We start from the raw sequence: 56,233 nt of genomic DNA, 5'->3' as shown, positions 1-56,233 counted from the left end.
CCGCGTCTGCTGAGAGGTCTGGGTAGCATTGGCCTGGCTGGCCTTTGACTTGTCTTTCTGCGAGCCGACTTCAGGCTCTGCATTGAATGCCTCGCTCTGACGAGTCTGGGGGATGAGTGCTGCACGGCGATTGTCAGTGCGTGCCGATTCCGTCTGCGGTTGCAGCTGATTAGGAATAAGGGTCGGCAGACTGACATTGATGTTCATGTCAGACCCGGATATCGATCAGGGTACCCATCATGTCACTGGCAGTCTGGATCACTTTGGCAGAGGCACCAGCCTGCACCTCGGCCACCTTGAGGTTGACCAGTTCGTCAGGCAACTGCACCTGATCGCCGCTCGGCGTGTTGAGCCGGGCAATCTGGCTGGATGCCTTGTCGGCAATCTGCTCCGCTCGCTGAAACCCTTGTACTCCGCTGTTCAATGCAGAATCTACGCGCATGACAACTCTCCTCTGACGTTGGATTAATTATCCGTCACGCCAGAGGATTAATGAAGTAAATCGTCTGTTTTTCAACCAACAAAATGTCGAACGATTTCAACGAACTGTTGTGGATGGGAAATAAAGGGTGCGTGCGAGGCCTTTTCCAGCACCACGCTGTGGCTGGCTGGGTAGCGCTCATCCAGCAGCGCAATGGAGGCTTTAGGCACCAGGGAATCCAGCCGGCCATAGACGCGCAGCCAGGGCAAGCTCAGTGGTACCAGCTCATCGCGCAGGTCAACATCTGCCAGCAAACCGAGCCCGGCCTCCAGCGCGGCAAACTGGGGGACGGGGCGTTCCGCCAGCCAGTGGCGCAGCTGACGGATATCATCCCTGGCATGCTCGCTGCCCATGGCCTGGATCGCCAGAAAGCGTTCTATGGTCTGCCTGAAGTCTCCCGCCAACATCTGATTGAAACCGGTCAGCACCTTGGGGGCTATACCAGGCCACTCATCCCGGGCCATGAAACAGGGAGAGCTGGCCACAGTGATAAGCGAATGAAGTCGCTCAGGCTGGGTCAAGGCCAGCTGGCTTGCTACCAGACCACCGAGAGACCAGCCGAGCAGATGGCACTTCTGCGGCAAGACGGTGGCAATCTGCTCTGCCAGCCAGGGCAGGTTGTAATCACTCCCCTCGCGCAGCGGACTGTTGCCAAACCCGGGCAAGTCCACCAGATGCAGCCGATAATGTGCCGCCAACTGCTGGGCAATACCATGCCAGACTGCGCCATTCATGCCCCATCCGTGCAACAGCACCAGATCGGGTCCCTGACCAAACCGTTCTACCGATACGCTCATCTAGACTCAAGATCCCTGTTCATTCTCTTGGGGTCAGCATGTTAAAGCGGCTGCTAGCCAAAGCAAGTCCGATCCTTGGCAGCCACGCCGACTGGCAGGGCAGCTGTCTGCTCTGCCAGCAAGCTTGTGATAGCCAGCCACTGCTTTGTAGCTGGTGTCGACAAGCCCTGTACCAGCCCTACCCCAGATGCACATTGTGCGCGGCCCCCTTGCCGGAATACATGGGAGATAAGGAGCTGATCTGCGGCCGCTGCCAGCGCAGGCCACCACCCTGGGAGCGGTTGCAGGTCATTGGCGACTATCAGGCCCCCTACCCCATGCTCATTCCCCAGCTGAAATACGCCGGCCAGATCCTGCTGGCGCCACTGCTCGCACGCCTGCTGGCCGATCATCTGAAAAGCGACGAGCCCCCAGAAGTCATCATCCCTGTTCCCCTGCACTGGTGGCGGCAGTGGTGGCGCGGCTTCAATCAGGCTGAAGAGATAGCCACTACCCTCAGCCAGATCACCGGTATTCCTTGTGATAAGCAGTTGCTGAGTCGCACCAAGGCAACCCCGCAACAGACCCGGCTCAGTGCCGGTCAGCGGCGGCGGAATCTGCGGGGCGCCTTTCACGTTCGCCCCCATCACTATCGGCATGTGGCCCTGCTCGACGATGTGGTAACCACGGGGGCGACGGCGGGCCAGCTCACCCGCTTGCTGCACGAGAGCGGCATCGAAAAAGTGGAAGTGTGGGCCATTTGCCGTACGCTCAAACATCTCAAATGACCCTAGGTATGTATACCGCAGGCTCAGTCACATCAGGCTGCCATAGGTATATTTGACATATGTTAAGCGCCATCTGCATGCTACCCAAGCACTGCCAAGCGAGTTATCATGAATACCCTAGTCGTACACTCAGGTTTATGAGGATAGTGATGATCAGCATTTCCGACACCGCCCAGGCCCATTTCCGTAAACTGCTGGAAAAACAGCCTGATGGCACCAATATCCGGGTGTTTGTGGTCAATCCGGGAACCCAGAATGCCGAGTGCGGCGTATCGTATTGCCCGCCCGACGCGGTGGATCCGGAAGATCAACACCTGCCTTTCAGCGGATTTGACTGCCTGGTTGATCCTCTGAGCGCCCCTTACCTGGTCGATGCCACCATCGATTTCGTCACCGATCAGATGGGCTCCCAGCTCACCCTCAAAGCCCCCAACGCCAAGATGCGCAAAGTGGCCGACGATGCACCGCTGATCGACCGCATTGAATATGTGCTGATGTCCGAGGTCAACCCCATGCTGGCCGGTCACGGTGGCAAGGTAACTCTGGTCGAGTTGACCGAAGACAAGCTGGCCATCCTGCAGTTTGGCGGCGGTTGCAACGGTTGCTCCATGGTCGATTACACCCTGAAAGAGGGGATCGAGAAGCAGCTGCTGGAAAAATTCCCTGGCGAGCTCAACGGTGTCAAAGATGCCACCGAGCACCAGCGCGGCGATCACTCCTACTATTGATCCCGTGCCAGTGGCGATCATCCATCAGGGTTGATCCCCTCTGACCGCACATGAAAAGGCCCCGCCAATCTGGCAGGGCCTTTTGCTATCCGACGAACCGAATGAGCCTATCTCAGTAGGCGTCGTTGTTGACGGCAGTTTGAACACGGACAGCGCGCAGAAACCGGAGCGTATAGGCATACGTGAGGATTTCGAGCTCTGCCCAGGTTCAAAATGGCTAATAAAACAGCCTAATGGGATTTGCTCTTATTCGTCGCGCTTGTCCCGACTGAGCAGAGCAATCGCGGCTTCTTTCGGGTTCTTTCCCTGGTAGAGCACCTGGAAGATCTGCTCGCAGATGGGCATCTCGACGCCACAACGGGCCGCCAGCAGATGCACCTCCTTGGTGTTGCGATAACCTTCCACCACCTGGCCGATCTCGGCCATGGCAGTCTCCACCGCCTTGCCTGCACCTAGAGCCAGACCGAAACGACGGTTGCGGGACTGGTTGTCGGTGCAGGTCAGCACCAAATCCCCGAGCCCCGCCATGCCCATGAAGGTTTTGGCATCGGCACCCAGCGCCGCACCGAGACGCTGCATCTCCACCAGACCCCGGGTGATGAGCGCGGTTCTGGCGTTCGCGCCAAAGCCCAGACCATCAGAGAGGCCGGCGCCGATGGCGATGACGTTTTTGACCGCACCACCCAGTTGCAGGCCGACGAAATCCGGATTGGTATAAACCCGGAACGAACGGCCGCAGTGCAGCAGATGGGAGAGCTCATCAGCAAAGTCGTCGTGAGTCGACGCCACCGAGATGGCGGTCGGCAGACCGGCGGCCAGCTCCTTGGCAAAAGTGGGGCCCGAGATTACGGCCAGCGGAATAGTTTCCCCCAGCACATCACGGGCCACATCCTGCAACAGACGGCCGCTGTCAGGTTCAAGCCCCTTGGTGGCCCAGGCGATACGGGTATCGGGGCGCAAGAAGGGTTTGACCTGGCTCAGCACCTGGCCGAACACATGGCTCGGCACCACCAGCAGCAGGACGGGAGCGGCTTGTACCGCCCGTTGCAAATCGGCGGTCAGTTGCAGATCCGCAGGAAAAGGGACATCAGGCAAAAAGGCCTTGTTGCAGCGGTCGTGTTCCAGCTCGGCGACATGGGCAGGGTCGTGACCCCACAGCAGGGTCGGATGACCGTTGCGCGCCAGAGAAATGGCAAGGGCGGAGCCATAAGACCCCGCCCCCAAGACCGAGATAGCGATCTGGTCAGCCATTATCAGGCTTCCGCAGTCGCCTGCTGGGCCTGTGCTTGCGCCATGTGCTGGGCAAACAGGGCATCGAAATTGACCGGTGCCAGGTTCAGCTGCGGGAAGGACCCCTTGCTCACCATGTTGGCCACGGCTTCGCGGGCATACGGGAACAGTATGTTCGGGCAGAAGGCTGCCAGGCAGTGAGCCAGTTGCGGCTCCGGCAGGTTACCTATGGTGAAGATACCGGCTTGCTGCACTTCACACAGGAAAGCGGTCTCGGTTTCCAGCTTGCAGGTCACGGTCAGGGTCAGTACAACCTCGTACACGCCATCAGCCAGGATGTTGGTCTTGGTGTCCATGTCCAGCTTGACGTCCGGCTGCCACTCTTTCTGGAAGATGTGCGGGGTATTCGGGGCTTCGAAAGAGACATCCTTGGTGTAGACACGCTGGATGTGGAATTCCGGTTGCACTTCCTGGTTGTTGATTTCGTCAGCCATTTCGTTTGATTCCTTTTTAAGATAATGAGTGGGCGCAGGCCCTTAAATCAGCGTTTTTTGGTCACCGGCAGATTATCTGCACGCCACTGGGTCATGCCGCCGCTGAGCACATACACCTGCTTGAAACCGGCCTTGCTCAGTTGGCGACCCGCGCCACCAGCGGTCATCCCCGACTCGCACACAACTATGATGGGGGCATCTTTATGCTTTTCAACCGGGCCCAGATTATTGCTCTGGATCTGGCTGAGCAACAGGTGCTGGGCACCGGCCAGATGACCCTTGGCAAACTCTTCCTGACTGCGAATATCCACCACGGTGGCATTTTCACGGTTGATCAGCAGGGTAGCTGTGTGGTTGTTCACCGTCTTCACCGGAGAAAAACGAGCACGCACGCTGGTGTAAACCAGGGTGCCTGCCAGGCCGAACCAGGCTGCGGTCAGCAGCGGGTTACGGGCCGCAAAATCCAAATACTCTTGCATCTTCTACTATCCAGGGACCAAGACAAGGGCCCGAGTATACATGGTGACCCCACCAAGATCAGCCATCTTGGCGGCAAAGCGGGAGCAGGCTCCCATCAGGCGGGACCTCCATAACGGATCGGCATAAAAAGTGGCATCCCGTCTCTTGGGGCGAGGATTCGTCGAGTGAAGGGACAAGCCGGCGACAAAGGGGAAACAGGCTGGCAACAGTCCGCGGCGGGTGTTGGCAAGGGCTTGGCTATCAGGTGACTATTTCGGCAGATGTAGTAATATTACGCTAGTTTCACTTCCCGCAATTCATTCCTATCCGAGAGGACATAGCCTTATGTCAACAGCTAAGAAACCTTTGGTTCTGGTCATCATGGACGGTTGGGGCTACAGCACCAAGCAAGAGCACAACGCCGTCGCTGCCGCCAAGACTCCCAACCTCGACCGTCTCGCCCGTGACTACACCAGCACACTGATCTCCGGCTCCGGCCTGGATGTAGGTCTGCCGGATGGTCAGATGGGTAACTCCGAAGTGGGCCACGTCAACATAGGTGCCGGTCGCATCGTCTATCAGGAACTGACCCGCATCTCCAAAGAGATCAAGGACGGCGACTTCTTCCAGAACGTCGAACTGGCCAAGGCTGTCGATTCCGCCGTGACCAAGGGCAAAGCCGTTCACATCATGGGTCTGATGTCCCCGGGTGGCGTACACAGCCACGAAGAGCACATCATGGGCATGATCGAGATGGCAGCCAAACGTGGCGCCGAGCAGATCTACTTCCACGCCTTCCTAGATGGCCGCGACGTCCCGCCGCGCTCCGCCCAGTCCTCCATCGAACAGTTCGATGCCCTGTTTGCCCGTCTGGGCAAGGGTCGTTTCGCCTCCATGATCGGCCGCTACTTCGCCATGGATCGTGACAACCGCTGGGATCGCGTGCAGCAAGCTTATGACCTGATGACTCAGGGCAAGGGCGAGTTCACCGCCGACAGCGCCAGCGAAGCCCTGGCCGCTGCCTATGCCCGCGACGAAAACGACGAGTTCGTCAAGGCCACCCGCATCGGTGCTGCCGCCCCCATGCAGGATGGCGATGCCCTGATCTTCATGAACTTCCGTGCCGACCGCGCCCGTGAAATCACCCGCGCCTTCGTTGACAGTGACTTCACCGGCTTTGCCCGTGCAGCCACCCCTGCGCTGAACTTCGTGATGCTGACCGAATACGCGGCCGACATCAAAACTGCCTGTGCCTACCCGCCGACTGCCCTGGTGAACACCCTGGGTGAGTGGCTGGCCAAGCAGGGCAAAACCCAGCTGCGCATCTCCGAAACCGAGAAGTACGCCCACGTCACCTTCTTCTTCAACGGTGGCGAAGAGTCCTGCTTCACCGGTGAAGACCGCGAGATCGTGGCCAGCCCGAAAGTGGCGACTTATGACCTGCAGCCGGAAATGAGCTCCGAAGAGCTGACCGACAAGCTGGTCGCTGCCATCAAGAGTGGCAAGTACGACACCATAATCTGCAACTACCCGAACGGCGACATGGTCGGCCACACCGGCGTATTCGATGCGGCCGTCAAAGCCTGTGAAGCCGTTGACCACTGCGTCGGTCGCGTCACCGAGGCCCTGGCCGAAGTAGGCGGCGAATGCCTGATCACCGCCGACCACGGCAACGCCGAGAAGATGCTGGACGAAGAGACCGGTCAGGCTCACACAGCCCACACCAACCTGCCGGTTCCCCTCATCTATTTCGGTCGCAAGGCCGAGGTGCTTGAAGGTGGCAAACTGTCCGATCTGGCCCCGACCATGCTGACCCTGATGGGTCTTCCTGTGCCGCCGGAAATGACTGGCAAGCCCCTGATGATTCTGAAATAATCCTTCCCCATGCGGGGATGCGAAGTTATTTCAAACAAAACCAGTCGCGTCGGCCTGTTGGCCGGCGCGCTGTTTTTTTGCCTGTCGTTTATCGCGGACAAGGCCCTGGCTGCCAACCAGCAGCTCGGCAACATGCAGTCCCAGATAAAGGAACAGCAGAAAACCATCAAGCTCAGCAAGCAAGAGCTGACCAAACTCAATACTCAGCTCAAGGCTGACGAGCAGGCCATTTCGGCCGCAGCGGCCAAGCTCGAGCAGACCAGGCAACAGCTGAAAAAAAACCAGCAAAAGCTGGTAAGCCTGCAACAGGACAAGCTGGATCTGGAACAACAGGCAAAGCATCAGAAGCAGTTGCTGGCCAAGCAGGCGGAAAGCGCCTTCCAAGCGGGCAACCACGATTACCTCAAACTACTGCTCAACCAGCAGGATCCGGCCAAACTGAGCCGCTCTCTCGACTACTACGACTATCTCAACAAGGCCCGCATCGAGGCCATCGAAGCCCTGCGCGCGACCCGCACCAAGCTGGCCAAAAACCAGCAGGCCACCAAAGAGACCGAGAGCAAGCTGCAATCCTTGCTGAGCGAACAGCAACAGCATCACCAGAGCCTGTTGGCCAGCCAGCAGAGCCGTGCCAAGGTGCGCAACCAGTTGCAACAATCGGTGCAAAACGACGAGCTAAAGCTGACCAAGCTGGTCAAGGCGGAAAAAGCCCTGAAAGCCAGGCTGGAAGAGCTTCGCCGCCAGCGGGAAGAGCAGGAGCGTCGCGATCGGGCAGAGCGGGAACGGCTGGCCAAGCTGAAAGCCGAGCAGGAACGCCAGCGCCGTCTGGAGGCACAACGACTGGCCGCCGAACAGAAGCGGATTGCAGAACAACAGCGGATCGCGGCTCAACAGCAGAAGGTCGGCGAGCAGCAACGACTCGCCGCCGAGCAGCAGAGAGTCGCCGAACAACAAGACAGGGTGGCTGATCAGCAAGCCGCTGCGCGCAGCAGCAGCGCCAAGGCAAGCAGTGGCGGCTACGGCGGTCTCAAGACCAACGGCAGCCTGCGCTGGCCGGTGCAGGGGCCCATCCTCATCTCCTATGGCTCGCCGCGCACCGCCCAGCTCAAGTGGAAGGGCACTCTGATCGGTGCCAGCGAAGGTACCCAGGTCAAGGCGGTGGCACCGGGCCAGATAGTCTACGCCGACTGGCTGGACGGTTTTGGCATGTTGCTGGTGATCGACCATGGCCGTGGCTATATGAGCCTCTATGGTCACAATCAGTCGCTGCTGCGCCAGGTTGGCCAGAATGTGGAACAGGGCGAACCTGTGGCTCTGGTCGGTGACAGTGGCGGCCAGGACAGACCCGGCCTCTACTTCGAGATCCGCTATCAGGGTGAAGCAATCAACCCCACCAAATGGTTGGCAAAAAGCTGATGTGATCCGGGCTCGGTCCAGATGACAAACAGCCTGTATGACGCAGGCTTTTTTTGATCGCAGCATTCACCGCAGCTCAGTGCCAGATGGTGGAAATTTACCTCTTTTCCGAAACCTTCAAGGAAACACCACCAGACCTATCTGCTCCAGCAAATCCTGTTGCTGCTCTTCATTGATCTGTACGCCGTCCAGGTTGATCCGGCGCAGATCCAGCCCGGGGAGATCGCACTGACGCAGATCACAGCCCTGCAGGTTGAAGCTGGCCCAGTCTATCTGGCCAAACTCGGAGCCACTCAGATCGGATCCCGCCAACGAGGCCCCCAGCAGGCTGGCCCCCTGCCAGCGGTTGCCACTGAGCTCGCATCGCTCCAGCAGGCAGCCATCGAAGTTGGCGTAGCTGAAGTTGTTGCCCGTAAGATGGGCCTCGCAGAAGTAGCTCTTGACGGTGATCTGGTTGGCGAAGCTGGCGTGGGCGAAATTGATGCCCATGGCCTGACAGTCGCGCATCTCCAGCCCCAGGCACTGGCTGCGGCTGAGATCTGCCAGAGTCAGATCGCAGCGCAGAAAGCTCGCCTCCCTCAGATCGCAACCCTGCAACTGACAGCCCAGCTCGCGCTCCCGCGCATAGAAGATGCAGTCAACAAAGCGGCTCTCGCTCAAGTCCAGCCAGGAGAAGTTGCAGTCGACAAAGCGGCAACCATCAAACTGTTCCTCTTCCACATCCTGCTGTTCGAAACGCTTCCCCTCGAAGCACTTGCCCTTGATCATCCGAGTCATCCTCTCCTGATGGCGTCATATGCTGACTTTGTTAAACAAAAACGGTAATGTTACGTGTAACATTCCTGCCGGATCCCCAGATGAACGACACCCGCAAACGCCGCCCTACCCTGCAGGACATAGCCGACCTGACCGGGGTCACCAAGATGACCGTCAGCCGCTATCTGCGCGATCCTCACGCCGTGGCCGAGGGCACCCGTGAGCGGATCGCCGCCGCAGTGGAAGAGCTGGGCTATATCCCCAACCGGGCGCCGGACATTCTCTCCAACGCCACCAGCAAGGCGATCGGCATACTGATCCCCTCCCTCTCCAACCAGGTGTTTTCCGCCGTGGTGCATGGCATAGAGTCGGTGACCCGGCCCGCCGGCTACCAGACCCTGCTCGCCCACTACGGCTACAGTCCGGAGCGGGAAGAGGAGCAGGTGGCCTCCCTGCTCTCCTATCACGTGGACGGCCTGATCCTCTCCGACAGCCAGCACACGGAGCGTACCCGCAAGATGATCGCCACCGCCGGCATTCCCGTGGTGGAAACCATGGATCTGCCGCAAGCCCCCATCGACATGGTAGTGGGGATGGATCACAGGGCCGCCGCCCGGGCCATGGTAACAGAGATGCTGCGCCGGGGCCGACGCAAGCTGGTTTACCTGGGGGCACGGCTCGACGTGCGCACCCAGCTGCGGATGGAGGGTTACTACCAGGCGATGGCCGATTTCGGCCTCTCCGGCCAGCACCTGCTGACCGAGCAATCCTCCAGCTTCACTCTGGGTGGTCAACTGCTGGATCAGGCGCTGGTGCGCTATCCCGACCTCGATGGCCTCTTCTGCACCAACGATGATCTGGCGGTGGGCGCCCTGCTGCAGTGTCAGGCCAAGTGGATACCCGTCCCCCAGCAGATCGCCATCGCCGGCAGCAACGCCCTCGACATAGGCCATGCCATGACCCCCAAGCTGGCCAGTATCGTCACACCACGCAAGGAGATAGGCCGTGAGGCGGCGACCATGCTGCTGGCCCGACTCAGCGGCCAGCCACTGCCCGACACCCTCAAGGACATGGGCTTCTCCCTCTATGTCGGGGAGAGCCTGGGCTGACCCCCTGCCATCATGGCGCATTTACCAGCCATGATGGCGCATCCTCCCGCCTGTTCTCTCCATCCCCTGCTCTATGCTGGCCCGACATCCCGACCACATCATCAGGAGCAGAAGATGAACAACACCGAGAGATTGCAAACCTGCCTGCAACACGTGATCTGCGATCCCCGCTTTACCCTTGCTGAACTCGACCAGTGGTTCACTCCGGACTACTGCCAGCAAGTGAATGGTGAGCAGCTCGACTACGCGGCTTTCCGCCAGCACATAGCGGCACTGAGAAACCATCTGGCGTGTGCATCAATCGATTTTATCGCCGTGCTGGCGCAAGGAAATAGGGTGCACTCGACCCACGTGGTGCGGGCCACCCGTCACGATGGCCTCCCCCTCGTTTGCAAGGTGAGCGGCCTCTTTACCTTTCGCGACGGCAAGATCTGCCAGACCGACGAGGTAACCTGCCTGCTGACTGGCAGCACGCAGGATGAGGACATAGGCTCACTGCGCTGAGTCGCACCGCATAAAGCGCTGGAGAGCGTGAGAGAAGGCACCAGGATCCTCATAGCCGAGCTGGTCGGCGATCTGCGCCAACGTGAGCCCCTGATGCTGTAGCTGACGCGCCCGTCCCATCACCACCTGCTCCCGCCACTGACGAAAGGTGCAACCCAGCTGCTGGAGAAAGAGTCGGTTGAGAGTGCGTACCGAGGCGCCGCAATCCTCTGCCAGCATCGCCAGTGTAATGTTGACAGAGGGAGCCTGACAGACCCGCTCCAGCACCCGCAGCAGGCGTGGATCGAGATTGGCTGCAAGCGCAGGCTGAGCCGCCTGCGGGACAGAGCGTGCCAGTTCGTGGTCGATCACCATCAAATAGGCCTCCCGCTCGTTTCCCTCCCCCAACTCGGCAAGACGGGCAAAGAGACCGGCCAGCAAGGGGGTCACCTGACACAGGCCAAAAGGGGCATGCCCGGACGGCGCTGCATAGATGAGCGAGAGACGGGTGTGGCGCAGCGCGCGAAACTCGTGTTCCCAGCCCGTCGGAATAAAACAGAGCTGGCCGGCGACCAGCAGCTCGCTGGCACCGCCTCCAGTAATGACGCCGCCGCCATCGTGCATGTAGCAATACTGGGCCTGTGGATGGCAGTGCAGCGGGGTGAAGTGCCCTTGCGGGCAGGAACGATGGAGAAAGGACATGTCGGCCAGCCGGAGAGAAACCGGCCATAACCATAAGGGAGCAGGCTGCGTGCTGCAAATGGCTTTTCACCATTAGGACGACCAAAAAGCAGGCCACCCAAGGGTGGCCTGTCTGATTTTTCTGCACTACTGGCGCTTAGCGTGTAACCAGCTCGACCGCTTCGCGAGAGAGGCGAGTCACCTCCTCCCAGTTGCCACTCTTGACCGCATCGGCCGGCAGCATCCAGGAGCCGCCGACGGTGGCGACGCATTTCAGCGCCAGATAGTCGGCCACGTTTTTCGGGCCTATGCCGCCGGTGGGGCAGAACTTGATCTGGGGAAGCGGTGCTGCGATGGCAGCCAGCGCCTTGGTGCCGCCGTTCGCTTCGGCCGGGAAGAACTTCAGATGGTCGTAGCCTGCTTCCAGCGCCTGCATCACTTCGGAGGCAGTGGCAACGCCCGGTATCAGCGGCGCCGTGCTGTTGGCCGCATGGGCCAGCAGCGCCGGTGTCATCCCAGGGGAGATGACGAAGCGGGCACCGGCGGCCACGGCTGCGTCAAACTGCGCGCAGTTGAGCACTGTGCCTGCACCGACCATGGCATCCGGCATCGCCTTGGCGATGAGGGCGATGGCATCGAGCGCCACCGGGGTGCGCAGTGTGATCTCGAATACCGAGATGCCGCCACCCTGCAGCGCCTTGGCCATCGGCAGGGCCTGCTCCAAGTCGCTTATGACCATGACGGGAACCAGCGGGGAGGCGGCAAACACCTCGGCGGGGGTCACTTTCCAGTTTTGCATAACGCTTCCTTAATCAAAGATGGTGGCGCCGCACTCGGCGCTCGATACCGCGCGACGCATCACGCTGAACAGTTCACGACCCCACCCCTCTTGTTCCAGAGTGAGGTCAATCTCGGCCTGGGTACGGCCACTCAAATCGGTCAGGCAATCAAGGCAACCGTTTACCGCATCCACCCGCAGCAGATCACCATCCTGCAACAAGCCGATGGCGCCGCCGTGCAGCGCTTCCGGGGTGACATGGATGGCAGCCGGGATCTTGCCGGAGGCGCCGGAGAGGCGGCCATCGGTAACCAGCGCCACCTTGTGGCCCGCCTTCTGCAGGTTGCCGAGCACAGGCATCAGCTTGTGCAGCTCAGGCATGCCGTTGGCTGCCGGGCCGTTGTGGCGCACCACGATAACGGCATCCTGATTGAGGCTGCCAGCCTTGTAGGCCGCCTCCACCGCGTGCTGGGAGGAGAAAACCCGGGCGGGCGCTTCGATAACGCGATACTCGGGTGCCACGGCGGAGACCTTGACCACGGCGCGGCCCAGATTACCCGCCAGCAGCTTGGTGCCGCCGGTGGCCTGGAACACGGAACCGGTCGGCGACAGCACGCTCCCATCGCTGCTTTCACCCACCGGCTGCCATACCAGCTGGCCATCGACCAGAGCGGGGCGGCTGAGGTAATCCTGCATCTCGCCAAACACAGGGGTGGCATCCATGTGGATCAGCCCCTCTTGCGCCAGACGGCGCATCAGGCCGGGCACACCGCCCGCCTGTTCGAAGGCGTTCACATCGGCCGGGCCGTTCGGGTACATGCGCACCAAGAGCGGCACCACGTCCGAGAGATCGCTGATGTCGTCCCAGGTCAGGTGCAGGCCGGCGGCCCGCGCCAGCGCCACCATGTGGATGCTGTGGTTGGTGCTGCCGCCGGAGGCGAGCAGGGCCACCAGACCGTTGACCAGCGAACGCTCATCCAGCACCTCGCTCAAGGGACGGTAGGCAGGAGAGCCAGGGATCATGGCGCTGATGCGACGGGCGGCTTCTTCAGTGAGCGCGTGGCGCAACTCGCTGTGAGGATGGACGAAGGCGGAGCCCGGCAGCATCAGGCCCATGGCCTCGAACACCAGCTGGTTGGTGTTGGCTGTGCCGTAGAAGGTGCAGGTACCCGGCGCATGATAGGCGCCGCACTCCATCTCCAGCAGGGCGTCGCGGCCCAGTTCACCGGCGGCGTACTGCTGGCGCACCTTCACCTTGTCATCATTGCTGATGCCGCTGGCCATGGGGCCGGCCGGCACGAAGGCGGTGGGCAGGTGCGCGTGGGAGAGGGCCCCCATGATCTGGCCCGGGGCTATCTTGTCGCAGATGCCGAGCAGCAGGGTGGCGTCGAAGGTATTGTGGGAGAGGGACAGCGCGGTCGCCTGGGCGATGAGATCGCGGGAAAACAAAGACATGTCCATCCCCGGCTGACCCTGAGTCACGCCATCGCACATGGCCGGTACGCCACCCGCCACCTGGGCGCTGTGACCCAGTTCGGCCAGCGCGGCCTTGATGATATCCGGGTAGCCCTGATAGGGCTGATGGGCGCTCAGCATGTCGTTGTAGGCGGTGACTATGCCGACGTTGGCGCGGGTCATGTCGAGAATGCGACCCTTCTCGTCACTGCTGCAGGCGGCTACGGCGTGGGCCAGGTTGCCGCAGGCCAGGGCAGCGCGGGTCTTGCCCTGTTCGGCCTGGCGCTGAATACGGGCCAGGAAAGCCTGGCGACGGGCGACACTGCGCTCACGAATGCGCGCAATAACCTCGGAAATAACAATGTGTGTCATACGGCTTGCTCCAACGCTGAGACGGCGCGGTCGACCACCTGTTCGAAGGTGCCATCTATATCGATATGGAATACCCCGGCCTCGCCATCCGGACGTTCCAGCGTATCGAACTGACTTTGTACCATGCTTTCCCGCATGAAATGGCCCTTGCGTGCCCGCATCCGTTCGAGGATCAGCGGCTGATCACCGTCCAGAAACAGGAAATGCACTGACTCATTGCCATCGCGGATCTGGTCGCGGTACTGCTTCTTGAGGGCCGAGCAGACGATCACGCCCACCTCGTTCTTCTGTTCCAGGCTGTAAGCCGCATCACGGATCCGCTCCAGCCAGGGGGCACGATCCTCATCGTTGAGGGGGTTGCCACCCGCCATCTTCTGAATATTGGCTCTGGGGTGCAGGTCATCACCATCGATGAACTTGGCACCCAGCGCCTGGGCCACCTTGAGGCCGACACTGGACTTGCCGCTACCACACACACCCATCACGATAATGCTCTTGCCCGCCATTGTTTGACCTCTATCCCATTTTTCAAAAATCGTGCTGCTGATGGGTTCTAACTTATCACGTTACCGGTAACATGTTACCGGTAACAACAAGAAATGTGAAGTCTGCCACAGACTGAGCGAACTCACAGTCACCTGGGCAATCGACCTTGAGCCCTGGCCATAAATCTAAATAAATCATAAAGATATGGTCTGCTGACGGATCAGCAGGGTGTCGATACTGAACTTGGAACAAGGAACGCACAACAATGTCTGACCTCTCCCTGATCATGACGGCCGCGGGCTCCATAGTGCTGCTGCTCTTTCTGGTGATGAAGGCCCGCCTGCACGCGGTCGTCTCCCTCATTCTGGTCTCCATGGTGGCCGGCCTCGCCGCCGGCATGAACCCGGCGGAGATCGCCACTACCATCCAGAAAGGGATGGGTGGCACCCTGGGCTTCGTCGCCGTGGTGGTGGCACTGGGCGCCATGTTTGGCAAGGTGATGGAAGTCACCGGCGCCCTCGACCGGGTGGCCCATACCCTGCTCGGTACCTTCGGCGTCAAGCGCGCCAACTGGGCCATGTCACTGACTGGCTTCGTCTGCGCTCTGCCGCTCTTCTTCGACGTCGCCGTAGTGCTGCTGATCGGGGTGGCCTTTGCCATCGTCCGCCGTGGCGGCGGCAGCGTGGTGAAGATAGGCATAGCGCTGCTGGCGGGCATCGCCACCTGCCAGGCCTTCCTCATCCCCGCGCCAGGCCCCATTCTGGTGGCGTCCCAGCTGGGGGCCGATTTTGGCTACATGATACTGTTCGGTCTGATCGCCGCCGTGCCGGCCCTGATCCTGGCGGGCCCCCTGTTCGGCGACCTGATCAGCAAGGTGGTGGATGTGCCGCTCCCTGCCGATGCCCAGAGCAGCGCCCATGACGATAGCAAGACTCTCCCCTCCTTCGGACTGGCCATGGGCCTGATCGGTCTGCCGCTGCTGATGATTGGCCTCAAGACCATAGTAGGCCGCTTCGTCGAGGCAGGATCCACCCTGCATAACTGGCTGGAGTTCGTCGGCCACCCCTTCACCGCCATCATGGTCGCCTGTTTGGCCGCCTTCTATCTGCTGGGGGTGCGCCGCGGCATGTCCCGTGACGAGGTGATGAACGTCTGCAACAGCGCCATCCAGCCTGCCGGTGTCATCATACTGGTGACCGGTGCCGGTGGCGTCTTCAAGCAGGTACTGGTGGATTCCGGTGTGGGCGCAGCCCTTGGCAACATGCTGGCGGACTCCGGCCTGCCCATAGTCGCGCTGGCCTTTATCCTGGCGGCGGCCGTGCGGGTCATTCAGGGTTCTGCCACCGTCGCCATGCTGACCGCCTGCGGCCTGCTGCTGCCCATGCTGGAACCGCTCGGTCTGAACGGAGCCCAGCTGGCGGCCGTGACCATCGCCATCGGCGGCGGGGCCATAGTGCTCTCCCACGTCAACGACTCGGGTTTCTGGCTGGCCAACCGCTACCTGGGCCTCTCCGAGAAGCAGACCCTGCAAACCTGGACAGTGATGGAGACCATCATAGGCACCACAGGTGGCGTCATGGCGATGATTATCTACAGCTTCCTTTGAACATAACCGCTGTCAAAAAGGCCTCCGATGTGAGGCCTTTTTCATCTTTATGACGATTCTTTCTTTGGCTAACAGGTTGAGGTTGCTAGAATCGCCTATCCATCGCTCCGAGTGGAACGCTTAACGCAGTGATTTCAGGTTTCTCTATGCATTCATCGGCACATTATCGACAACTGTTGGCTCGTCTGCCCCAGATCGCTGTCGCCGCAGATCAGTTTCAGGTGCTCAACAGCGCCAAGGACTTCAAGAGCCGGATCCTTTCGCTTATCGCCAGCGCGACTCGGCGCATCTATCTGGTGGCGCTCTATCTGCAAGATGACGAGGCGGGACGGGAAATTCTGTCTGCCCTCTACGCCGCCAAACAGCGCAACCCGGCCCTCGACATCAAGTTGTTCGTGGATTTTCACCGTGCCCAGCGCGGCCTGATCGGCAAAGGCAAGCAGGGGGGCAACCACCTGATGTATCAGGAAATGGCCGCCCGCCATGAACACCAGATCGCCATCTACGGCGTGCCGGTCAAGGGACGAGAGCTGCTCGGGGTGCTGCACCTCAAGGGCTTCATCTTCGATGACACCCTGCTTTACTCCGGTGCCAGCCTCAACGATATCTACCTACATCAGCAGGATCGCTACCGTTTCGACCGTTACCACCAGATCACCAGCCCCGAGCTGACCCGCTGCATGGTCAACTATGTGGACGATCTCTTCCTCAAGAGCGAAGCGGTGCAGCGACTCGATCGCAGCGATATTCCCACCGCCAAGCAACTGAAGGGGCCGATCCGCCGCTTCAAACACAGTCTGCGCCTGGGCCAGTACCGCTTCGAGAGCATGCCGGTCAACAGCCAGGAGATCGCCATCACTCCGATGACGGGGCTAGGCAAGCGGGGCAATCAGCTCAACAAGATGATCCGTACCCTGGTGCGTGCCACCGAGCGGGAGATCTTCATCTGCACCCCCTACTTCAACCCGCCCAAGGAGTTGAACAAGGACATCGAAGCCCTGCTCAAGCGCGGCTGCAAGGTGACCATAGTGGTGGGTGACAAGACGGCCAACGACTTCTTCATCCCGCCGGAAGAGAAGTTCACCACCATAGGTGGCCTGCCCTATCTGTACGAGACCAATCTGCGCAAGTTTGCCGAGCGCAATCAGCATCACATCGATGCCGGCCGTCTCAACCTGATGTTGTGGTGCTGCGAGCGCAACTCCTACCACCTCAAGGGGATCTTCGTGGATGACGAGTGGGCACTGCTCACCGGCAACAACCTGAACCCCCGCGCCTGGGCGCTGGATCTGGAGAACGGCCTGCTGGTGTACGATCGTCGCCATCACTTGCGCGCCCAGTTCAACGGGGAGCGGGAGAACATACTCGCCAACACCAAGCGCATCAGCCACTTCGATCAGATAGAGCAGATCAAGGACTACCCGGAACAGGTACGCAAGCTGCTGGCCCGGATCCACAGGGTCAGGGCCCATATACTGCTCAAGCGCATCATCTGACACGGCGTACACGCTGCCCGTCCTCACTCGTTGACACCAGTGCAAAGGCCTGCCGTTTTCGGCAGGCTTTTTTGTCAGGATCTGCCATGGTCCGCATCCCACCCCTGGCCTGGCGCCAGGTGTCACTGCAACGCGGCTTGCACCGAGACGTCAATAACCCCTATCATCTGGACATATTTACAGTGTTTTCGGGCATCTAATTGATGAAATTGGATAAAATCTCCCTCGACAGCCTCAAGGGCGTCGGCAGCAAGATGCAGGAGAAACTCGAGCGACTGGGGCTGGCCACGGTACAGGATCTGCTGTTCCACCTCCCCCTTCGCTACGAGGATCGTACCCAGGTGTGGCCCATCGGCGATCTGCCGCCCGGGCTGCACGGCGCCGTCGAGGGCGAAATCCAGGACACTCACTTGGTGATGGGGCGCCGCCGCATGCTGGTCTGTCGCATCAGTGACGGCACCGGCACCCTGACCCTTCGCTTCTTCAACTTCACCGCAGCCCAGAAGAACAGCCTGGGGCAGGGCAGGTTGATCCGCTGCTTCGGCGAGGTGCGCCCCGGCAAATATGGGCTCGAGATGGCCCACCCCGAGTACAAGCTGCTCGGTGAAGAACAGGCAGGTCAGACCGAAGAGGCACTCACCCCCGTCTACCCCACCACGGAAGGGCTGCGCCAGCTCACCCTGCGTAGCCTCACCGATCAGGCGCTGGCTCAACTCGACTTGTACGGGGTGGAGGAGCTGCTGCCTGCAGGCCTCTATCCCCAGCAGATCGATCTGGCCGCCGCCCTGCGCCTGCTCCATCGCCCGCCCCCCTCGGTGGCGCTGGCCTTGCTGGAGAGCGGCCAGCACCCGGCCCAGCAGCGACTGGTGCTGGAAGAGCTGCTGGCTCATAACCTGTCGGTGCTCAAAGTGCGTGCCCAGGCGCAAACCCAGCTGGCACGCGCCCTCAAGCCGGCACCTGCCCTCGTCAAGCAATTGCTGGAGGCGCTGCCGTTCAAACCGACCGGTGCCCAGAATCGGGTGGTAGCCGAGATCAACCAGGACCTGCAACGCAGCTACCCCATGATGCGGCTGGTGCAGGGGGACGTGGGCTCCGGCAAGACGCTGGTTGCGGCGCTGGCAGCCCTCCAGGCCATCGGCAACGGCTGCCAGGTGGGGCTGATGGCACCGACCGAGTTGCTGGCCGAACAGCATGCCATCAACTTCGCCAACTGGCTGGAGCCGCTCGGTATCGGGGTCGGCTGGCTGGCGGGCAAGCAGAAAGGGAAGGCGCGGGAAACCCAGCTCGCCGCCATCGCCGATGGCAGCGTCAAGATGGTGGTGGGCACTCACGCCATCTTCCAGGAGCAGGTGGTGTTCCAGCGCCTCGCGCTGGTCATCATCGATGAACAGCACAGATTCGGGGTGCATCAGCGCCTCGCGCTGCGGGAAAAAGGGGAGCGGGAGGGAGTCCATCCCCATCAGCTCATCATGACTGCCACTCCCATTCCCCGCACCCTGGCGATGACCGCCTATGCCGATCTCGACACCTCCGTCATCGACGAGCTGCCACCGGGCCGCACCCCCATCACCACGGTGGCGCTGCCGGACAGCCGTCGCCCGGATGTGATCGAGCGGGTCAAGCTGGCCTGTGAAGAGGGCAAGCAGGCCTACTGGGTCTGTACCCTGATCGAAGAGTCCGAGGTGCTGGAGTGCCAGGCCGCCGAGGATACCGCCGCCGAACTGCAAAACCAGCTGCCCGACCTGCATATCGGGCTGGTACACGGCCGGATGCGGCCGGTCGAAAAGCAACGGGTGATGGAGGAGTTCAAGGCGGGCATACTGCAGCTGCTGGTCGCCACCACCGTCATAGAGGTGGGGGTGGATGTACCCAACGCCAGCCTGATGATCATCGAAAACCCGGAGCGGCTCGGGCTGGCCCAGTTGCACCAGCTGCGCGGCCGGGTCGGTCGCGGTTCTGTGGCCTCTCATTGCGTGCTGCTCTATCATGCACCCTTGTCCAAGACGGCCCAGAGCCGACTCGGGGTATTGCGGGAGACCAACGACGGCTTCCTGATCGCCCAGCGCGATCTCGAGCTGCGCGGCCCGGGGGAACTGCTCGGTACCCGCCAGACCGGGCTGGCCGATCTCAAAATTGCCGATCTGGTGCGCGACCAGCCACTCATCCCTCAGGTACAGAAGATGGCGCGCTTCCTGATGGACAGGCATCCTGCCCATGTCGAACCGCTCATCCGGCGCTGGCTGGGTCTGCGGGATCACTACTCCAACGCCTGAGTAGAACAGCACAAGAAAGAACGCACGTGACACTCAGGCTCCCAATAAATGTGTTACCACAACACTCAGACCCTGGAGGAAAGCACCGATGAATTCCTGGCTTCGCGCCCTGCTCTACACATTTGCCTTCCTGCTGCTGTTTGTCTGGGTCGCGCTCGGTCTGTTCGACGCCGAACGGGCCAGGGGGCCCATCGCCAGCTGGATCAGCCAGCAAACCGGCGTGCCGGTCACCATAGGGCGGCTGGTGTTCAACCCGCTCCATCCCTATACCCTGCTGGCCGAGCAGGTGAGCTATGGCGACGCCATCGCCCTCGACAAGCTCTATCTGGAGATAGAGAGCATCGACTGGCTGAACCGGGACGTGCGCATCGCCCACCTCGACCTCATTCGCCCCGTCATCAAGCTGCCGCTGCCCAACACCTTGCCGACCCTGCCGGTTCACTCCCTCACCATCAGCGACAGCACTATCGATCGCCTCAGCCTGCACAGTGACGAGCTGACCCTGAACGGCCTCAACGCCACCCTCAACGACTGGCAGCTGCTCAATCCGGTGCGGCCGCCCCAGGCCAACCTGAGCCTCAACATCAATGAGCTGGAAACCCCGGCCTTTGCCCTCTCCCGCCTCAATCTGAAGGGACGACTGGAAGGCCAGGTGCTGAGTACGGATCGGCTGACCGCCAACCTGTTCGATGGCCTGCTGGAAACCGGCATGACCCTGGACTGGCCCGCCCGCAGCCTGCGACTGCACAATCTGAAGGCACAAGGCATGCGGGTCGAGTGGGGAGCCATGGGCCAGCCTGAACTGCCCTTGCGCCACATCAGCCTGGACACGGGACAGGTGCGCGATGTGAGCATCAACGCCATCACTCAGGAGATCTCCCTCAACAACTTCAACGGCCAGCTCACCGCCTTCAGCTGGCAGGCTGGCAGTACTCCGACCGGTTACTTTACGGGTAGCCTCGGTGATCTCGGCCGCGGCCTGTTCCAGCTGGAAGATCTCAAGGGACGAGTCTCTTTCTCGCCACAGCAGATCGATGCCGAGGTGCAGGGCAAGGCCTATGAAGGTGAATTCAATCTGGATCTGGCCCTCGATACCCAGCAGCAGAAGCTGACCCTCAAAGACATGACGCTGAGCGGCATGGACATCAGCCTGCCAGAGAGGTGGTGGCAGGATTGGCAAAGCTGGCGGCCACAACAGATCGATATCCGCAAGCTGACGTTCGACAAACTCAAGGTGCTCTCCTTCGACGATACCCTGCCCCTGTCGCTGACGGGCTGGCAGTTCTATCTAAGCGATCTCTCCCTGCGAGGCGGGCAGCCAACCCCCTTGCTCGGCCGGGCAAAGGTCGAGAGCAAGTGGTTCGAGCTGGTGTGGGACGGCCTCAGTGCCCGCAACGGCGAACTGGATGGTGAGTTGACCCCCAGCTCATGGCAACTCAACAAGCTGACCAGCTCGCTGCCGGATGAAGGCTCACTCAGCCTGAGCGGCCAGTGGGGCAAGGAGCCTGGCCAAAGCAGCCGCCTGCAGGTGAAGGGGGAGAAGCTGGATCTGGTGCAGTGGAGCAAGATACTTCACTCCCCCATCTCCTTCGCCGGCAAGGCCGACCTGAGTGCCGATCTGCAAGCCGTGCATGGCAAGACAGCAGGAGAGTGGCGCAGTACCCTGCAGGGCAGCTTCGCCCTCGATGCGGTTGATCCCTTCTGGGACAAGGTGAAGATAGATCCCCTGCTGGATGAGTGGTTCAAAGGCGCCACGCCACCTGATCTGACGCCGGAAAGCCTGTGGCAGGCGATGCAGGAAGGAGATACCCCCTTCTACCGCATCAAGTTGCAAGGCAAGGTCGAGCATGGCCAACTGCAGGTGGAACAGGCTGGTGCCTCCACCATCACTCACCTGCTCGCCCTGCAAGGGGGCATGGATCTGGTCAAGGAGCAGTGGCAGCTGGATCTCGGTGTCCTGAATGGCCAGCGCTGTGCCGAACTGCTGAGCCACTGGCGCGGCCCGCTTGATGCACCCGTCTTGAGCTGGGAGTTTCCGGCCAGGCAGGCCTCCTGTGGTTGGGAGGTGGGGGTGCCTTATCCTGCTCAGGGGCGCAACAGCCCGCTCTGGCGGCCAGCACCACAGCCCAAAGAGCCCGCATCGACCAGCGTTCAATAAAACAAACAAGGCCTCATCACGAGGCCTTGTTTGTTTCAGGTAGCTTTTACAGAACGGGGGAATGGCCTCGCCGTTTGACCGGTTGCACCACATACTGGCCGATGAATTCCACCGCCAGCTTGTCGCCGCTGAACAACTTGACCATGAGGCTGAATTTGGCCGACTCCCCCGCCTTGAGCGGAGCCAGCACGGCCGGCATCCCCTCCCTAGCAACCCGCGCCTCGGGCTCCTCGTTGACCGGGCGGTAATACTTGATGTTGCCCTCCGCCAGTACCGTATCCCCCACCAGACCCGCCTCTTTCAGCTGCAACCAGATGAGACCCCAGCCCGCCAGCACGCACTGACTGTAGATGCTGCCGGCAAACATGGTGTCATGCACGTTGAGGTTGGCCGCCAGATTGGCCTTGAGATGAAAAGTCTGGCCGTCATAGTGGGTGATGTGTACCCCCATCTTCTCGCTGATGGGGATGCCTTGCGACCAGCGAGTGGTGAGATCCTGGCACCACTCGGGGCGATACTGGATGGTCTGCAAGGGGCTCAAGGATTTTATCATCTGACGATGGGGAATGCGGCCAAAGCTGACAGGCCCTTCCCCCACTTCGAGGAAGCCGCACCTGCGATAGAACTCCACCGCTTCCTGACGGGCATTCATCACCAGCCGCTTCACTTTTTCCTGGCAGGCGAGCTGTTCGAGATCTTCCACCATGCGAGCCCCCAATCCCTGGCTACGATGCTCGGGGTGCAGCGCCATAAAGCGGATCTGGGCCTCGTCACCACCGATAAACAGTCGACCAACGGCAATGGGAGTACCGTCCGGCGCCAGCATCATGCGATGAATGGCGACGGTATCGTATTCGTCTCGCTCGGAACCAATGGGCAGATTGAAGGGTTTACGCAGCAGTTCCCAGCGCAGCTGGTAGTAAGCGTCCAGCTCGGCTGCCGTTTGAGGAGTGACTACCCGGTACATAAATCGATCCTTGAGTTAGCGCCGACGGACAGATTGAAGGGCTTGCGCACCCATGCCTCCCAGCGCAGCTGGTAGTAAGCGTCCAGCTCGGCTGCCGTTTGAGGAGTGACTATCCGGTACATAAAGCGATCCTTGAGTTAGTGCCGACGGACAGATTGAAGGGCTTGCGCACCAATGCCCCCCAGCGCAACTGATAATAGGCATCCAGTTCGGCTGCCGTCTGGGGAGTGACCACCCGGTACATAGTTCTATCCTTGAGTTACACTGGCCGGAAACCATCTTGCCGTGCAAATTCATGGACTTCAATCTGCAAGCGTACCAAGCCGACCACTTATTGCACCTGAGTGCCAAACCGGAACGACGCCTCTCCATCCTGGAAAATGCCCATCACCGCTGGCTGGAGATCGACGGTGTGGTGCAATCGGCCATGTCCCTTGCCGAACCTGCCGCCCTCTGCCTGCCCCATCAGCAGTGCATCGCAGACCTGCTGCCCGCCACCGCAAGCCGGGTGCTGGAACTGGGATTGGGCGGTGGCGATCTCACTCGTCATCTGGGGGCGCGCTGGCCAGAGGCTCGGCACGACTGCGTCGATCTGGATGAAGAGGTACTGACCCTGTTTCAGACCTTCTTCCGCCACCCGGCGGAACCCGTTGACCGGGCGTTGCACCTGCACCACGCCGATGCCCTCGCCTTCCTGCTGGCCCACGACGACACCTATGACTTAGTGCTGCTCGACCTGTTCAGTCAGGATGGCAATCCCCTGCTGCTGTTTCAGGCTCCGCTCTATCAGGCACTGGCCAAATGCCTCCGCGGTACCCTCATCGTCAACCTGCTGCCACGAACACATCTCGAACTGGCGCAGGCCAGGCGGCTGGCGGAGGAGTGGATTGGCCTCACCAGCGCCCACGGGGTGCCCGGCTATCGCAACGTCATACTGCACGCCACCAATCTGACCCCCTAGCTCCTGTTACGGGATGCCACGGCTGGCCCTGTCTGCACGTCCGCAGATGAAGGCCTGTAGCCGGAGCGGGATCCCGGCCATGACGCCTACACCTGCAGCCAGAAGGTGACGGGGCCGTCATTGAGCAGCGCCACCTTCATGTCGGCAGCAAAACGGCCTGTCTCGGTCGGTATGCCGCTGGCCTTTGCCTGCACTACAAAATAGTCGTAGAGCCGCTCGGCGTCGGTCGGATGGGCGCCGCCAGAGAAGCTGGGTCTCATGCTTTTTTGGTATCCGCCGCCAGGGTGAACTGGGAGACAACCAGCAGGCTGCCGCCGGCCTGACTCACATTGAGGTTCATTTTGCCCTCTTCATCGGAGAAGATGCGGTAGCCGCTCACCTTGTGCAGCAACTTGTCCGCCCTGGCCTCGTCATCCCCCTGCTCCACCCCGAGCAACACCAGCAGGCCATTGGCAATGGCCCCCGTTACTTCGCCTTCCACTGTCACGCTGGCCTCGGAGACCCGCTGGATCAATGCAATCACATCCCTCTCCTCTCAAAACAGAACGACCGCCCTCACAGGGGCGGTCGTCGATGCTACCAAGAAAATGACGGGCAAAGCGATGGATCAGGCCAACTCCTCGCTCACCGGTTTTTCATATTCGCCGAGACAAGCCGTGGTCTCGGCGCCAAGCAATACCACCAACCAGCTGAGATAGACCCAGACAAACAGGATCGGAATGGTCGCCAGAGCGCCATAGATGGCCTGATAGGAGGGGAAGTTGGTGATGTAGATGGCAAATCCGCGCTTGGCCAGCTCGAACAGGGTCGCCGCCACCAGGGCGCCGATGAAGGCGTGCACCAGTCTCACCTTGCAGTTGGGCACGACCGTATAGACCAGCAGGAAGGTGAGTACCGAGAAGAGGAACGGCAAGCTGCGCAGCAACAGATAGCCGATGCCGAACAGACTCTCGGCCCCGAACAGCCGCAGCGAGAAGATATAAGAGGAGATGGCAATGCTGCCACCGATAAGCACAGGACCCAGTGTCAGTATCATCCAGTACATGGCAAACGCCTGAGCCAGCGGCCGGCCCTGGGTCGAGCGCCAGATGTAGTTCAGGTTCTTGTCGATGGCCGAGATTAGCATCAACGCCACCACTATCAGGGCACCGATACCCACCGCTGTGGTGTTGGTGGCATTCGCCACGAAGCCATCTATGTACTCCTTGAGCATCTCACCCGCGGTCGGCACGAAGTTGTGATAGACGAACTGCTCCATCGCCTGTTTCAGGGTCTGGAACACAGGGAAGGCGGACATCATGCCAAATACCACAGCAATCATGGGGACCAGAGAGAGCAAGGTGACATAGGCCAGATAACCGGCGGTGACGGTCAACCTGTCGTGCTGGAAACGGCTCCAGACAAACTGGGCGAAATGGCCGCCATCGTGGCGTAAAAAGGAGAGAGCGTGGCCAAGACGGCCACCAAATTTCTGCTGCATTGTGATTCTCAACGTCTTCATCATGCAGACATTGTGTCAGATAGCATGGTCATTTGACCACCCATGGACCGGATCGGTACGACCAGCCCGAGCATACTGGCTGGTGATCCACCGTCAAAGGGGCATAAAAAAAGAGGCCCGCAGGCCTCTCTCTGTCTGTCGATAAACAGATATCAAGCACGACCGGCGCGCTTGCGATCCATTTCAGTCAGCAGTTTCTTGCGCACACGGATGGCCTTGGGAGTGATCTCTACCAACTCATCGTTATCGATGAATTCGAGAGCCTGTTCCAGGGTCATGCGGATCGGCGGAGTCAGCACCTGGGCTTCGTCGGTACCGGAGGCACGCATGTTGGTCAGCTGCTTGCCCTTCAGGCAGTTTACAGTCAGGTCATTGGAGCGGGAGTGAATACCGATCACCTGGCCTTCGTACACTTCGGTAGCGTGACCAATAAACAGACGACCGCGGTCTTGCAGACCGAACAGGGCGAAGGTCAGCGCCTTGCCGGTAGCGTTGGAGATCAGCACGCCATTCTGACGCTCGCCGATGCTGCCACCCTTGTGCGGACCGTAATGGTCAAAGGTGTGGTACAGCAGACCGGTACCGGAAGTCATGGTCAGGAACTCGGTCTGGAAGCCGATCAGGCCACGACTCGGGATCATGAAGTCAAGACGGACACGGCCCTTGCCATCCGGGGTCATGTTGGTCATCTCGCCCTTACGCAGGCCAAGTTGCTCCATCACGGAACCCTGGTGGATCTCTTCCACGTCAACAGTCACGGTTTCAAACGGTTCATGTAGAACGCCGTCCACGGTGCGCAGGATAACTTCCGGACGGGATACCGCCAGCTCGTAACCTTCACGACGCATGTTTTCGATCAGGATGGAGAGGTGCAGTTCACCACGACCGGATACGCGGAATTTGTCCGGATCTTCGGTCTCTTCCACACGCAGGGCCACGTTGTGGACCAGCTCCTGGTTCAGACGCTCCATGATGTTGCGGGAGGTCACGAACTTGCCTTCTTTACCGGCGAACGGTGAGGTGTTGACCTGGAAGGTCATGTTCACGGTCGGCTCGTCAACGGAGAGCGGCGGCAGGGCTTGAACAGCACTGTTGTCACAGATGGTGTCGGAGATTTTCAGCTCGCCCAGACCTGTGATGGCGATGATGTCACCCGCTTGCGCGTCGACAACTTCGGTACGGGACAAACCCAGGTAGCCAAGCACCTGACCGACTTTGCCGGTACGGGTCTTGCCATCGGCACCGATGACGGTGACTTGCTGGTTGGTCTTGACGCGACCACGGCTGATACGGCCGATGCCGATAACACCCACGTAGGAGTTGTAATCCAGCTGGGAGATCTGCATCTGGAAAGCACCGGCAGGGTCACCCTTCGGCTGCTCGACGTTGTCAACGATCGCCTGGAACAGAGGTTCCATGTTGTCGGATTCAACGCCCTGGTCCATGGTGGCCCAGCCGTTCAGTGCTGAAGCGTAAACAACTTTGAAGTCCAGTTGCTCATCGGTCGCACCCAGGTTGTCAAACAAGTCGAATACCTGATCCATAACCCAATCAGGACGAGCACCCGGACGGTCGATCTTGTTGATGACCACGATCGGCTTCAGACCCTGGGCGAATGCCTTCTGGGTCACGAAACGAGTCTGCGGCATAGGGCCGTCAACAGCATCAACCAGCAGCAGCACTGAGTCGACCATGGACATAACGCGCTCTACTTCACCACCGAAGTCGGCGTGACCCGGAGTATCAACGATGTTGATACGGTAGTCTTTCCAACGGATCGCGGTGTTCTTGGCGAGAATGGTAATACCACGTTCCTTTTCCAGGTCGTTGGAATCCATCAGACGCTCTTGACCATCTGTGGTACGGTCCAGGGTTCCAGACTGCTGCAGCAGCTTATCAACCAGGGTAGTTTTGCCGTGGTCTACGTGCGCAATAATCGCAATATTGCGTAAATTCTCTAACATTCTCGCCTCAATCACCGGGTAAAATTGGGCGCTAATTGTACTCTCGCCTTTGTGATCTGCCTAGCATAATTGCAGTGCAATCACGTTTAACAGGGGATCTGGATCATGGACCTTCCGATCAAAGCCTGTTTAGATGGGGGCTGACCGTATACTGCGCACCATTTTAGTGCACCAAAACGATCCACAGTTGCACTACTTTGAGGCGTAACGCACTGGGACAGCAGGTCTTGGGGCAGGCTTATAGCCGCAAACGCCCTGAAATCAAGCTGTCACAAACTTGGCACGATACTGGCTTATGTGAATGTGATGACGCATTCACCCTAAGAGTTTTAACACCGGAGGTTACTTAGCATGTCAGCCCAGAATGTAATGGCACTGATCCAGGAACACGAAGTCAAGTTTGTTGACCTGCGCTTTACCGACACCAAGGGTAAAGAGCAGCACGTATCCATCCCTTCCCATCAGATTGACGAAGATTTCTTCGAAGATGGCAAGATGTTCGATGGCTCCTCCATCGGCGGCTGGAAGGGCATCAACGAGTCTGACATGGTGCTGATGCCGGATGCGGCCTCCGCCAAGCTGGACCCGTTCACCGAAGAGACCACCCTGAACATCGTCTGTGACATTCTGGAACCGGCCACCATGCAAGGCTATGACCGCGACCCGCGCTCCATCGCCAAACGTGCCGAAGAGTTCCTGAAGTCCAGCGGCATCGCTGACACTGTACTGTTCGGGCCTGAGCCAGAATTCTTCATGTTCGACAACATCACCTTCTCGAACACCATGGGCCACAGCTTCGTGAAAATCGAATCTGAAGAAGCCGCCTGGAACTCCGGCACCGCCTATGAGCACGGCAACAAGGGTCACCGTCCTTTCGTCAAGGGTGGCTACTTCCCTGTTGCACCGGTTGACTCCTCCCAGGATATCCGCGCCGCCATGTGTCTGGTGCTGGAAGAGATGGGCCAGGTCGTTGAAGCGCACCACCACGAAGTGGCAACCGCCGGTCAGAACGAGATCGCCACCCGTTTCAACACACTCACCCTGAAAGCGGATGAAGTGCAGGTTCTGAAGTACGTGATCCACAACGTGGCCCACGCTTACAACAAGACAGTCACCTTCATGCCGAAACCCATGTTCGGTGACAACGGCTCCGGCATGCACTGCCACCAGTCCCTGGCCAAGAACGGCGTCAACCTGTTCGCCGGCGACCTGTACGGCGGCCTGTCCGAGATGGCACTGCACTACATCGGCGGTATCATCAAGCATGCCAAGGCCATCAACGCCTTCGCCAACCCGACCACCAACTCCTACAAGCGTCTGGTCCCGGGTTATGAAGCACCTGTCATGCTGGCTTACTCCGCCCGCAACCGCTCTGCTTCCATCCGTATTCCGGTAGTACCGAGCCCGAAAGCGCGTCGTATCGAAGTACGTTTCCCGGATCCGGCAGCCAACCCGTACCTGGCTTTTGCAGCTCAGCTGATGGCCGGTCTGGACGGTATCATCAACAAGATCCATCCGGGCGATGCCATGGACAAGAACTTGTATGACCTGCCGCCGGAAGAAGCCGCAGAAGTGCCGACCGTTGCAGGCTCTCTGGACGAAGCACTGGCCGCACTGGACAGCGATCGCGAGTTCCTGACCCGCGGCGGCGTGTTCAGCGATGACTTCATCAATTCCTATCTGGAACTGAAACAGCACGATGTTGACCGTGTGCGCATGACCCCGCACCCGCTGGAGTTTGAACTGTACTACTCCGTTTAATCCGGACCACAGCTCTGAACTTGACCAAACCCGCCAACAGGCGGGTTTTTTCTCTGATAGGATTAAGCAAAATCCCGTCAAGGAGAGATGGATGAAAAACGCATGCCCCCTATGGGCTCTGGGACTTGTGCTGTTGACGAGCACCACCGCCCAAGCCACCAAGATCTACTCCTGGACAGACAGCAAGGGCGTCGTTCACTACACGGATGCCCCCCCTCCCGGCCAGCAGGCCAAAGAAGTGGATCTGCGTGTTGCCCCTCTCATTGGTGGTGCCCCCCGCTCGGTGCAGGTGGACAACTTCAACAGCCTGACCGGCGTTGATGCCAAGAAAGAGGAGGAAGCCGCCAAGCTGGCAATCGAACTGCTCTCCCCGGAACAGGGCAGCACACTGCGCGACAACACGGGCAATGTGGTGTTCCAGGGGCAAATAAGCCCCAAACCGCCGACCCAGTACGACGTGCGCCTGACCCTGGATGGCAAGGCGGCCCCCATCGTCAGCAACGGCTTAGCTATTCGGGTCGAAAACCTTGATCGCGGCGCACATGAGGCACAACTCGAACTACTCGCCAAAGACGGTACGATCCTTGCTAAATCAAGGGTAGTCACCTTCTACCTGCACCGAGCCAGTATCAATCCGGCACCTAAAGTGACCCCGCTCCCCAACAGGGGGTGATCCTGTGCATCGATACGGGTAGACTAAATGCACCACGTTGGTGCATTACTGGTGTATAGCACCGTTTTAGGGAGAAACCTGTGCCAACCCGCCCGGATCAAGCCAAGATACTGCTCGATAACTTGCTGACCGCCGTCATCCTGATGGATGAGCGGCTCTGCATCCAGTTCGTCAACCCGGCGGCCGAACAACTGCTCTCCCTCAGCCAGCGTCGGCTGATCGGGATCGAGCTGCCCCACCTGCTGGAACATATCTCTCTCGATTTGCAGCGCCTCAAGCAATGCCTCACCTCTGGGCAGGGTTTCACCGACAGCGAAGTGACCCTGGTGGTGGAAGGTGAACCCAGGCTGGTGGAGATGAGCGTGAGCCCGCTCGCCGACCATGAACAGCGGCTGATGGTGGTGGAGCTGCGCAAAATTGATCAGCAGAAGAAGATCAGCCAGGAGCTGCAACAACATGCCCAGCAACAGGCGGCCAAGGAATTGGTGCGCGGGCTGGCCCACGAGATCAAGAACCCGCTGGGTGGACTGCGCGGCGCGGCTCAGCTGCTGCAAAAAGAGCTGCCGGATCCGGCCTTGCGCGAATACACGGGCATCATCATAGAGCAGGCCGACCGGCTGAGGGTGCTGGTCGATCGCCTGCTCGGCCCTCAGCGTCCGGGTCGCCACCAGATGCACAATGTTCACTCCGTGCTGGAGCAGGTGCGCCGTCTGGTGGAACTGGAGCTGCCACCTACTGTTCGCATAGAGCGGGATTACGATCCCAGCATTCCCGAGTTCGAGATGGAGCCGGATCAGCTGCAGCAGGCTTTTCTCAACATGGTGCGCAACGCCGCCGAGGCCATAGGTGAACAGACGGGGCTGATTCGCATCAAGACCCGCACCGCCTTCCAGATCACCATCCACGGTCAGCGCTACCGGCTGGCGGCCGAGATCAAGATCATCGACAACGGCCCCGGCATTCCCGATGCCATCCGCGACACCCTCTTCTACCCCATGATCACCGGCAAGGAGGGGGGAACCGGCCTCGGCCTATCCATCGCCCAGAACCTGATTGATCAGCACAAGGGGCGCATCGACTGCATCAGCTGGCCTGGCCACACCGAATTCACTATTTTTCTACCGCTTCGCAAATAAGGGAACGTCATGACAGCAAAAGTGTGGATCGTTGATGACGACAGTTCTATCCGCTGGGTACTGGAACGCACCCTCGGCAGTGAAGGATTCGAGTGCGAGAGTTTTGCCGATGGCGAGGCTCTGCTGAGCTCGCTGGAGATACGTTCGCCCGATGTGATCCTCTCCGATATCCGCATGCCCGGCATCGATGGTCTCAGCCTGCTGGAGCAGATCCACCGCCGCCAGGCCGATCTGCCCATCATCATAATGACGGCCCACTCGGATCTGGACAGCGCGGTCAACGCCTATCAGCGGGGCGCCTTCGAGTACCTGCCCAAGCCGTTCGACATCGACGAGGCGGTCACCCTGGTGCGCCGTGCCGAGAATCACCTGAAAGAACAGCGCACCAAGCGCAAGGCACGCCAGCAGGAGACGGCCACCACACCTGAAATCATCGGCGAAGCGCCTGCCATGCAGGAAGTGTTTCGCGCCATCGGCCGGCTGTCGCGCTCCAGCATCTCGGTGCTGATCAACGGCCAGAGCGGTACCGGCAAGGAGCTGGTCGCCCACGCACTGCACAAGCACAGCCCGCGCGCCCACAAGAACTTCATCGCCCTCAACATGGCCGCCATCCCCAAAGATCTCATCGAATCCGAGCTGTTCGGTCATGAAAAAGGGGCCTTTACCGGTGCCAACAACATCCGCCACGGCCGCTTCGAGCAGGCCGATGGCGGCACCCTGTTTCTCGATGAAATCGGCGACATGCCGCTGGATGTGCAGACCCGCCTGCTGCGGGTGCTGGCCGATGGCCAGTTCTACCGGGTCGGCGGTCATCAGCCGGTGCAGGTAGATGTGCGGATCATCGCTGCCACCCACCAGAATCTGGAGAAACGGGTGGCAGACGGTGAATTCCGGGAAGATCTGTTCCACCGCCTCAACGTCATCCGCATTCATATTCCGGCCCTCAAGGAGCGCCGCGAGGATATACCTCAACTGGCCCAGCACTTCCTGCTGCGCGCCGCCAAGGAGCTGAACGTGGAGGCCAAGAGCCTGCACCCTGATACCCAGGCCTACATCAGTCGTCTCGCCTGGCCGGGCAACGTGCGCCAGCTGGAGAACGTCTGCCGCTGGCTGACGGTCATGGCCTCGGGTCAGGAGGTGCTGGTAGGGGATCTGCCCGCCGAACTGCTGACCCCCATCACCAACACGGCCGAGCCCGGCCAACCTGCCCTGCCCGGCTGCTGGCAGCAGCAGTTGCAGGACTGGGTCGCCAGTAAGCTGGCACTGGGGGAGACTGACATCCTGGCCGATGCCCTGCCCCAATTTGAGCGGATCATGCTGGAGACGGCACTGGATCACACCCATGGCCACAAACAGGAAGCTGCCCGCCTGCTTGGCTGGGGTCGCAACACCCTGACTCGCAAGCTCAAGGAGCTCGACCTCTCCTGAGCCCTCTGGAAAAACGATTCCCATCACGCCTTGGCAAATCCCTGACCAATAAGACCCCGTTTGATTTCAAACGGGGTATCTTTTTTGAGAGCCCTGCCTAGAATGGCAGGCTTTCAAACCCGACTCGAAGAAGGCGCCATCATGATTGACAGATCTCTCCCCCTGACCGACCTGCACCGCCATCTGGACGGTAATATCCGCGCGCAGACCATCCTCGAGCTGGGCCGTCAGCACAATATCCAGTTGCCAGCCTTTGAGCTGGAAGCACTTCGCCCCCACGTGCAGATCGTCGAGAATGAGCCGAGTCTGGTCGCCTTCCTGAAGAAACTGGACTGGGGCGTGGCCGTGCTGGCCGATTACGATGCCTGCCGCCGTGTTGCCTACGAGAACGTGGAGGATCTGCTGCGTGCCGGTATCGACTATGCCGAGCTGCGCTTCAGTCCCGCCTACATGGCCATGACCCACAAACTGCATCCACAAGGTGTGGTGGAAGCCATCATTGACGGCGTTGCAGCTGGCAGCCGCGACTTTGGCATCAAGACCAACCTCATTGGCATCATGAGCCGCACCTTCGGCACCGAACAGTGCCGCAAGGAGCTGGACGCCTGTCTGGCCCATCGCGACAAACTGGTTGCCGTCGATCTGGCCGGTGACGAACTGGGCTTCCCGGGCGAGCTGTTCACCGAGCATTTTCGCAAGGTCCGTGATGCGGGCATGCGCGTCACAGTACACGCAGGCGAAGCGGCGGGCCCCGAAAGCATGTGGCAAGCCATTCGCGATCTCGGTGCCGAGCGCATCGGCCACGGCGTCAAGGCGATTGCGGATCCTGCCCTGATGGCCTATCTGGCGGAGCACCGCATCGGCATCGAATCCTGCCTCACCTCCAACCTGCAGACCACCACGGTGGCGAGCCTGACCGAGCACCCAATTCGCCAGTTCCTGGCTGCCGGCGTGCTGGCCTGTCTCAATACCGACGATCCTGCGGTAGAAGGCATAGACCTGCCCCACGAATATGACGTGGCTGCCCCGGCCGCCGGCATGACCGCCAGCGAGATCCGCACCGCCCAGAAAAACGGTCTGACCCTCGCTTTCCTGAGCGATGGCGAGAAAGCCGAGCTGAGCGCCCGCGCCGCCCGCAGCTAAACCTTGAACAGTTTGCTTACCCGATAAAAAAACCGCCGAGGCGGTTTTTTTTATCTTCAGTACAGGGCTGCCTGTTCAGATCACCCGGGAGAACTGCTGCTGGCGCGCTTTGCTGCGCAGGTAGACATCGAAACACATGCAGATATTGCGAATAAGCAACTGACCGGTGGAGACCACTTCCAGCCCATCGTCGGTCATGCGCACCAGACCGTCGTCGATAAAGGTCTGCAACAGCTTGAGATCATCGGCAAAATACGCCTTGAAGACCAGACCATAAGCCTGCTCGATGGCGGCGAAGTTCAGGCTGAAATCGCAGATGAGACGTTTGATCACCTCGCGGCGGATCAGGTCATCCTGATTGAGGGAGCACCCCTTCCACTGGGCATGCCCCAGCTCTTCAACCTGGGCGTAGTAAGCTTTGAGCTCTTTTTGGTTCTGGGAATAGGCATCGCCAATCATGCTGATGGAGGAGACCCCCAATCCCAGCAGATCACAATCCCCCTGGGTGGTGTAGCCCTGGAAATTGCGGTGCAACTTGCCCTCGCGCTGCGCCACCGCCAGCTCGTCATCCGGTTTGGCGAAGTGATCCATGCCGATGAACTGGTAGCCCTGACCGGTGAGGAAGGCGATGGTGTCTTGCAACATGGCCAGCTTCTCCCGGGGGGCCGGCATGTCTTCCTCTTTCAGCTTGTGCTGGGCAGCAAAGCGGCTCGGCAGATGAGCGTAGTTGAAGATGGAGAGGCGGGCCGGATCCGTCTTGAGCACTTCCTCCAGGGTGTGGTGGAAGCTCTCCCTGTTCTGGTGCGGCAAGCCGTAGATGAGATCCAGATTGGTGGAGCGAAAACCCAGTGCGCGGGCGCGCTCCAGCATGGCGCGGATGAAGTCGTTATCCTGCTCGCGGTTGACCGCAACCTGGACCGCCTTGTTGAAGTCCTGTACACCGAGACTGATGCGGTTGAACCCCACCTCTCGCAGCACATCCAGCATGGTGAGTTCGATTTCACGCGGGTCCACCTCTATGCTGATCTCCCCTTCCTCCGCGAACTGGAAGTGCTCGCGCAACATGGCCATCAGGCGACGGGTTTGGGCTTCGTTCAGATAGGTAGGCGTACCACCACCCCAATGCAGCTGGGTCACCAGCCGATGCTTGAACAGAGGGGCCTGCGCCTTGATCTCCTGTTCGAGGTAGTCGAGGTATTGATCGGCCTTGTGCTGGTGACGTGTGATCACCTTGTTGCAGCCGCAGTAATAGCAGAGCTTGTGACAAAAGGGGATGTGTACGTAAAGCGACAGGTTGCGCGCCGGGTACTGGCCTGCGGCGCGGACCAGGTCCGGATAGCCGAAGCTTTCGTTGAACTCCAGCGCGGTGGGATAGGAGGTGTAGCGCGGGCCGCTGTAGTTATATTTTTCGATCAGGGCCTGATCCCACACAATCTGTTCTGCTTGCACGCTTGCTTCCTCTTTTTTGTTATCCAGGGCTCAGCGGCTTAACTGAAAATCCTTCAGTTGGGCCACATCCTTGAGGATCTGTGCCTCCAGCTCGGCCTCATAGCCACTGCGTTCGAGATCCATCTTCATCACTTCATTGCGCTTGAGGGCACGTCTCGCCTCATGAGTCGGCATCTCTTTCACCTTCTCATAGAGACTGTACAGACCCGGAAATTCGCTGGCAAAAACGCGCCCTTCCTTGATCTGCAAGGCATCCAGCAAATTGGTCAGCCGAATGGCACCTTCGGAATAGTCGCACTGACCATCCCGCACCGCATGGGCGATCACCCGTACGCTGTCGAGAATGCGTTCATTGCGCGCAGCTATGGCCTGCTGCTGCATATCGCGCTGGCGCTTGAGACGAGCCAGCAGGGTACCGGCATACACCGCCAGTCCCAGCAAAATCAGGCCGCCCAACGAGGCGGCCAGCATCCATCCACTCATCACTTTTTCTTCGGCTCTGGCTTGGGCTCAGGCTGATAGTCGACCTGAGTGAAACGATCCCACAGCTCCTCTTCGGAGGCGGGCTGGGTCGGCGCCTCATAACTGGCATCGTCGAATGAGCCGTCGTCTTCTTCGTCATCATCGTTGTCTATGATGCCAAGCTCATCCATCAATTCCTGATAACGATCGACACGCTGGTCAACCCAGGCCTGCTCGGTCGCTTCCAGCGTCTCGCCAGCATCGAGGCGATCCAGCAGGTCATTCAGGCGATCATCATTCTCGATGGCAGCCAGCTCCTGCTCCGGCGTCATCACCAGCTTCTTCTCTTTCGCAGGCTTGGGCGCAACTGGTTTTGCACCTTTCTCGTCTACGATCAAGGCGACCGGCTTGCGGGAACCGATACGTGGATCCTTGGCCTGCTTGCCATTGTTGTTCTTGCTGGATTGCTCTGCCTGCTGGCGGGAACCCGCCTTCAAGCCCTTACGCTTGGCAGCGCGTTTGCGCTCACGGCCGTCCAGGGCACTGGCATCTGATTCTTTGCGCTTACCGGTAGGCTTGCGATTGGGTTGTTTAGCCGACATGAATGACTGACTCCGACAAATAACTGGATTGAAGCCCGCACCCGGGATGAGAATCATCCGGGGAAGATACAGACACGGGGAACAGTGGATTAGAAACAAGAATGGGATCCCGCACCAATCCGGCCATTGCTGGCCTCTGAACACCGCAGGATCGGTATCCTCTGGGCATGTTGCTGGTATTTTGACACAGAATGGCTAATCGGGTTAATGACCCAAAAGAAAAAAGGCAGCCGAAGCTGCCTTGATATGTTTTATGCGAGTCCCATCCCTGGCTGCAAATCACCCTGTCCGTGGTGATACCTCTGCGCATCATATCTTTGTATGTGGTCATCCTGACCTTAATTGGTCGATCCTGAATGTGCGTGTGCTTGCTTTGACCCATGGGGACGACATCCGGTCATCACTCTGGGGTGGTTGCATCCCGCAGCCCGGCTCTTCCTGAGCAGTCACCATCCTGGTATTTCAATCCTTTGCCTATCATTTGCGTGGTTCTGTGGCATCCCGCCAAATCGACATCCTGTCTTCACAACATCCCGGTCGTGAATGGCCCTGTGGGCCGCTCCATATATCCACTGTATCAACTTAATAAAGCGGCTCAATCCACCGATAACGTTTTCAAACGGAGATAAACCTATCACTCTTATTTAACATATTGAAATTAATGAATTATTAAACATAATTTGAAAAATGTTTAAGCCTTGACCAGGCCGATGAATGGGGGATCTCTTACAGCAATGCGAGAAAAACTGGCCAAATGGAGTTAAAGGTCAAAAAGAAACGAGGAGCCAGTGGCTCCTCGTTCATATCAATGGGGTACATCATCAGACACGATCAGTGCAAACCGGCCACATATTTGGAAAGCGCTTCGATGTCCTGATCAGTCAGCTTCTTGGCAACATCCTGCATCATGCCATTCGGATCATTATCACGGGCAGCCGCACGAAAGGCGGTGAGCTGAGCCTTGATATAAGCAGGATGCTGGCCGGACAGACTTGGATATTTCGCCTGTTCTATACCTGACCCACGCGGACCATGACAGGCAGTGCAGGCAGCCAGACCACGGCTCATGTCTCCACCCATATAGAGCGCCTTACCCGCTGCTACAGCATCATCAGGCACCGCTATCGGTGTTACCTTCTGGCTGGAGAAGTAGGCAGCAAGGTCTTCCATGTCCTGTTCAGACAAGGGGAGAGCCATAGGCCCCATGATAGGTGCGACTCGACCAATTTGGCCAGAAGCTGCAGCCTTCAGTTCAACTAATTGCTTTTTGATATATGATGCGTGCTGACCAGCAATCTTGGGATACATATCAACAAGGCTGTTTCCGTCCGGTCCATGACAAGCCGCACACACGGCAGCCTTGGATTGTCCCGCAGCGGCATCGCCCTTGGCTTGTGCCATCCCCGTTACGCCAACCATCAGAGCAAGAGTAATGACTAGGTTCTTCATGGCGTTCCAACTTCTCGTTATTAGGCTTCCAGATCCCATGCCGCTGAAGGCATGTTAAAATAAACGCGTTTAAGCGACGTCATTTTACACGATTTCACAAAAAAGTAACTCTATAACCCTCTATCTCTATGGGGAATTTACGTTGGATACACAAACTCTGAATTTCAATAAGGTGCATTTTGTGACCAGCGCACCCGACATCCGCCACCTGCCAAATGATGGGGGTGTCGAGATTGCGTTTGCCGGCCGTTCCAATGCCGGTAAGTCATCTGCATTGAACACCTTAACGAAACACAAGAACCTGGCTCGCACCAGTAAAACACCGGGTCGCACCCAGTTGATCAACCTGTTTGAACTGGAGCCGGGCAAGCGTCTGGTCGATTTGCCGGGCTATGGTTATGCGCAAGTTCCGCTGGAAATGAAGCTCAAGTGGCAAAAGTCACTGGCAGAGTACCTGCAGCGCCGCGAGTCATTGAAAGGCCTGGTGATCCTGATGGACATCCGCCACCCGCTCAAAGATACCGACATGAACATGCTGGAGTGGAGCTCACACCGTGAATTGCCGGTCATGCTGCTGCTGACCAAGGCTGACAAGCTGAGCCCTGGTCCCCGCAACAATCAGGTCATCAAGGTACGCCAAGCCATTGCCGACCTGGGCCCGCAGATCCAGGTGGAAGCCTTCTCCTCCCTTAACAACATAGGGGTGGAAAAATTGGCCCAGACTCTGTCTGGCTGGTACTTGGCGGGTGCTGATGAAATTGCCGATAACGATGAGCAAGAGCAGGTTGAGGAATAATACATTCCTCCATCTTCCTGCTGCTTCTCTCTTGCAATTAGCGGAGCTGACCCTCCGCTGATTGAAAGACTTTCAGTTCAACTGCTTCCTGCCAACGCTCAATCCCCACCGATATGCCCTTCTAGCAATCCTAGTAAAATCATTATCAATCAATAGGGTGCGAAGTTAATTTCAATTAATAATTAACTTCACATCCACATGATAACGGTTTCATATTTTTGCTATCAAGCGGCAAGCACATCACGCAAGAAGTACCAAAATGAAATTAAATTACATTTTGAGGTATGGAAGGGATAAAAATGAAGCCAGTACCACTGGTGCAGTACCGGCCTGAAACAATCAGTTCAAAAATTGGGAAGAAGCTAAATCTTGAGAACAAAGACGCCTGGTTTTCCTCAAGAAGCCCTTTTATTCTAGCAAATACTTGCCAAAACTAAAGCATTTACTCTAACTGTGGCGCATAAAAAAACACCCCGACGAATACTCATCGGGGCAGCTATTCAGCCACATTCAATTACGTGAAATAAAAGGTCTGAAAGATAGAACATCTTACCTCTGTACCCTACGTCGCTAACTGTATAGCAAAGCAGCAAAAAGTGAAAGTAATTTATGTAATTAAGTTTCACGAAAGAAAGATTGGTAAAAATCACTTACTTTTCATGTAGATAAAAAAATCCCCAGTACGAATACCGGGGAGTTATAAAGGTGACTAGCTAGCACTTCCTCAACTATCTAGTTAGTCCGCGGTATTTCTCACAAGTTCCGCCGCTTTGAGAAAAAACTTGGAACCCTCAGAGGTAGATGGCTCCATCCTCTGCAAACTCTTGTTCTTCAATGATTTTCTCAGCAACATCTTCAATGTCAAAACGAACGCTCTCGAAAGCACGCAGTATGTCCTCCTCCTTGACGAGGGAGAGTCCGGTCATTTTTTCCAGGCGCCGACGACTGATGTAGCAATTGATCAATGCCCCCATCTGCTGGGCTGGAAAATGTATCCTCTGTTCGTTCGGCTGCCAGGCCGCCAGTTCGGGAAACAGGATGCCTTGATTCATAGAGTCCCCAGATTTCGTTTCAGCTCTCTCAATACCTGTTTAGTTCCTGGGCGGATTCCTCGCCACACTGTGAATGCCTCCGCCGCCTGTTCAACCAGCATACCCAGCCCATCCATGGCCTGACGGGCACCGTACTGTTTGGCCCAGCTGATGAAAGGGGTATCCATGGACCCATACATCATGTCGTAGATGGCAATATCCGCGTGGATCAGTGCAGGGGCGAGGGGCGGCAGCTCTCCTTGCAGGCTGGCGGAGGTGGAGTTGATGATGAGATCAAACGCCCCTCCCAGTTGCTCGTAGGTCAGAGCTGTCACCACCCCCAGATCATGAAACTCAGCCGCCAGTTGCTGCGCTTTTACGTGCGTTCGGTTGGCAATCACCAGTTCTGTCGGATGCTCGGCCAGCAGCGGAGCCAAAGCACCACGGGCGGCTCCCCCGGCCCCCAGCAGCAAGATCCGGCTTCCGGCCAGAGTCACACCATGAGACTTCAGGTCCGCCACCAGACCAGCACCATCGGTATTGTCTCCCAGCAGTACACCGTCATCGGTCAGCTTGATGGTGTTGACGGCGCCCGCCCGTTTGGCTCGGGGGCTCAAGCTGTCAACCAACGCAAACGCCTGCTCCTTGAACGGCACTGTGACATTGCATCCCTTGCCTCCTTGCGCAAAGAAGGCTCGCAGGGTCGTAGCAAACTCGTCGACTGCAGGTTCAGCCAGACCATACTCCAGCTCTTGCTGAGTTTGTCTGGCAAACAGGGTATGAATGAAGGGGGACTTGCTGTGGCGCACCGGGTGGCCAAAAACCAGATAACGATCCATCAAAGAGTTCCATCAGAGGGCAATATTCCGATTTAACGGGTTTTCGCACTCAGGAACAAGCCGAATATCGGCCAATAAAGAGGGGCCGTCATGGCCCCTCGGGTCACAGCCACTCTCGCGGCGCGAGGTAGTCTGTGTAGAGCAAGGCCTCCGGGCTGCCCGCTTCCGGCTGCCAGTCATACTCCCAACGTGCCAGTGGCGGCATCGACATCAGAATCGACTCGGTACGTCCACCGGTCTGCAACCCGAACAGGGTGCCCCGGTCGTACACCAGATTGAACTCGACATAACGACCGCGGCGATAGAGCTGGAACTCCCGCTCCCGCTCGCCATAGGGCTGCGCCTTACGTCGCTCGATGATCGGCAGATAGGCATCGAGATAACCCCGGCCTACCGCCTGCATAAAGGCGAAGCAGTCGGCAAAGGGCCAGCGATTCAGATCGTCGAAGAAGAGGCCGCCTACCCCCCGCGTCTCGTTGCGGTGCTTGAGGAAGAAGTAGCGATCGCACCAGGATTTGAACTCGGGGTAAATATCTTCGCCAAAGGGTTGGCAGAGATCGCGTGACGCTCGATGCCAGTGCTGCACATCCTCGGCAAAGGGATAAAACGGCGTCAAATCGAAGCCACCACCGAACCACCAGATGGGCTCCTCGCCCTCTTTCTCGGCGATAAAGAACCGGACATTGGCATGGCTGGTCGGCACATAGGGATTGTGCGGATGGATCACCAGCGACACCCCCATGGCCTCAAACTTGCGACCGGCCAGCTCGGGCCTATGAGCCGTCGCCGAGGCTGGCATGGCATCACCATAGACATGGGAAAAGTTGACCCCACCCTGCTCAATCATGTCGCCGTGGCGCATTACGCGGGTTCGACCACCGCCGCCGCCCTCACGGGCCCAGGCATCCTCAACAAAGTGCCCAACGCCGTCAGCCAGCTCCAGACTTCGGCAGATCTCGTCCTGCAACTGCAACAGGAAGGCCTTGACCTGGGCCACATCCGGTTTGCTCATCTTGTCTCCAGTCAGGCAGGATCTTGAACGCCCTGTCCATTTTATTGTGATGTCACGCCATGAGCTCCACGCCCATCGGCATTACTGCAAAAAAGAGTCTGTCCGCTCAGGAGGGACGAATGACGGCGCCGGTACGGGCGTCCTTGATCTCGGATGGGTTAGCTTGCCCACCCACTTCACCGGGCAGGATATAGGCAAGCTTGCTTGCCAGCAGCTCACCGATATCGGCGACCCGACGGGCGGGCTCTTCACCGGTCAGATTGGCACTGGTGGAAACCAGCGGTTTGCCAAAAGCGCGGCACAATGCCTGCACCTGTGGGTGTGCAGTGACTCGCACAGCCAGCGTATCAAACTGGCCTGTTAGCCAGGTGGGTGTCGTGCCGCGAGCGGGCATGATCCAGGTGAAGGGACCTGGCCAGCTGGCCTGCACTCGCGCAAGCTGCTCACCGCTAAGCTGGCTCAGATCGATATAATCCTGCAACTGCGCCAGATCGGCGGCAATCAGGATCAGACCCTTCTCCACCGGACGCTGCTTGATAGCCAGCAGGCGCTGCACCGCCAGCTCGGAGTCGGGATCACAACCCAGACCAAACACGGCCTCGGTTGCATACGCGATCACCCCTTCGCCGTGAAGGGCGGCAACCGCTTGTTCAAATTCAGTAGACATAGGAAAAATGCGGCAGCCTGGCTGCCACCTCATTACTTGGTTGAGTTAAGCCTGCAAGGCGACAACCGCACCATCTACAGCGGGCTGTCACCTCATCACTTACTTGAGTTGGGCCTGCAGGGCGGCATCCTTGGCCATCACCTCTTCGGCATTCTTCTGGCGTTCGGCCCGAACTTTGGCTGCCAGTTCATCATCAGCCACCGCCAGCATCTGGGCTGCCAGGTAACCTGCGTTCTTGGCACCGGCCTTGCCGATTGCCACGGTTGCCACCGGCACGCCACCCGGCATCTGCACGGTGGAGAGCAGTGCATCCAGCCCCTTGAGCGGACCACCGTCGATGGGCACCCCGATCACGGGACGAGTGGTGATGCCGGCAACGGCACCCGCCAGGTGAGCCGCCAAACCGGCAGCACAGATAAAGACCTTGCAACCACGGGACTCGGCATCGGTCACATACTGATGGGTCGCAGCCGGAGTACGGTGCGCAGAGGTTACTTTCACTTCCACTGCGATATCAAACGACTTGAGGATCTCAAGGGTGGATTGCATCACGGGAAAATCAGAGTCAGAGCCCATCAATACGGCAACAAAAGATTTATTCATGGTGGGAATTTCCTTACTCCAAGTGGGGGGTTGAAGTGCGCCGAAAACGTTTCAATTTGGTTACGGCGGCGGGATTATACCTGCTCACTTTGATGGCCGCATTTCTTTTGCGGGCAGATCCACTTCAGATTTCCCCTCACTTTCTTCTCCACCATGATGCCCCAGCCACATTCGGGACAAGGCATGGGTATAGGCTTGTCATTCACCACATATTTACAATGGGGATACCCATCACAGGAGTAAAACTGCTTGCCGTAGCGGGAGGTACGGCTCACCAGATGACCCTTGCCACACTCGGGGCAGAGGATCTGGGTATCATCGCTCTCCTGCAGGGACTCGATATGCTGACAGGCCGGATACTGGGTACACCCCACAAACAAACCGTAACGACCCTTCTTGATTGCCAACGGCTGGCCACAATCCGGGCAAGCTGACCCCTCAAGCACTTTCTCGATGTCACGACCGGACGGTGTCAAAGAACGGATGTAATCGCAGGAGGGGTAAGCGGAGCAGCCAAGAAAAGGGCCATGCTTGCCCTGGCGGATCACCAGCTCGGCACCACACTGCGGGCACGGCTCTCGCTCGAACCCATGCTCGTGAGCAGAAAAGAGATGATGATCGATTTTTGACATGTGCCGCGCCTTGAAATTCAGATGGCCTGAATTCTACCAGCGCGACACCAGACTGTCAGTGAATGACGCCATCGGACTCATCAAACACCAGCTCTTCCATCTGCTGGTAGGCATTTTCACTGCCCGGCACATTGAACAGCACCATCATGACAACCCACTTCAGGTCATCCAGCTCGATATCCGGTTTATCCAGCTCGAGCAGTCGCTCGATACAGATTTCGCGGGTTTCAGCATTCAGCACCTGGGCTTGTTCCAGAAAGAGCAGGAAGCCGCGGCACTCGGTGCCAAGACGGGCCAGCTCCTGCGGGGCATAGATACGCATCGAGCCTTGCGCGCTGGCGGCGACATACACTTCCCGCTCGCTATCATGCAGATTGGCCAGCCTTTCCAGCCAGTTGAGCGCCTTCTCGATCTCGTCCTTGTCGAAACCGGCCCGGCTCAGTTCGTCGGTGAGTTCATTTTGTTCGACCATCACATCTGCATCGCTGTGGATGTAGGTCTCGAAAAGGTACATCAGTACATCAAACATGATTCGCCCTCCTCGTTCTGACGTATCCACCGGCTACCGCTATTACTGCGCCTGCCAGTTCCAGCTCTACCAACCTGCCCAATACCACTTCGACAGGAAGCTGGGACCGTTCGGCGACGGTATCCACGCTCGTGGTCTCATAATCTACGTTATCCAACAAATCGGCATAAGGCAATTCGCTATTATGCTCTTGCTCAAGCAATCCAGCCTCTTTGCGCACCAGACTGACCAATCCGGGAAGCTCTTCCACTATATCGGCCGCACTCAACACAAGTTTGGCCCCCTGCTGGATTAATTTATTGCAACCCAGCGCCTGCCCATTTTGTGGCGCTCCCGGCACGGCAAACACTTCGCGCCCCTGTTCCAGTGCGTAACGCGCCGTGATGAGCGACCCGCTCTGCTCGGCAGCCTCCACCACCAGGGTACCCAGCGACAGGCCACTGATGATGCGGTTGCGACGGGGAAAATGTTCGGCCAGCGGCCCCTTGTCTGGCGCCAACTCTGAGATGAGCAAGCCGCCGCTCTCCAGGATCTGGCCAGCCAGCCCCTGATGACGCTTGGGATAGAGACAATCCAGGCCGGAGCCCAAAACCGCAAGCGTGATACCGCCCGCCGCCAGCGCCTGCTGATGGCAGACACCATCTATGCCGAGCGCCAGCCCCGAGGTAATCGCCAGTCCACACCCTACCAGCTCGCTACACAAACGCGCGGCATTGTCCTTGCCGGCATAAGTGGGATGACGCGTCCCTACCATAGCCAATTGCGACAACGACAAGGCTGCGACATTTCCGCGACAATAGAGCAGTAAAGGGGCGGCAGGGATCTCTTTCAGCAGGTCGGGATAGGCGGGATCATCGGGACAAATCAGGTGATTGCCAGGCATGGCAGCCCAGTTCAGCCCGAGCTCTACCACTGGCAGCGGCCATCTGAGCTGCTGTATCTGGGACGAGTGCATACCCAGCGCCCGCAAACCGCCATCATCGCACTCAAACAGGGCTTTTATGTCACCATCGAAGCGGGCAAGCAGACGGGAGGCAGTGACCGGGCCTATGCCAGTAACGGCATCCAGCGTCAGCCACAGTGAAAGCTGCCCGGATGGAAATGGCACGTTAGAAGTTACTGACCTGATAGCCGGAGCTGACCATGCCCTGGCTCTGCATGATGAGGCCGTAGCTCAGCTTGTCGTACACCTTGAACAGCATGACGCGCGCCACCGCCTCCGACGGCAGGGAGGGCTTGCCGGCAGAATAGAACGTCTTGTCATAGACCGAAGAGTACTCTTTGTAAGATACCTTGCCGTTCTTGCTCACCAGCTGGGCGCCAGGTCGCCGTACCTCCAGCACATCGCCGGGGGAAACCTGATCGCGCAGCCCCTTATTGATGAGCACAACGTCAAACTTGCCGCCACTACGAGCCTTGCTCGGCAGATCTATGATGTAACCCGGCGAAATAACGGGCGCGGCTTTAGGAGTGAATACGGCAAAGAGACTCTCTTGCGGCGGGAAGGGCATCACCTTGTCTCCCTGATATACCTCCCGCTGGCTGTGGCTGAGCGTGACTCGGGTACGATCATCCGCCAGCCGCTCCTCGGCTCTGGCCGTGCCGACAAACACCGCTTCCTGCCCCAGCAACTCACCTGTCTCCTTGTCCTTGTATAAGCTCCCCGGGTGGTAGATGCCGTAGTCCTGACCCGGGGTCAGCGATCCCTGCACATACAGGGTATCTCCCTCCAGCATGCCGATATGCGCCTCATCGTTGCCGAGCACATAAGGCAGCTGTTTCGCCTGCTGGCTGTCGGCCAGGATATGGTCGGTACGCAGGAAGGGACCTATCTCGCTGAGCGGCAACGTCGGGATCGGATTGGCCTTGTTCTCGTAACGGCTCTTGGGAGAGAGGTGAACCACCGGCTTGCCCCCCTGCATCGCTTTGCCGAGGCGAGGCTCGCCATTGACCCAGCTCAGATGCAGCACGTCACCGGGATAGATCCAGTGCGGGTTGGCAATCTGGGGATTGATGTTCCAGAGACGGGGCCAGAGCCAGGGTTGTGCCAGATATCGGCCTGAAATATCCCAGAGGGTGTCACCCTTTTGCACGACATAGCGCTCGGGATAACCCGCTTTCAGTGTCAACTGGTCGGCCATGGCAGCCTGGCTCAGAGTGGCCAGCAGGCAAGCGAGGATGGTTTGCTTCAGATACATAACACTCCCTGTTACTTCTGCGCGCAAAGTGTTGCTGTTTTTTGTCGGCGTAAATGACTAGAATTACGCCAATATTGACTGCATTTATACGAAACTAAAGAAAAAACTATGGCCATTCTAGATGTATTGCGTTTTCCCGATGAACGTCTGCGCACAGTTGCAGCCCCTGTCGAGACCTTTACACCCGAGTTACAACACATTGTAGATGATATGTTCGAAACCATGTACGCGGAGGAAGGCATCGGCCTGGCCGCCACTCAGGTCGACATTCATCAGCGCATCATAGTGATCGATGTCTCCGAGAACCGTGAAGATCCTCTGGTATTGATCAACCCCGAGATCCTCGAGCAAGCGGGCAGCACAGGCATCGAAGAGGGCTGCCTCTCGGTGCCCGACCACAGAGCTCTGGTGCCACGCGCCGAGTGGGTCAAGGTACGTGCGCTGGATCGCAACGGCAAGCCGTTCGAGCTGGAAGCGGACGATCTGCTCGCTATCTGCATACAGCATGAGATGGATCATCTGATCGGCAAGCTGTTTGTGGATTACTTGTCCCCGCTCAAGCGCCAGCGCATTCGCCAGAAGCTGGAAAAGATGGCCCGTGAAGATCGCAAAGCCCTCTGAGGATCTGCCCCATTGAATAAGCTGAAACTGATTTTTGCCGGTACTCCCGACTTCGCCGCCCGTCACTTGGCGGCGTTGTTGTCTTCCGACCACGAGGTCGTTGCCGTTTATACCCAGCCGGACAAGCCTGCTGGCCGTGGTCAGAAGCTCACCGCCAGCCCAGTCAAGGAGCTGGCTCTGACCCACAATCTGCCGGTTTACCAACCAGCTTCCCTGCGCAAGGAAGAGGCGCAAGCCGAGCTGGCTTCTCTGGGCGCCGACTTGATGGTGGTAGTGGCCTACGGCTTGATCCTGCCCAAGGTGGTGCTCGATACCCCGCGTCTGGGCTGTATCAACGTGCATGGATCTTTGCTGCCGCGCTGGCGCGGTGCAGCCCCGATCCAGCGCTCCATCTGGGCGGGTGATACCGAAACCGGCGTGACCATAATGCAGATGGATGTGGGGCTGGATACTGGCGCCATGATCAGCAAAGTGACCTGTCCCATCGCCGCCAACGAAACCTCCACCAGCCTGTATGACAAGCTGGCCGAGCTGGGTCCACAGGCACTGGTCGAGACTCTCAATGCCATGGCCGCCGGTGAAACCGCAGCCGAGGCGCAAGACGATGCGCTGGCCAACTATGCCGAGAAGCTCTCCAAAGAGGAGGCCCGCATCGACTGGTCGATGGAAGCCGTCGCCATAGAGCGCTGCATCCGCGCCTTCAATCCCTGGCCCATCAGCTGGTTTGAGGTGGCAGGACAGACTATCAAGGTGTGGCAGGCCGAGGTCATCAGCAGCGACCATGGCCAACCTACCGGCACCCTGCTCAAGGCCGACAAGCAGGGGATCGACATCGCTACCGGCCTGGGTGTCCTGCGCCTGCTGACCCTGCAACCACCCGGCAAGAAGGCCATGTCCGTTTCGGATCTGCTCAACTCTCGCCGCGACTGGTTTGAACCCGGCACGCAATTGAATTGAAACAAGCGGGGCCCAAACCCCGACTTGCGCATCTAAGGTAACACTATGAAAACACGTGCACAGGCCGCTCTCGTTATTCAACAGGTGCTGGATCAGGGTCAATCCCTTTCCGCTGTTCTGCCTGCTGCCCAGGAGAAGGTTGCGCCCCGCGATCGCGCCCTCCTGCAAGAACTCTGCTATGGCACCCTGCGCTGGCTACCCCGCCTCGACGCTGCGGTGGGCGAGATGATGGACAAGCCACTCAAGAACAAGAGCCGCATCTTCCACTATCTGATCCTGGTCGGCCTCTATCAGCTCATCTACACCCGCATTCCGGCTCACGCCGCTGTGGCCGAGACAGTCAACGCCGTCAAGCTGCTCAAGGGTACCTCCTTGCGCGGCCTCATCAACGGCGTGCTGCGCAACTTCCAGCGCAGTGCCGAAGTCATATTGCTGCGCATCGACCGCGTCCCCAGCATTCGCCTCGGTCACCCTGAGTGGCTCACCAAGCGCTTGCGTCAGGCCTATCCCGAAGATTGGGAATTCATCATGGAGGCCAACAATCAGCGCCCCCCCATGTGGATCCGCAACAATAGCCAGCGCCAGGGCCGCGAGCAGATGCTGGCTCGCATGGCCGAGGTCGGCATCAATGCGGTTGCCGGTCAGGAGGGCGAAGATTGCATTCTGCTGGAACGTCCCTGCGACGTGACCAAGCTGCCCGGTTTCGTGACAGGTGACTGCTCGGTACAGGATGGTGCGGCGCAACAGGCCGCCCGACTGCTCGATCCGCAGCCGGGTGAGTGGGTGCTGGATGCCTGTGCCGCTCCCGGTGGCAAGACGGCTCACCTGCTTGAGCGTCAACCCGCACTGGCTGGCGTAGTGGCTGTGGATGCCGACGAGAACCGCCTCAAGCGGGTGCAGGAGAACCTGGATCGTATCGGCCTCCAGGCCCGGGTGATCCATGGTGATGCCAGCACCCCTGAGCTGTGGTGGCCACAAGGCCAGTTCGATCGCATCCTGCTGGACGCCCCCTGCTCCGCAACCGGTGTCATCCGTCGTCACCCCGACATCAAGTGGTTGCGCCGGGATCAGGACATCCGCGAGCTGGCCGAATTGCAGCGCCGTATTCTGATCTCCCTCTGGTCGAAACTGAAAAGCGGCGGTACTCTGCTCTACGCTACCTGCTCAGTGCTGCCGGAAGAGAACCGCGAACAGATCCGCGCCTTCCTGGCCGCCACGCCGGATGCAACCCTGGTGCCGCTGCACGCGCAGGACACACCAGATTGTCCGGGCCGCCAGTTCCTGCCAGGCGAAGCCGAGATGGATGGCTTCTACTACGCCAAGCTGATCAAGCAATAGGCAGAGCAGTGGCCATGATCATGAGGGGGGCTGGTTGACAGCCCCCATTACTGCGCAACATCGAGCACGTTTTCCCTATGAAGATCACCATGTTGATGACTGATCCCTGCCATATTGCCAGCGCTAACAACCCATCCTCGTCCCATGAGGGGTCCCTATGAAGATCATCATTCTGGGCGCAGGTCAGGTCGGTGGCACCCTGGCCGAGAACCTGGCCGGAGAGAACAACGACATCACCATAGTCGATACCGACAGCGACCGTCTGCGGGAGCTGCAGGACAAGTTCGACCTGCGGGTGGTGAATGGTCACGGCGCCCACCCCAGGGTACTGCGCGAGGCGGGTGCACAGGATGCGGACATGCTGGTGGCGGTCACCAACAGCGACGAAACCAACATGATCGCCTGCCAGGTGGCCTACTCCCTGTTCAACACCCCGAACAAGGTGGCGCGCATTCGCTCCCCGGCTTATCTGACCGAGCGGGACCGGCTATTTTTACCGGAATCCGTGCCGGTGGATCACTTGATAGCGCCGGAACAGCTGGTCACCGACTATGTTCGCCGACTGATCGAATATCCCGGCGCCTTGCAAGTGGTGGACTTCGCCGGTGGCAAGGTGGGTCTGGTGGCAGTCAAGGCCTACTACGGTGGCCCCCTGGTGGGCAATGCTCTCTCCACGCTGCGGGATCACATGCCCAACATAGAGACCCGGGTAGCGGCCATCTTCCGCCAGGGTCGCTCCATACGTCCGCAAGGCACCACCATCATAGAAGCGGATGACGAAGTGTTCTTCGTCGCTGCCGCCGGTCATATCCGGGCCGTCATGTCCGAGCTGCAGCGGCTCGAGAGCCCCTATCGCCGCATCATGATAGTCGGGGGTGGCAACATAGGGGCCGGTCTCGCCCGTCAGCTGGAGAAGCGCTACAGCGTCAAGCTCATAGAGCGCAACCAGAAGCGGGCCGAGCAGCTCTCGGAACAGCTGGAGAACACCATCGTCTTCTGTGGTGATGCAGCAGATCAGGAGTTGCTGGCCGAGGAGCACATCGATCAGATCGATGTCTTCATCGCGGTCACCAACGAGGATGAGGCCAACATAATGTCGGCCCTGCTTGCCAAGAAGATGGGTGCCAAGAAGACAATGGTGCTTATCCAGCGCAGCGCCTACGTGGATCTGGTGCAGGGCGGCTCCATCGACATCGCCATCTCGCCCCAGCAGGCCACCATTTCGGCCCTGCTGACCCACGTGCGTCGGGCCGATATCGCCAACGTCTACAGCCTGCGCCGCGGGGCGGCAGAAGCCATTGAAGCCATCGCTCACGGTGACGAGAACACCTCCAAGGTGGTGGGCAAGACGGTGGGTGAGCTCAAGCTGCCGCCCGGCACCACCATAGGTGCCGTTGTTCGTGGTGATGAAGTGCTGATCGCCCACGATCGCACCCAGATCCAGCAGGATGACCATGTGGTGATGTTCCTGGTGGACAAGAAGTACATACCGGAAGTGGAACGGCTGTTCCAGCCAAGCCCTTTCTTCCTGTAACCGACCCATGCCTCAAGTCAGCACAACCCAGATCCGGCATCGCCTCCCGAAGGGGATGTCCGGATCTCTCGTCACTCAACGATCAGGTTATTCTGCATGATCAAGCTGCGTCCTATCATCTTCACTCAAGGGCTGGTGCTCTCCAAGCTGGCTCTGTTCATGTGGTTGCCAACCCTGCTGGCCCTGTTCACAGGCTCGGAGGGATTTGTCGAGTTTCTTCAATCCGTGCTGATCACCCACGGCGCCGCTCTGCTCTGCCTCCACTACGGCCGCAAGGCAGAATTTCACCTCGGGGTGCGGGAGATGTTTCTGCTCACCACCTCTGTCTGGCTGGTTGCCTGCATCTTCGGGGCACTGCCCTTCGTCTTCATCAATCACATCGGCTTTGTCGATGCCTATTTCGAGACAATGTCTGGGGTGACCACCACGGGATCCACAGTGCTCTCAGGGCTGGATGGCATGGCTCACAGCATACTGTTGTGGCGCTCCACCCTGCAGTGGCTGGGTGGCGTTGGCTTTATCGTGATGGCGGTGGCGGTACTGCCCTACCTCAACGTGGGCGGCATGAAATTGTTCCAGACCGAGAGCTCGGATTGGTCTGACAAGAGTGCCCCCCGCGCCAAGACAGTGGCCAACAACATAGTGGTGGTCTATCTGGTGCTCTCCATGTGCTGCTTCCTCGCCTACTGGGTGAGCGGCATGACACTGTTCGAGGCGGTCAACCACGCCATGACCACGCTCAGTACAGGCGGGTATTCCACCTCGGACCAATCCATGTCCCACTTCTCCAATTCGGCACACTGGATCGGTACCCTCTTCATGTTTCTGGGGGGGCTGCCCTTTCTGCTCTATGTACAGAGCCTGAGCCGACGTGACCACAGCCTGCTCAAGGATGCCCAGGTACAGGGCTTCTTCTGGCTGGTGGTCTGGATCACAGTCGTCGTCACCTTCTATCTGTGGATCAGAGACATTTACGGCTTCATGGATGCCCTGCGCATCAGCAGCTTCAATATCGTCTCCGTGATCACCACCACCGGCTATGGCCTCGGCGATTTCGGCACCTGGGGACCGCTCACCAGCGTGCTGTTTATCTTTATCATGCTGCTCGGTGCCTGCTCCGGCTCCACCTCCGGCGGCCTCAAGATCTTCCGGGTACAGGTAGCGTTCGCCCTGTTCAGAAAGCAGATGCGCCAGCTGATGCATCCCTCCGCCGTCTTTCCGCAGAAGTACAATGGCCGCCAGGTCAACGACGCCATCATTCGCTCCATGATCTCCTTCGTGCTGGCCTACTTCGCCATCATATTGCTGATCGCCGCCCTGCTCGCCACCATAGGTCTGGACCCCCTGACCGCCATCTCGGGCTCCATCACAGCGGTGGCAAACGTGGGTCCCGGCATGGGCCCCGTCATAGGCCCCAGTGCCAACTTTTCCACCCTGCCGGACTCGGCCAAGTGGATATTGTCGTTCGGCATGCTGCTGGGGCGCCTCGAGATCCTGACAGTGGCCGTGATCTTCTTCCCCTCGTTCTGGAAGCAGTAATTCCTGCCAGGATAGCGAGAACACAGAAAACAGAAGGGCAGCCCTGCGGCTGCCCTTCTCCATCTCATGATACTGACAAGACTCGGTGTTATTCGGCCGGATCTTCCCGTTCCAGCGCGCGGTTGACCAGCGCCTCGGGCAGGGGTTTGGTCACCTCCACCCCCAACTCACGGAAACGCTCGACCTGGGCGATCAGGTTGCCACGGCCGTTGACCAGCCGCCCCATCGCCTTGTCATAGCTCTCCTGCGCCTTGTGAAGGCTGCCCCCCATCTGCTGCATCTCTTCCACAAACAGCCGCAGCTTCTCGTAGAGGCGTCCGGCTCGCTCGGCAATCTGGCGGGCATTCTGGTTCTGCCGCTCGTAGCGCCACAGGTTCTCTATGGTCCGCAGCGCCACCATCAGGTTGGTGGGGCTCACCAGCAAGATGTTGTTGTCGAGCCCATAGCGTACCAGGGAAGGGTCGGCCTCCAGCGCGGTGAGGAAGGCAGGCTCCACCGCCACAAACATCAGCACATAGTCGAGGGTACGCACCCCGGGCAGCTGCTGGTAATCCTTGCGGCCCAGCTCGCGGATATGGTTGCGCACCGAGGCGACGTGCTCCTTGAGCGCTACCGCTTTTTCCAGAGCGTCATCGGCGTTGTACCAGCGCTCGTAGGCGGTCAGCGACACCTTGGCGTCTATGATGATGTCTTTCTCTTGCGGCAGGTGGACGATCACGTCGGGCTGATAGCGCTTGCCCTTGTCCAGCTCGATATTGACCTGGGTGTGGTACTCGTGGCCCTCACGCAGACCGCATTCACTGAGGATGCGGGCCAGCACTACCTCCCCCCAGTTACCCTGCTGCTTGCTGTCCCCCTTGAGGGCGCGGGTCAGGGCTGCCGCCTCTTCGGTCATGCGGGCGTTGAGCTCGGCCAGACGCTCCAGTTCGAACTTGAGGCTGTGGCGCTGGGCCGTCTCCTGGGCATGGGTTTCTCCCACCTGGCGACGGAAGCCTTCCAGCTGCTCTTTCAGCGGTGTCAGCAGCAGATCCAGACTGTTCTGGTTCAGGTCGCGAAAGTTACCCGAGTTCTGCTCGAAAATACGATTGGCGAGGTTTTCAAACTGCTGGCTGAGACGCTGCTCCCCATCCCGCTGCAGTTGCAGCTTCTCGGCTGCGGCCAGTCGCTCGCTGCGCAGGGTGGCTTCGGCATCCTTGAGGCGGGCGGTGAGCTTGATGAGCAGGTTCTGCTGCTGATCCAGCTTCTGCTGTCCCTGCATCCGCTCATCCTGCAATTCGTCGAAGCGATCCTGCAGCGCCTGATGGCGCTCCTGGGTCAGCAGCAACTCCTGCTCCTGGGCGCTGGCAAAGCGGCGCCCTGCCAGCCAGCCGACACAGAGGGCGAGCAGGGCTGCCAGCAGCGCCGGCCCCCAGGTCGCCAGCGCGATCATTTACGACTCCGCTGACGCAGGAAGAGCTCAAGGTAACGGTTGAGCAATAGCCAGAGCAGCACGTAGAGGAGGTAGGCGGCCAGCACAACCCACTTGTGACTGTTAACCCCGGTATCGAGCTCGGCGAATTCGATCCCCTTGATGCGACAGTAAGCCCACATCAGCAGAGGGAAGATATACAACAGAGAAGCACGCCACAAAAATAACCACATGAGTTCATTCAATCCCGCAAAAAGACCCGCCTAGCTTACACAAGGGCAACCCGGCTTGCGATCCTGCCCACCGCTATTCTCTGGCTTGCCAGCAGAAACTTGGATAAAATTAACCCCTAATAGGTATCAGGGGTGAGCATGACTCATTATTTCCTCCGTTGGCTGACGCAAGGTTGGCAAGCTTCTCGCCCCGCCCCCGTGGTTTGCCATGAAGCTCGCCCGCCATGGGCCATCGAAGAGTCCCAGTACCTCTCCCTCTGTACCCGTTGCGGCGAGTGTTTCAAGGCCTGCCCCAACGGCCTGCTCAAACCGGCCAGTCAACCCGAGTATGAGGGCACCGCCATCGCCGGCACCCCTGTGCTGGATCTCGCTTGCGGCCAGTGCAGCTATTGTGGCAGCTGTGCCAGAGCTTGCCCGACCGGCGCCCTCGATCTGCAATGGGGGCGCCAGGTGCAGACCCGGGTTCAGATTGAAGCGAGCTGTCAGGCACGACAGGGCTTCTACTGCCTGCTGTGTGAAGATGCCTGTCCCCAGCAGGCGATCAAGGCCACCAGCGATGGGGTGAGCGTCAACATGGCGGCGTGCGATGGCTGTGGTGCCTGCGGTCTCGCCTGCCTGCACGGCGCCATCACCCTGATCCCCCAGCTTTGACCTTTGACCCCCCCCCAGAACCCCGTCTTCAGCACTGAAACCATATTCACCTGCTACCAGACGCCAGAAAGCACAAAGGGGCCCGTGGGCCCCTCATGGTCTGACACTGGCTCTATGCCATGGCCAGAATGGAGTCGTGCTCAATGCCGAGCAGGTGGCAAAGACGAGTGGGATCCCGCACTGCATCGGCCAATGTGTATTCCCCCAGCACCTCGAGGAAGGCGTTCATGGCGCGGCGCAGAATACCCTGAATACGACAGCCACCGGAGAGGCGGCAGTTCTCGCGCTTGCAATCCACAGGGCAGAGCACGTGTTCCATGTCCATCACCACATCACGCAGGTTGATGGAGACGGCGGAGCGACCGAGGCGGATGCCGCCATGCTTGCCGCGTACCGTCTCTATGTACCCCTTGATGCCAAGCTGATGCACTATCTTGACCACGTGGTTGCGGGAGATGGCAAAGGTATCGGCCACCTCAGTGATGGTCGACAGGCGATCTCCCGGCTGAACCGCCAAAAAAGTCAGGGTACGCAGGGCATAGTCGGTAAATCGTGTCAGTTGCATGGTCGCACTTGCCTCTTACTACAAGCTGGAAATCAGGACGACAACCTAAAGCTAAGAGGCGGGACAGCTCTTGCGCCCGCGCAGAGTCCGCATCTTAATCCGAGTCGTGGAATGACAAGGTTAAGAGCAGCTCAGGCGGGTGTCGATGAAGATGCACATAAATCGACACTTTCTTTGATTGATCGCAAACTTGCAGGCTGGCTCCCGGGTTTGAGGGGTTTTGAGCGGCTAACTTCGCCGCGCCATCCCCAAGGCCGGCGCGGATAGGCGTGCACCACACGACTCCTGCTGTGTGGATTCAATGGGGCTGCTTGAGCCAGTTTTTCAGCGCTGTGGAGGGAATTGAGCTCTCGGAGGCAACCGCGAAGGCGCCCCAGTCAACCGCGCACTGCAAGGCATCCTGGATCGCCATGCCTCGCGCCAGTCCGTGGATCAGGCCACCGGCGAACGCATCCCCCGCTCCCGTGGTATCCACCACTGACACGGGCCGCGCCGCGACCCGGATCTGCTCCTCACCATGGATGGCCACGGCCCCTGCCTTGCCTTCGGTCAGCACCAGCCACTCCAGCTGATCCCCGGCCAGTTGACGAGCATGCAGCCAGGGGTCGCTCACCTCGCCGAGATCGGAGCGGGAGGCCACCAGCACGTGACAGGGACGGCGAGCCTGCCCGCCCTTGGGATACTGGGCCACCACGAAACTCTTGCCGAGCATCTGGCGCATATAGCCTGTGATGGCGGTGCCGGGATAGTTCACGTAGAGACAGTCCACTCCCTCCACCGGCAAGTCGCCAGGCAGGTCGGGGCGACGCGGCCGCCTGAGGATGGTGCGCTCGCCGGTGGAATCCACCAGGATCAGCAGTTCCCCTGTTTCGCCCCCGAAGCGCTCCACATGAGAGCAGTCCAGCCCGTAACCCGCCGCCTGCTCCAGCAGCCAGTCACCGGCCTCATCCAGCCCGATGCGGGAGGCAATGGTCACCTCGTGGCCTGCCCATACCAGCCCTATGCCGGTATTGGCAGCTCCGCCCCCCAGCCTGCTGCCCTGATCCACGTATTGCAGACGGGCCCCGGCCACCAGGGGTTCGGAGAGAGAGAGCACATGATCACAGTTGAGATTGGCAAGCAGCAGAATGCGGGACATGGAGAAGCCTCACTGACAAGGGACCCCAGTATATGAGAAAGGGCCCTGACGGCCCTCCCTGAAATCGCGGGGTTTGTGAACCAGCTCGACGTTTGCCGGCAGGGTTCACACCGGCTGCGTCACGCCAGCACGGATTCGGCGCTGACGTACTCATAGCCAAGCGCCTGGGCCACTGCCGCCTGGGTGATCTTGCCCTTGAACACGTTCAGGCCGGCCCGCAGGTGTTTGTCATCCCTGAGCGCCTGGGCGTAACCCTTGTCTGCCAGCGCCAGCACGAACGGCAAGGTGGCATTGGTCAGTGCGAAGGTGGAGGTACGCGCGACACCGCCCGGCATGTTGGCCACGCAGTAGTGAATGATGCCATCCACCACATAGGTCGGCTCTTCATGGGTGGTGGGGTGGGAGGTTTCAAAGCAGCCGCCCTGATCGATGGCCACGTCCACCAGCACTGAACCCTTGCGCATCAGCTTGAGCATGTCGCGGGTCAGCAGCCTGGGCGCCGCCGCTCCCGGGATCAGCACGGCGCCGATCACCAGATCCGCCTGG

56 protein-coding genes and 1 pseudogene (2 of these 57 cut by a window edge) are annotated in these 56,233 nt (G+C 59.2%); 23 read left to right on the top strand and 34 right to left on the bottom strand.

Annotated elements, in window-relative coordinates; genetic code table 11:
- The 3 genes from AACX78_RS01120 to bioH form a co-directional block, all read right to left on the bottom strand.
- Nucleotides 1-207, bottom strand: partial view of a putative metalloprotease CJM1_0395 family protein gene (locus AACX78_RS01120; protein WP_159165157.1) — the 5' portion only. It extends 594 nt beyond the left edge of the window; only the first 207 of its 801 coding nucleotides appear in the window; the start codon lies at nt 205-207; its stop codon lies beyond the left edge, outside the window.
- Between the two features lies 1 nt (nt 208).
- On the bottom strand, nt 209-442 hold the full coding sequence (locus AACX78_RS01115; protein ID WP_159165156.1) for a flagellar biosynthesis protein FlgE: 234 nt from the start codon (nt 440-442) through the stop codon (nt 209-211).
- Nucleotides 443-513: 71 nt separating this feature from the next.
- Nucleotides 514-1,278, bottom strand: a complete 765-nt coding sequence (bioH, locus tag AACX78_RS01110; RefSeq protein WP_159165155.1) for a pimeloyl-ACP methyl ester esterase BioH — start codon at nt 1,276-1,278, stop codon at nt 514-516.
- Nucleotides 1,279-1,316: 38 nt separating this feature from the next.
- Between bioH and AACX78_RS01105 the strand changes: the two genes are divergently transcribed.
- Both AACX78_RS01105 and nfuA read left to right on the top strand, forming a co-directional pair.
- Complete coding sequence (locus AACX78_RS01105) at nt 1,317-2,045, top strand: ComF family protein (RefSeq protein ID WP_159165154.1); 729 nt, start codon at nt 1,317-1,319, stop codon at nt 2,043-2,045.
- Between the two features lie 149 nt (nt 2,046-2,194).
- Nucleotides 2,195-2,773 carry a Fe-S biogenesis protein NfuA gene (nfuA, locus tag AACX78_RS01100; RefSeq protein ID WP_017411920.1) on the top strand — a complete coding sequence of 193 codons (579 nt, stop codon included), beginning with the start codon at nt 2,195-2,197 and terminating at the stop codon, nt 2,771-2,773.
- Nucleotides 2,774-3,019: 246 nt separating this feature from the next.
- Here nfuA and gpsA read toward each other — a convergent pair whose 3' ends face one another.
- The 3 genes from gpsA to AACX78_RS01085 are packed head-to-tail and all read right to left on the bottom strand — an operon-like array spanning nt 3,020 to nt 4,976.
- Entirely contained in the window at nt 3,020-4,024 is a 1,005-nt protein-coding gene (gene gpsA, locus AACX78_RS01095) for an NAD(P)H-dependent glycerol-3-phosphate dehydrogenase (RefSeq protein ID WP_005319805.1), read from the bottom strand.
- A gap of 2 nt (nt 4,025-4,026) precedes the next feature.
- Entirely contained in the window at nt 4,027-4,497 is a 471-nt protein-coding gene (secB, locus tag AACX78_RS01090) for a protein-export chaperone SecB (RefSeq protein WP_005319808.1), read from the bottom strand.
- A 47-nt stretch (nt 4,498-4,544) separates the two neighbouring features.
- Nucleotides 4,545-4,976 carry a rhodanese-like domain-containing protein gene (locus AACX78_RS01085; RefSeq protein ID WP_159165153.1) on the bottom strand — a complete coding sequence of 144 codons (432 nt, stop codon included), beginning with the start codon at nt 4,974-4,976 and terminating at the stop codon, nt 4,545-4,547.
- Between the two features lie 325 nt (nt 4,977-5,301).
- Between AACX78_RS01085 and gpmM the strand changes: the two genes are divergently transcribed.
- Both gpmM and AACX78_RS01075 read left to right on the top strand, forming a co-directional pair.
- The gene (gene gpmM / locus AACX78_RS01080; protein ID WP_021141093.1) at nt 5,302-6,831 is read left to right on the top strand and encodes a 2,3-bisphosphoglycerate-independent phosphoglycerate mutase; all 1,530 of its coding nucleotides are present in this window, start codon (nt 5,302-5,304) and stop codon (nt 6,829-6,831) included.
- A 9-nt stretch (nt 6,832-6,840) separates the two neighbouring features.
- Nucleotides 6,841-8,247 (top strand): peptidoglycan DD-metalloendopeptidase family protein, encoded by a 1,407-nt coding sequence (locus AACX78_RS01075; RefSeq protein ID WP_159165152.1) that lies wholly within the window; start codon nt 6,841-6,843, stop codon nt 8,245-8,247.
- Nucleotides 8,248-8,364: 117 nt separating this feature from the next.
- On the opposite strand, the gene AACX78_RS01070 is transcribed toward AACX78_RS01075, so the two are convergent.
- Nucleotides 8,365-9,015, bottom strand: coding sequence for a Qnr family pentapeptide repeat protein (locus AACX78_RS01070; protein ID WP_159167415.1), 651 nt, complete (start codon nt 9,013-9,015; stop codon nt 8,365-8,367).
- An 89-nt stretch (nt 9,016-9,104) separates the two neighbouring features.
- Between AACX78_RS01070 and AACX78_RS01065 the strand changes: the two genes are divergently transcribed.
- The gene (locus AACX78_RS01065; RefSeq protein WP_159167414.1) at nt 9,105-10,112 is read left to right on the top strand and encodes a substrate-binding domain-containing protein; all 1,008 of its coding nucleotides are present in this window, start codon (nt 9,105-9,107) and stop codon (nt 10,110-10,112) included.
- A 114-nt stretch (nt 10,113-10,226) separates the two neighbouring features.
- Nucleotides 10,227-10,616 carry a nuclear transport factor 2 family protein gene (locus AACX78_RS01060; RefSeq protein WP_159165151.1) on the top strand — a complete coding sequence of 130 codons (390 nt, stop codon included), beginning with the start codon at nt 10,227-10,229 and terminating at the stop codon, nt 10,614-10,616.
- Here AACX78_RS01060 and AACX78_RS01055 read toward each other — a convergent pair.
- The 4 genes from AACX78_RS01055 to AACX78_RS01040 form a co-directional block, all read right to left on the bottom strand.
- Complete coding sequence (locus AACX78_RS01055; protein ID WP_159165150.1) at nt 10,605-11,297, bottom strand: helix-turn-helix transcriptional regulator; 693 nt, start codon at nt 11,295-11,297, stop codon at nt 10,605-10,607. The two genes, AACX78_RS01060 and AACX78_RS01055, sit on opposite strands and share 12 nt — an antisense overlap.
- A gap of 136 nt (nt 11,298-11,433) precedes the next feature.
- A complete protein-coding gene (locus AACX78_RS01050; protein WP_096119951.1) occupies nt 11,434-12,075 on the bottom strand; it encodes a bifunctional 4-hydroxy-2-oxoglutarate aldolase/2-dehydro-3-deoxy-phosphogluconate aldolase in 642 nt (213 codons plus the stop codon).
- Nucleotides 12,076-12,084: 9 nt separating this feature from the next.
- Nucleotides 12,085-13,881: a phosphogluconate dehydratase gene (gene edd / locus AACX78_RS01045; protein WP_159165149.1), complete on the bottom strand. Its 1,797-nt coding sequence runs from the start codon at nt 13,879-13,881 to the stop codon at nt 12,085-12,087.
- Complete coding sequence (locus AACX78_RS01040; protein ID WP_005319830.1) at nt 13,878-14,387, bottom strand: gluconokinase; 510 nt, start codon at nt 14,385-14,387, stop codon at nt 13,878-13,880. Before AACX78_RS01040 ends, edd begins: the two co-directional genes overlap by 4 nt.
- Before the next feature lie 245 nt (nt 14,388-14,632).
- Here AACX78_RS01040 and gntU point away from each other — a divergent pair, with 245 nt between their 5' ends.
- The 4 genes from gntU to AACX78_RS01020 all read left to right on the top strand — a co-directional run bounded on the left by gntU (nt 14,633) and on the right by AACX78_RS01020 (nt 21,900).
- A complete protein-coding gene (gene gntU, locus AACX78_RS01035; RefSeq protein WP_058395586.1) occupies nt 14,633-15,973 on the top strand; it encodes a gluconate transporter in 1,341 nt (446 codons plus the stop codon).
- Nucleotides 15,974-16,119: 146 nt separating this feature from the next.
- Nucleotides 16,120-17,469 (top strand): CDP-diacylglycerol--serine O-phosphatidyltransferase, encoded by a 1,350-nt coding sequence (gene pssA, locus AACX78_RS01030; protein ID WP_017412320.1) that lies wholly within the window; start codon nt 16,120-16,122, stop codon nt 17,467-17,469.
- A 203-nt stretch (nt 17,470-17,672) separates the two neighbouring features.
- Nucleotides 17,673-19,742, top strand: coding sequence for an ATP-dependent DNA helicase RecG (gene recG / locus AACX78_RS01025; protein WP_201302742.1), 2,070 nt, complete (start codon nt 17,673-17,675; stop codon nt 19,740-19,742).
- 88 nt (nt 19,743-19,830) lie between these two features.
- Nucleotides 19,831-21,900: an AsmA-like C-terminal region-containing protein gene (locus AACX78_RS01020; protein ID WP_159165147.1), complete on the top strand. Its 2,070-nt coding sequence runs from the start codon at nt 19,831-19,833 to the stop codon at nt 21,898-21,900.
- 46 nt (nt 21,901-21,946) lie between these two features.
- Here the strand turns inward: AACX78_RS01020 and AACX78_RS01015 are convergent, their stop codons facing one another.
- On the bottom strand, nt 21,947-22,867 hold the full coding sequence (locus AACX78_RS01015; protein WP_159165146.1) for a bifunctional GNAT family N-acetyltransferase/hotdog fold thioesterase: 921 nt from the start codon (nt 22,865-22,867) through the stop codon (nt 21,947-21,949).
- Nucleotides 22,855-22,989, bottom strand: a complete 135-nt coding sequence (locus AACX78_RS01010; protein WP_265342341.1) for a hypothetical protein — start codon at nt 22,987-22,989, stop codon at nt 22,855-22,857. The genes AACX78_RS01015 and AACX78_RS01010 overlap by 13 nt, the downstream gene beginning before the upstream one ends.
- 173 nt (nt 22,990-23,162) lie before the next feature.
- Between AACX78_RS01010 and AACX78_RS01000 the strand changes: the two genes are divergently transcribed.
- Complete coding sequence (locus AACX78_RS01000; RefSeq protein WP_159167413.1) at nt 23,163-23,828, top strand: spermidine synthase; 666 nt, start codon at nt 23,163-23,165, stop codon at nt 23,826-23,828.
- 86 nt (nt 23,829-23,914) lie between these two features.
- Here the strand turns inward: AACX78_RS01000 and dtd are convergent.
- The 3 genes and pseudogenes from dtd to typA form a co-directional block, all read right to left on the bottom strand.
- Nucleotides 23,915-24,351: pseudogene (gene dtd, locus AACX78_RS00995) on the bottom strand (D-aminoacyl-tRNA deacylase).
- 84 nt (nt 24,352-24,435) lie between these two features.
- Nucleotides 24,436-25,308 carry a virulence factor BrkB family protein gene (locus tag AACX78_RS00990; RefSeq protein ID WP_021138645.1) on the bottom strand — a complete coding sequence of 291 codons (873 nt, stop codon included), beginning with the start codon at nt 25,306-25,308 and terminating at the stop codon, nt 24,436-24,438.
- Nucleotides 25,309-25,481: 173 nt separating this feature from the next.
- Complete coding sequence (gene typA / locus AACX78_RS00985; RefSeq protein ID WP_005319864.1) at nt 25,482-27,293, bottom strand: translational GTPase TypA; 1,812 nt, start codon at nt 27,291-27,293, stop codon at nt 25,482-25,484.
- A gap of 351 nt (nt 27,294-27,644) precedes the next feature.
- On the opposite strand from typA, the gene glnA reads away from it, so the two are divergent.
- From glnA to add, 5 genes are all read left to right on the top strand, one after another.
- Nucleotides 27,645-29,054 (top strand): glutamate--ammonia ligase, encoded by a 1,410-nt coding sequence (gene glnA, locus AACX78_RS00980; RefSeq protein WP_021138647.1) that lies wholly within the window; start codon nt 27,645-27,647, stop codon nt 29,052-29,054.
- 91 nt (nt 29,055-29,145) lie between these two features.
- Nucleotides 29,146-29,727 (top strand): DUF4124 domain-containing protein, encoded by a 582-nt coding sequence (locus AACX78_RS00975; protein ID WP_159165145.1) that lies wholly within the window; start codon nt 29,146-29,148, stop codon nt 29,725-29,727.
- An 80-nt stretch (nt 29,728-29,807) separates the two neighbouring features.
- A complete protein-coding gene (gene glnL, locus AACX78_RS00970; RefSeq protein WP_043136455.1) occupies nt 29,808-30,863 on the top strand; it encodes a nitrogen regulation protein NR(II) in 1,056 nt (351 codons plus the stop codon).
- A 9-nt stretch (nt 30,864-30,872) separates the two neighbouring features.
- Nucleotides 30,873-32,291 carry a nitrogen regulation protein NR(I) gene (glnG, locus tag AACX78_RS00965; protein WP_005319876.1) on the top strand — a complete coding sequence of 473 codons (1,419 nt, stop codon included), beginning with the start codon at nt 30,873-30,875 and terminating at the stop codon, nt 32,289-32,291.
- A gap of 141 nt (nt 32,292-32,432) precedes the next feature.
- Nucleotides 32,433-33,434 carry an adenosine deaminase gene (gene add, locus AACX78_RS00960; protein ID WP_159165144.1) on the top strand — a complete coding sequence of 334 codons (1,002 nt, stop codon included), beginning with the start codon at nt 32,433-32,435 and terminating at the stop codon, nt 33,432-33,434.
- A 75-nt stretch (nt 33,435-33,509) separates the two neighbouring features.
- Here the strand turns inward: add and hemN are convergent, their stop codons facing one another.
- From hemN to AACX78_RS00940, 4 genes are all read right to left on the bottom strand, one after another.
- Entirely contained in the window at nt 33,510-34,883 is a 1,374-nt protein-coding gene (gene hemN, locus AACX78_RS00955; protein ID WP_159165143.1) for an oxygen-independent coproporphyrinogen III oxidase, read from the bottom strand.
- A 30-nt stretch (nt 34,884-34,913) separates the two neighbouring features.
- A complete protein-coding gene (locus AACX78_RS00950) occupies nt 34,914-35,354 on the bottom strand; it encodes a DUF2489 domain-containing protein (RefSeq protein WP_034523570.1) in 441 nt (146 codons plus the stop codon).
- Between the two features lie 11 nt (nt 35,355-35,365).
- Nucleotides 35,366-35,947 carry a Der GTPase-activating protein YihI gene (yihI, locus tag AACX78_RS00945; protein WP_005319890.1) on the bottom strand — a complete coding sequence of 194 codons (582 nt, stop codon included), beginning with the start codon at nt 35,945-35,947 and terminating at the stop codon, nt 35,366-35,368.
- A gap of 831 nt (nt 35,948-36,778) precedes the next feature.
- On the bottom strand, nt 36,779-37,396 hold the full coding sequence (locus AACX78_RS00940; protein WP_021138654.1) for a c-type cytochrome: 618 nt from the start codon (nt 37,394-37,396) through the stop codon (nt 36,779-36,781).
- Nucleotides 37,397-37,538: 142 nt separating this feature from the next.
- Between AACX78_RS00940 and yihA the strand changes: the two genes are divergently transcribed.
- Entirely contained in the window at nt 37,539-38,192 is a 654-nt protein-coding gene (gene yihA, locus AACX78_RS00935) for a ribosome biogenesis GTP-binding protein YihA/YsxC (protein WP_005319896.1), read from the top strand.
- 791 nt (nt 38,193-38,983) lie between these two features.
- Here the strand turns inward: yihA and AACX78_RS00930 are convergent.
- The 9 genes from AACX78_RS00930 to AACX78_RS00890 all read right to left on the bottom strand — a co-directional run bounded on the left by AACX78_RS00930 (nt 38,984) and on the right by AACX78_RS00890 (nt 45,703).
- Nucleotides 38,984-39,244 (bottom strand): DUF1488 family protein, encoded by a 261-nt coding sequence (locus AACX78_RS00930; protein WP_159165142.1) that lies wholly within the window; start codon nt 39,242-39,244, stop codon nt 38,984-38,986.
- The gene (gene aroE / locus AACX78_RS00925; RefSeq protein ID WP_159165141.1) at nt 39,241-40,062 is read right to left on the bottom strand and encodes a shikimate dehydrogenase; all 822 of its coding nucleotides are present in this window, start codon (nt 40,060-40,062) and stop codon (nt 39,241-39,243) included. The genes AACX78_RS00930 and aroE overlap by 4 nt, the downstream gene beginning before the upstream one ends.
- A 103-nt stretch (nt 40,063-40,165) precedes the next feature.
- Entirely contained in the window at nt 40,166-41,074 is a 909-nt protein-coding gene (hemF, locus tag AACX78_RS00920; RefSeq protein WP_159165140.1) for an oxygen-dependent coproporphyrinogen oxidase, read from the bottom strand.
- 106 nt (nt 41,075-41,180) lie between these two features.
- Nucleotides 41,181-41,741, bottom strand: a complete 561-nt coding sequence (locus AACX78_RS00915; RefSeq protein WP_159165139.1) for a Sua5/YciO/YrdC/YwlC family protein — start codon at nt 41,739-41,741, stop codon at nt 41,181-41,183.
- A 99-nt stretch (nt 41,742-41,840) separates the two neighbouring features.
- Nucleotides 41,841-42,344, bottom strand: a complete 504-nt coding sequence (gene purE / locus AACX78_RS00910; RefSeq protein ID WP_159165138.1) for a 5-(carboxyamino)imidazole ribonucleotide mutase — start codon at nt 42,342-42,344, stop codon at nt 41,841-41,843.
- A gap of 74 nt (nt 42,345-42,418) precedes the next feature.
- Nucleotides 42,419-42,976, bottom strand: a complete 558-nt coding sequence (locus tag AACX78_RS00905) for a DNA topoisomerase family protein (protein WP_005319910.1) — start codon at nt 42,974-42,976, stop codon at nt 42,419-42,421.
- A gap of 55 nt (nt 42,977-43,031) precedes the next feature.
- Nucleotides 43,032-43,505, bottom strand: a complete 474-nt coding sequence (locus AACX78_RS00900) for a DUF494 family protein (RefSeq protein WP_005319913.1) — start codon at nt 43,503-43,505, stop codon at nt 43,032-43,034.
- On the bottom strand, nt 43,498-44,613 hold the full coding sequence (gene dprA, locus AACX78_RS00895) for a DNA-processing protein DprA (protein WP_159165137.1): 1,116 nt from the start codon (nt 44,611-44,613) through the stop codon (nt 43,498-43,500). Before dprA ends, AACX78_RS00900 begins: the two co-directional genes overlap by 8 nt.
- Before the next feature lies 1 nt (nt 44,614).
- Nucleotides 44,615-45,703, bottom strand: a complete 1,089-nt coding sequence (locus AACX78_RS00890; RefSeq protein WP_159165136.1) for a LysM peptidoglycan-binding domain-containing protein — start codon at nt 45,701-45,703, stop codon at nt 44,615-44,617.
- Nucleotides 45,704-45,811: 108 nt separating this feature from the next.
- Here AACX78_RS00890 and def point away from each other — a divergent pair, with 108 nt between their 5' ends.
- The 5 genes from def (at nt 45,812) to AACX78_RS00865 (ending at nt 51,692) form a co-directional block, all read left to right on the top strand.
- Nucleotides 45,812-46,324: a peptide deformylase gene (gene def / locus AACX78_RS00885; protein WP_021138661.1), complete on the top strand. Its 513-nt coding sequence runs from the start codon at nt 45,812-45,814 to the stop codon at nt 46,322-46,324.
- A 12-nt stretch (nt 46,325-46,336) separates the two neighbouring features.
- A complete protein-coding gene (fmt, locus tag AACX78_RS00880; protein ID WP_159165135.1) occupies nt 46,337-47,281 on the top strand; it encodes a methionyl-tRNA formyltransferase in 945 nt (314 codons plus the stop codon).
- 45 nt (nt 47,282-47,326) lie between these two features.
- Entirely contained in the window at nt 47,327-48,619 is a 1,293-nt protein-coding gene (gene rsmB / locus AACX78_RS00875; RefSeq protein WP_159165134.1) for a 16S rRNA (cytosine(967)-C(5))-methyltransferase RsmB, read from the top strand.
- A gap of 157 nt (nt 48,620-48,776) precedes the next feature.
- Nucleotides 48,777-50,153 (top strand): Trk system potassium transporter TrkA, encoded by a 1,377-nt coding sequence (trkA, locus tag AACX78_RS00870; RefSeq protein ID WP_005319933.1) that lies wholly within the window; start codon nt 48,777-48,779, stop codon nt 50,151-50,153.
- Between the two features lie 96 nt (nt 50,154-50,249).
- The gene (locus AACX78_RS00865) at nt 50,250-51,692 is read left to right on the top strand and encodes a TrkH family potassium uptake protein (protein ID WP_021138664.1); all 1,443 of its coding nucleotides are present in this window, start codon (nt 50,250-50,252) and stop codon (nt 51,690-51,692) included.
- 88 nt (nt 51,693-51,780) lie between these two features.
- Here the strand turns inward: AACX78_RS00865 and rmuC are convergent, their stop codons facing one another.
- Both rmuC and AACX78_RS00855 read right to left on the bottom strand, forming a co-directional pair.
- On the bottom strand, nt 51,781-53,121 hold the full coding sequence (gene rmuC, locus AACX78_RS00860; RefSeq protein ID WP_159165133.1) for a DNA recombination protein RmuC: 1,341 nt from the start codon (nt 53,119-53,121) through the stop codon (nt 51,781-51,783).
- Nucleotides 53,118-53,333 (bottom strand): hypothetical protein, encoded by a 216-nt coding sequence (locus AACX78_RS00855; protein WP_005319942.1) that lies wholly within the window; start codon nt 53,331-53,333, stop codon nt 53,118-53,120. The genes rmuC and AACX78_RS00855 overlap by 4 nt, the downstream gene beginning before the upstream one ends.
- Before the next feature lie 138 nt (nt 53,334-53,471).
- On the opposite strand from AACX78_RS00855, the gene AACX78_RS00850 reads away from it, so the two are divergent.
- The gene (locus AACX78_RS00850) at nt 53,472-53,984 is read left to right on the top strand and encodes a ferredoxin-type protein NapF (RefSeq protein ID WP_159165132.1); all 513 of its coding nucleotides are present in this window, start codon (nt 53,472-53,474) and stop codon (nt 53,982-53,984) included.
- A 112-nt stretch (nt 53,985-54,096) separates the two neighbouring features.
- Here AACX78_RS00850 and AACX78_RS00845 read toward each other — a convergent pair whose 3' ends face one another.
- The 3 genes from AACX78_RS00845 to ald all read right to left on the bottom strand — a co-directional run.
- Nucleotides 54,097-54,549, bottom strand: coding sequence for an Rrf2 family transcriptional regulator (locus AACX78_RS00845; protein WP_005319948.1), 453 nt, complete (start codon nt 54,547-54,549; stop codon nt 54,097-54,099).
- 298 nt (nt 54,550-54,847) lie between these two features.
- A complete protein-coding gene (locus tag AACX78_RS00840) occupies nt 54,848-55,687 on the bottom strand; it encodes a PfkB family carbohydrate kinase (protein ID WP_159165131.1) in 840 nt (279 codons plus the stop codon).
- A gap of 119 nt (nt 55,688-55,806) precedes the next feature.
- On the bottom strand, nt 55,807-56,233 hold the 3' portion of the coding sequence (ald, locus tag AACX78_RS00835) for an alanine dehydrogenase (RefSeq protein WP_034523563.1). The gene runs 689 nt beyond the window's last position; the window shows 427 of its 1,116 coding nt (coding positions 690-1,116); its start codon lies beyond the right edge, outside the window; the stop codon is at nt 55,807-55,809.

It is taken from the genome of Aeromonas sp. 9A, from assembly GCF_963900955.1.
GTDB lineage: Bacteria > Pseudomonadota > Gammaproteobacteria > Enterobacterales > Aeromonadaceae > Aeromonas > Aeromonas salmonicida.
This window is presented reverse-complemented; position numbering and strand designations above follow the sequence as displayed.

Excerpts from the sequence above, each read along its gene's own strand:
- AACX78_RS01115 (WP_159165156.1), bottom strand. The coding sequence starts at position 442 with ATGCGCGTAGATTCTGCATTGAACAGCGGAGTACAAGGGTTTCAGCGA.
- bioH (WP_159165155.1), bottom strand. The coding sequence starts at position 1,278 with ATGAGCGTATCGGTAGAACGGTTTGGTCAGGGACCCGATCTGGTGCTG.
- AACX78_RS01105 (WP_159165154.1), top strand. The coding sequence starts at position 1,317 with ATGTTAAAGCGGCTGCTAGCCAAAGCAAGTCCGATCCTTGGCAGCCAC.
- nfuA (WP_017411920.1), top strand. The coding sequence starts at position 2,195 with ATGATCAGCATTTCCGACACCGCCCAGGCCCATTTCCGTAAACTGCTG.
- gpsA (WP_005319805.1), bottom strand. The coding sequence starts at position 4,024 with ATGGCTGACCAGATCGCTATCTCGGTCTTGGGGGCGGGGTCTTATGGC.
- secB (WP_005319808.1), bottom strand. The coding sequence starts at position 4,497 with ATGGCTGACGAAATCAACAACCAGGAAGTGCAACCGGAATTCCACATC.
- AACX78_RS01085 (WP_159165153.1), bottom strand. The coding sequence starts at position 4,976 with ATGCAAGAGTATTTGGATTTTGCGGCCCGTAACCCGCTGCTGACCGCA.
- gpmM (WP_021141093.1), top strand. The coding sequence starts at position 5,302 with ATGTCAACAGCTAAGAAACCTTTGGTTCTGGTCATCATGGACGGTTGG.
- AACX78_RS01075 (WP_159165152.1), top strand. The coding sequence starts at position 6,841 with ATGCGGGGATGCGAAGTTATTTCAAACAAAACCAGTCGCGTCGGCCTG.
- AACX78_RS01070 (WP_159167415.1), bottom strand. The coding sequence starts at position 9,015 with ATGATCAAGGGCAAGTGCTTCGAGGGGAAGCGTTTCGAACAGCAGGAT.
- AACX78_RS01065 (WP_159167414.1), top strand. The coding sequence starts at position 9,105 with ATGAACGACACCCGCAAACGCCGCCCTACCCTGCAGGACATAGCCGAC.
- AACX78_RS01060 (WP_159165151.1), top strand. The coding sequence starts at position 10,227 with ATGAACAACACCGAGAGATTGCAAACCTGCCTGCAACACGTGATCTGC.
- AACX78_RS01055 (WP_159165150.1), bottom strand. The coding sequence starts at position 11,297 with ATGTCCTTTCTCCATCGTTCCTGCCCGCAAGGGCACTTCACCCCGCTG.
- AACX78_RS01050 (WP_096119951.1), bottom strand. The coding sequence starts at position 12,075 with ATGCAAAACTGGAAAGTGACCCCCGCCGAGGTGTTTGCCGCCTCCCCG.
- edd (WP_159165149.1), bottom strand. The coding sequence starts at position 13,881 with ATGACACACATTGTTATTTCCGAGGTTATTGCGCGCATTCGTGAGCGC.
- AACX78_RS01040 (WP_005319830.1), bottom strand. The coding sequence starts at position 14,387 with ATGGCGGGCAAGAGCATTATCGTGATGGGTGTGTGTGGTAGCGGCAAG.
- gntU (WP_058395586.1), top strand. The coding sequence starts at position 14,633 with ATGTCTGACCTCTCCCTGATCATGACGGCCGCGGGCTCCATAGTGCTG.
- pssA (WP_017412320.1), top strand. The coding sequence starts at position 16,120 with ATGCATTCATCGGCACATTATCGACAACTGTTGGCTCGTCTGCCCCAG.
- recG (WP_201302742.1), top strand. The coding sequence starts at position 17,673 with ATGAAATTGGATAAAATCTCCCTCGACAGCCTCAAGGGCGTCGGCAGC.
- AACX78_RS01020 (WP_159165147.1), top strand. The coding sequence starts at position 19,831 with ATGAATTCCTGGCTTCGCGCCCTGCTCTACACATTTGCCTTCCTGCTG.
- AACX78_RS01015 (WP_159165146.1), bottom strand. The coding sequence starts at position 22,867 with ATGTACCGGGTAGTCACTCCTCAAACGGCAGCCGAGCTGGACGCTTAC.
- AACX78_RS01010 (WP_265342341.1), bottom strand. The coding sequence starts at position 22,989 with ATGTACCGGATAGTCACTCCTCAAACGGCAGCCGAGCTGGACGCTTAC.
- AACX78_RS01000 (WP_159167413.1), top strand. The coding sequence starts at position 23,163 with ATGGACTTCAATCTGCAAGCGTACCAAGCCGACCACTTATTGCACCTG.
- AACX78_RS00990 (WP_021138645.1), bottom strand. The coding sequence starts at position 25,308 with ATGCAGCAGAAATTTGGTGGCCGTCTTGGCCACGCTCTCTCCTTTTTA.
- typA (WP_005319864.1), bottom strand. The coding sequence starts at position 27,293 with ATGTTAGAGAATTTACGCAATATTGCGATTATTGCGCACGTAGACCAC.
- glnA (WP_021138647.1), top strand. The coding sequence starts at position 27,645 with ATGTCAGCCCAGAATGTAATGGCACTGATCCAGGAACACGAAGTCAAG.
- AACX78_RS00975 (WP_159165145.1), top strand. The coding sequence starts at position 29,146 with ATGAAAAACGCATGCCCCCTATGGGCTCTGGGACTTGTGCTGTTGACG.
- glnG (WP_005319876.1), top strand. The coding sequence starts at position 30,873 with ATGACAGCAAAAGTGTGGATCGTTGATGACGACAGTTCTATCCGCTGG.
- add (WP_159165144.1), top strand. The coding sequence starts at position 32,433 with ATGATTGACAGATCTCTCCCCCTGACCGACCTGCACCGCCATCTGGAC.
- AACX78_RS00950 (WP_034523570.1), bottom strand. The coding sequence starts at position 35,354 with ATGCTGGCCGCCTCGTTGGGCGGCCTGATTTTGCTGGGACTGGCGGTG.
- yihI (WP_005319890.1), bottom strand. The coding sequence starts at position 35,947 with ATGTCGGCTAAACAACCCAATCGCAAGCCTACCGGTAAGCGCAAAGAA.
- AACX78_RS00940 (WP_021138654.1), bottom strand. The coding sequence starts at position 37,396 with ATGAAGAACCTAGTCATTACTCTTGCTCTGATGGTTGGCGTAACGGGG.
- AACX78_RS00930 (WP_159165142.1), bottom strand. The coding sequence starts at position 39,244 with ATGAATCAAGGCATCCTGTTTCCCGAACTGGCGGCCTGGCAGCCGAAC.
- aroE (WP_159165141.1), bottom strand. The coding sequence starts at position 40,062 with ATGGATCGTTATCTGGTTTTTGGCCACCCGGTGCGCCACAGCAAGTCC.
- hemF (WP_159165140.1), bottom strand. The coding sequence starts at position 41,074 with ATGAGCAAACCGGATGTGGCCCAGGTCAAGGCCTTCCTGTTGCAGTTG.
- AACX78_RS00915 (WP_159165139.1), bottom strand. The coding sequence starts at position 41,741 with ATGTCTACTGAATTTGAACAAGCGGTTGCCGCCCTTCACGGCGAAGGG.
- purE (WP_159165138.1), bottom strand. The coding sequence starts at position 42,344 with ATGAATAAATCTTTTGTTGCCGTATTGATGGGCTCTGACTCTGATTTT.
- AACX78_RS00905 (WP_005319910.1), bottom strand. The coding sequence starts at position 42,976 with ATGTCAAAAATCGATCATCATCTCTTTTCTGCTCACGAGCATGGGTTC.
- AACX78_RS00900 (WP_005319913.1), bottom strand. The coding sequence starts at position 43,505 with ATGTTTGATGTACTGATGTACCTTTTCGAGACCTACATCCACAGCGAT.
- AACX78_RS00890 (WP_159165136.1), bottom strand. The coding sequence starts at position 45,703 with ATGTATCTGAAGCAAACCATCCTCGCTTGCCTGCTGGCCACTCTGAGC.
- def (WP_021138661.1), top strand. The coding sequence starts at position 45,812 with ATGGCCATTCTAGATGTATTGCGTTTTCCCGATGAACGTCTGCGCACA.
- rsmB (WP_159165134.1), top strand. The coding sequence starts at position 47,327 with ATGAAAACACGTGCACAGGCCGCTCTCGTTATTCAACAGGTGCTGGAT.
- trkA (WP_005319933.1), top strand. The coding sequence starts at position 48,777 with ATGAAGATCATCATTCTGGGCGCAGGTCAGGTCGGTGGCACCCTGGCC.
- AACX78_RS00865 (WP_021138664.1), top strand. The coding sequence starts at position 50,250 with ATGATCAAGCTGCGTCCTATCATCTTCACTCAAGGGCTGGTGCTCTCC.
- rmuC (WP_159165133.1), bottom strand. The coding sequence starts at position 53,121 with ATGATCGCGCTGGCGACCTGGGGGCCGGCGCTGCTGGCAGCCCTGCTC.
- AACX78_RS00855 (WP_005319942.1), bottom strand. The coding sequence starts at position 53,333 with ATGTGGTTATTTTTGTGGCGTGCTTCTCTGTTGTATATCTTCCCTCTG.
- AACX78_RS00850 (WP_159165132.1), top strand. The coding sequence starts at position 53,472 with ATGACTCATTATTTCCTCCGTTGGCTGACGCAAGGTTGGCAAGCTTCT.
- AACX78_RS00845 (WP_005319948.1), bottom strand. The coding sequence starts at position 54,549 with ATGCAACTGACACGATTTACCGACTATGCCCTGCGTACCCTGACTTTT.
- AACX78_RS00840 (WP_159165131.1), bottom strand. The coding sequence starts at position 55,687 with ATGTCCCGCATTCTGCTGCTTGCCAATCTCAACTGTGATCATGTGCTC.